Here is a 51,229-nt window from a genome sequence, read left to right as displayed (position 1 = left end):
TACAACTCTTTGCCGCAAATCCAAAGAATGAGTCGGCATTCCTTTCTCTCCTTCCTCTTGAATACCTGTACCCTATTTTAAATTAAAAGGCTGTACTTGCTCTGGAGATCTTTCTGGCGTTTCCTTTGCCATTGGCGAAACTCTTTCTCGTAGCGTTCACCCTCCGTTTGGTAGGCGTTCCAGCCCTTGAGGGCAACGGTCAAGCCCCACCCCATGAGGATAAACAGCGACCAAGATAGCCCTCCACCGGAGAGCCAGTCTAAGCCCAGCAAAAAGCTGTTGACAATTCCATAGCGGCCCAGCAGTTGGTAAAACTGCCGACGGCGGTAGCGCTGGAATTCTCGGTGTTGGCTGTTCAGCTCTTGCCAGGCCTTCCATTCCTGCTCGGCCAAGTCCAGCTCTTGGGGGGAGATCCCCAGTTCGGCAGCCATCTCCTGCAGTTGGGAGCGGGTGAACTCGCCCAGGCGTGGCTGGCGGGCAATGGCCCGCTGGAGGATCTGCTGCACGTCCTCTTGGCTGTACCGGGATCCCGACATTTGGCTGACTTACATATAACTTCGTAAACTTTATATCTCTTAGTTTGGGCTAGCTGGATCTTGCGCCTTATGAAGCTCCCTCCGCCGCGGGATCCCAACCGTTAGACTAAACCTAGACTGCGAGCCTCCTTCTCTGGGGTTAAGTGTCCCTGTACTGCCTGTGATCTGTGCTTGCCAGTAGGGTTATGGCCTCCACCCGCTCTAGATCTTACCTTCGCCAGAGTCGTACCTCCCTATTGAGCGATCTGCTGCAGGCTTTGCCGCACCTGCGCCCACAACTGTATTTCAAATCCTCTTTGGTTGCCCTCAGCCACGCCATTGAGGATCAGGTGCTGCAAGGGCAGGGATCCCCGTGGGTATTCGCTAACTTTCAAAAGGAGCGCTACTACCGCCAGGAGGCACGGCGCTACCAGCGCATCAGCGCAATGGCCCAAGACGTGTTTGTGTTGGCGACCCCAGAAAAGGATTTTGCTCAGACAGACCTGCCCTACCACACCATTCCCTTGGATCCAGAGGATCCCTTGGTGCAGGAGTGGCACTTGATCGTCATCGATGCCCACTATGCCACCTGCCTCGTGTGTCGAGAACGCTTGCAGATGCAGCGGGAGCGTCCTTGGCAAAGCAGCGATATGGATGCAGCTCGCCAATTTGATGGGATCTGGTCATTTGATCGTCAGATTACAGTCCAAGCGGCTTTGGCCCTGTTGCCCAAGATCCTCAGTTACCGACCGGATCTGGAACCTCGCCTTGAGCCCCTTCGCCAGTACCTCAAGGGATCCCCGCAAAACTCCGCCAGCCAACTGAATCCAGGCCCCTTTACCGAGCGGCTGATCACCTATCTCCAGGCAGGGCAATACAAACTGCAGCGGGCCTACCGCACCATTCGGGTGCAAGAGCGCAAAGAGCATCTGATCAACCGCATCAGCAGTGCCATTCGCCAGTCTTTGGATCCCGGCGAGATTTTGGCAATTGCTGTGCAGGAGCTGGGGCAGGTGGCAGAGGTGGGGCGATGTTTGATCTACCGTTACGATGGCCAGGCCCCTGCTGTTCAGATTGAGCAGGAGTACCGCACCCTAACGATGGGCAGCCTTAAGGGATCCCTGTGGCCTCTTCCCAGCAACCCTTTTTTGCGGGAGGCAGTAGCCTCGGCACAAGCGGTGTGCTGCGAGGATACCCAAAAGGATCCCCGCCTGCAGCGAGTGCCGGAGCTGTGGCAGCCGGCCCAAATTCGGGCTTGGGTGGCCATGCCGATTCTCTATCAAGGGCGGTTGCTGGGCCTATTGGAGCTACACCACGAACACCCTCACCGCTGGCAGCCGGCCACTCTGGAGTTGGCAGAAGCCATTGCCAACCAAGTGGGGGTAGCCCTCTTGCAGGCAGAAGCCTATCAGCACCTAGAAGAGCTCAATCGCCAGTTGGCAGCTCTGGATCAGGCCAAATCAGAGCTGATTGCCGTGACCGGACACGAGCTGCGCACCCCGCTGTCCACCATTCAGGTGTGTTTGGAGTCTTTGGCCAGCGACCCCGACATGCCCCTGGAGATGCGCCAGGAAATGTTGAACACAGCCCTGCAAGATGCCGATCGGCTGCGGGAGTTGGTGCAGGACTTTCTCACCCTCTCCAAGCTGGAAAGTGGTCGCGTTCGCTGGCATATCGAGCCGTTGTCTGCTCAAGAATGTGTGGAGCTGGCCCTGAGCAATGTCAAAGCGCGACGGCGGCACGAAGACTTGCCCACCATCGAGCAGGTGCTGCCCAAACGGCTGCCAATGGTTAGGGCGGATGGGGAGTGGCTGGTGGAGGTGTTGCGTAAGCTGCTGGACAATGCCTGCAAATTTACCCCTTCCACCGGACGGATCTGGATTCGGGCAGAAGTGGAGCCACCAGCCGGTGGATCGACGGGGGCGATGGTGAAGTTCACTGTTGCCGACACCGGGCGCGGCATTGAGCCAGACCGGTTGCAAGCCATCTTCGAGCGGTTTTATCAAGCAGAGGGATCCCTGCGGCGCTCGGTGGGTGGGACGGGCTTGGGGCTAGCCATTTGCCGACTGATCATTGAGGCCATGGGGGGGCGCATCTGGGCAGAATCGGGGGGGATCAATCAGGGCAGTGCCTTCCACTTCACCCTGCCGATAGCGCACCCACACACCCAAGGACAGCCCTCGATCGCTGCTTGAGACTCGAAAGGTGAAGGACCACCGGCCCACTTTGCCTCTGGGATCCACCTGGCAAATTCCAGCTCGAATATCAAATCCCACAAATGGCAATAAAGCTGTTCCCCAGCCCCCCTCTTCTTTGGCAGAAGGGCTGAGAGTGGTCGCGTCAGCGGCGCGGAGCGCTTGGGGAACGAGGTACCTATTGGGCGCGCCTCAAACGGGCTTGGAATGATCCGACAAACTCAGGCAGCGCTCCCGAATGGCTTGTAAGTTCAGGGCCAAATCTTGGCAAATGCGGCGCTCCACCAGACCGACAGGCATTCTGCGGGGAGGCTTGACCTGCAGGTGGTAGGTGAGCAAGGTTTGATGGGCCGACCAATCGGCCAGATCCCAAAACCCCTCGAAGATAAGAAAATCCCCTTGTGTTTTTTGGAAGCGAAGCTGCTGAGGAAAGATCTCCTCGATAGCCAGCACCACCGCAGCAGAAAATTGGGCAAATAAAACCTTTTGGGATCCCACTTGACGTACCAGTGTGCGGCCATTCTCACGGCCAATGACGCGACTTTCCACCAAGTTGGGAATAAACTCCGCCAGATGGTCGTAGTCGGTCAAAACCTGCCAGACCTGCTGCCGCTCCACCGGAATCAGGACGCGACCTCGCACTTGGCAGCGGCGCTCCCCCAAATCCTCCACCTCCACCTGGATGTCTGAGGACTCCGTCCCGCTGACGCCAGCAGGAATGGGGATCCCATCTTCTGGGGTGGGGTCTTGGGGATCCCATTCAGGGTCAGAAGGCATGGCGAGAACTTCAGTCGCGTAGGTGCTGTAGAGCAGTGCGGAAACCGGAGAGGGAATCGATTTTTGACTGGACAAACCATTCGCCAGCAGTTCCAATAGGCTGCCCCCCTGTGTTTTCTATTGTATCAGGGAACTGTATAGCAGATAACGAACTCTAGGGGAGAAGGGCCTGGAACCAACCGACGATCACCTGCCAAACCTGTTCTAGAAGGGCAAAGGGATCCCGCAACTCCTGCAGCACCTGCCGCGGGCCAATTCTAAAGACCACGTACAACACGGCCAAGATGATTACAATCCCCACCGTTGTCCAGATGGCCTCTCGAACCACCCGCACCCAAAAAACCAGCATAAAAATGGCGATGGCTACAGCGGCAACCAGCGGCAATGTGTCCAGTACCATCGGATCCCACCTCGTTTGGCTCAGATGTTTCAGATTTAACTCCACTGTAGCCAGCTTGAAGTAAACTACCCGACCCTGACTACTTCGCAGTACAGGGCGGGCTTTCGGTAGCCCTGCAGTTGGCAAGCCAACCACGGACCTCTAGGCTGGTTTACGGCAGCCCCAAGTTTGGCAATCATGTTGGCCCCATTCCAGTCCGCATCCCCTTCCCATCCACAGTGCCCACACTTGAACTGCTTCCCACTGCGATAGGATTGCGCAGGGTCGGGATGAATGTGCAAACACCGGTGGCAGGTCTGCGACGTGTAGGCAGGCGGAACCAGCACCACAGGTACTCCGGCGATGGCAGCCTTGTAGACCACAAACATCCTAAGCTGGTAGAACGCCCAGTTATTGGTTCTGCGCCGCTCAGCTTTGCTGCGTGGCTGTTGATTGACCCTTTCCCGAATCCCTGTCAGGTCTTCCAGGGCAATAGCGCTGTTTGTGGTCTTTGCCCTAGAGACAATAGCTTTGGAGATGCGATGATTGACCCACGCCTGAAAGCGCCTCTCCTTGCCAGACAGCCGTTGCAACAGTTCTCTGCATCTGCGCCGCGAACTGCGGGTGCCCTTACTGGCTTTGCGTTGAAGTACCGCCCTCAGCTTGGAGTAGTGGTCTCGGATTCGGTTCAACTGCTGTCCATTCCAGTTATCTCCTTCCGATGTATGAGCAATATCCGTCCTTCCCAAGTCCACCCCCAGCACCCTATCCGTGCGTTGCGGTGGGGATGGCTCCGCTTCCACACAGATTTGAATGGAGTAGGAACCGTCTTTGCGCTTGACCAGAGTGGCAGATTTGGGATTGGAGCCTGCCAACTGTTCTCTCTGGTAACGGCCAATCGCCAGCTCAAAGCGCTCTCGACCCCCAACGGTGGTCAGCGACACCGTCCAGTCTTTCTCGCGGAACGAAAAGATACGGGCATCGTAGGTCGCGAAGCCTCTCTTGAACGCTTTGACCGGACGGTTTTTCTGTCGGGCAACTTTACGGGCACCGGCCAGCCGTCTGCAGACCTGCTGGTCGCGTAAGCGGGACGTAGTCCTTGCCAAGTTACTGGACAAGCCAAACCGAGCGCGAATCTGGTGATAGCAAAGGGACTGGAGTTTGACTGCGTTGACTACTTTTTCTGGTGTGTTTTGGTTGACCCAGTTCAACGCCTGCACAAAGGCATCCATTGTCGCATCCAACTTTGCGGCTTGCGACTGGGACGCCTTGAGCTTGCAGGAGACGGTCAGGACTTGGGTCATGGTTCTATCATAACTTCCGCATTCCTCCCGACACTGACCCTACGGGTACAGTGCGGGGCTCCTGCGATTTCTAGCTGAAAACAGGTGTTCGTAGATGTCCGTTGACAAGGGATCTCCTCTCGTAAAATGGGATCACCTCGAGATAACCCCTCTTTAGCTGGGCTGGACCTATGGACATCATCACCCTTGGCTGGATTGCCGTCCCCACCTTCTTCGTTCTTTCCATTGCCCTGGTGGTCTGGGGGCGCAACGGCATGTAATTTGTCATGCCTGGATTGAGCCTCACATCCATCTTGCATTCATCTTGTTGTTCCTGCCGCCGATATTGACGGGGTTACCCCCGCTCACACCATGGAAACCGATCTTCCCTTGGTCGCCCGCATCGCCTACGGAAGCATCTTTTTGCTGTTGACAGCCGTAACCCTGGGCGTTGGCTACATTACCTTCATCGACTGGCGGGATCGGCGGCGACGCAACGAAGTTGAGCGCAAAGCCCGTCGCTCCAAGCGCTAGGGCCGGTGTTGAGCCTGCTCAGGTTAGTCTTCAACCCAACTCAGGGTGGGGATGGCCAGGTAAGGCAAGGGATCCTGGGGTTGCAGTTGAGAAAGATGCCGCAGGATGCCCTGGTTAGCCTGCCACAGGGCTTGCACATCCCATCCAGCGTAGGTGGGCAGAAAGTCCGCCAGCTTGCGGTTGGCCTCCCCCAGCAGGATCATGCAGCCGCGGCGGTTGCCGTTTTGCAGGTGATAGTAGGCCACGGCGGTTTGCAAAAGCCCCTGGTAGAAGCGCCGCTCTGGATCCACTGCCTCCATCCACAGGGCCTCTAGGGTGTCGTGGCAGGCGTAAAATTCCCCCCGGTTAAACTGCTCGGCGGCCAAACGCAACGCTTCTGAGTGGGCATTGCTCATGTGGCTAGGCACAGTTGTGGGCTAGGGGTGAGGTCTGCACAGGCAGGGATCCCTGCGGCAGCACCAGGGTAAAGCAGGTTTTGCCTTGAGAGCTCTCCACCGAGACGCTGCCCCCCAGCCGCTGCATCCACTGCTTGACCAAAGCCAGGCCCAGGCCGGTGCCGCCCCGCTTCCAGGGATCCCCGCTGGGAATGCGGTAAAACTTCTCGAAGATGCGCTCCCACTCGCTGTGGGGAATTTCTACTCCCTCGTTGATCACCCGAATTTCCACCTGCTGCGGGCCAGAGCGCTGCGCTGTTACCCAGATGTTGCACCCTGGGGGAGTATACTTGCAGGCGTTGTTGACCAGCTCCTGCACCACCCGCTCCAGGCCACCTTGATCGGTGAGCACCTTGCCCACATTTGGCGCAATCTGCCACTGCAACCGTTGCTGGTTGGCCTGGGCCCGCTGTAGAAACGGCTCCAGCACGCTGGGCAGCCAGGTTGCCAGCGGCACTTCTTCCAGATGGAGCGTTTTGGATCCCTGCTCCAACCGCTGCAGATCCAGCAGGTCGTTCACCAATTCCGCCTCCCGCTCACACTCCTGCTCCAAGATCTTGAGATATTGCTCTCGTTTTTGGGGGGCGCGGGCGGTTTTCAGCAGTTGGATGGCCATCCTCATGTTGGTGATGGGGGTGCGCAGCTCGTGGGAGACGGTGCTCAAAAAATCATCTTTGAGGCGGTTGAGGCGCTCCAGCTCACCAATTTGCTGCACAGAAGCCTGGTAGAGGCGGGCCTGGCGGATGGCAATGGCGCAGTGATCCGCCACCTGCTGCACCACCTGCACCTCCAGTTCATCAAAGCACTTGGCTGCCGGCTTCGCCAGCCAGAGATCCCCCAGCACCCCTTGGTCATCCCGCAGCGGGCACACCAGCAGGGTCAGCCCTTCCCGACGGGGGATCCAGCCCTGCCCAGGCAAGTGGCAGAATTGCACCGCTTGACCCCCTTGCAGGTGCCGGTAAAGATCGGGGTAGTCGGCCAAGGTCAGGGTGATCCCACCGGCAGGTGGTAGAGCAGAGGTGTATTCATAGCGCACCGTCGCCTGGCCAGATGCCCAATCGTAGAGACAGAGATCGCAACCTTGAATGGGCAACCCCAGAGCCAATTCTTGCACCACTGCCCGCAGGATCTGGGCTTCCTCCAAACTGCTGCGCACCTGGTCGGTGACCCGCTGCAAGAGGGCATCCATAGCCAGAGATCGCTGCAGGGCCGCCGTCCGCTCCTGCACCTCCTGCTCCAGACGGGCGTTGAGGGTTTGCAACTGCCGGTAGAGCTGATTTTGCGTAATGGACAGGGCCAAATGTACCCCGACCCGACTCATCAGCTCTTGCTCTGCAGCTGACCAAGCCTTAGGCTCGTCAATTTTCAGCTCCCGCCAGGCAGCAAAAGAGATCAAAGGCAGTTCTTGTCTGGGATCCCCCTGGGTAAACCAACGGTAGCCCGCCCAGTGGGTTTCTTGGTAAACGGCCCCGCGAAACACGCTCAGCCAGCCCACCGGCTGGTCATTCCAGGCGAGCTGGGCCACCAGCAGGCCACGAATGGGTGTCTGCTTCATCTGCTCTTGCAGCTCCGGCCATTTCTCCAAGTGGGAGAGCGACCACATCTTGACCCAGCCCCCCGCTCCTCCGGCCCTTCCGAGCTGCTCCTGTAGCCAGGTGTCGTAGCTGGCCGGGGGTTGCACGCCATGACAACAGAGGGTGTCTGCGCCCATAAAGTGGATCCGCAGCCGTGCCCCGATCCCCTGCAAACCGGCAGCAAGCTGCTCCAGCACCGTGGTCAAGGTCGTCTCCGGGTGTAGGGGCGAATAAACCAGGGCAGCAATTTGGTTGATTAGGCGTTCCTGCTGCGCCTTTTGCCGCGCTTGCTCCAGCAATTCCGCCTGAGCAATGGCAATGGAAACTTGATCCGCCAGCAACTGCACCACCTGCAGCTCTTCTTGGGAGTAGGGACGAGGCTCAGCATGATGGGAGACCAACAGCCCCCATAGCTCCTGGTGATGCATCAGGGGAACCACCAAGGAAGAGGCCACCCCCATGGATTTCAAATAGTGAACATGGCAGGGATCCACGGGCCGCTGCAGCGGCTCGCCCAGAGGAACCCTAGCAGACAACCCCCAAGACTCCGGCTGGCTGATGGAACGGCTCTGCGCCTCTACATCCACAATCACCCGCACCTGAGCTAGGCGAAACAACCGCCGCGCCTCCTCGGGAATGTCCCCTGCCGGAAAAGTCAGCCCCAAGAGCGAGGGCAGCCGCTCCCCGCCTCGTGCTTCCGCCACCACCGTCCCATGCCCTTCCGGGTCGAAGCGGTACACCTTCACCCGATCCGTACCCAAAAAGGCGCGCACCTCCTCCACCGTCGCCCTCAGGATCTGATCCAGCTCCAGGGATTGCCGAATCTGGTGGGTGATGCGGTTGATGAGGGCATCTCGGCTGGGTCGAGCTGCGGCAGCCCACGTTTCAGTATCCATAGTTGCAAGCCCCTAGCCCCTGGAATTAGCGGAAAGTACCTAAAAATACATCCCTTTTTTCCAGCATAGGATGCCCTTGAGAAGAGCAGTCGGAGTTCAAAAGAAAAGTTAAAGAAAAAGTTAAAAACGGTAACTCAGGGTTTCCCGGGTTGGAATCGCCTGAGATCTGGAGCCGGGAATGGCCTACGGCTCACCCGCGCCCTCGGAAAGCAGAGCTAGGGGAGAGGCAACCGAAACAGGCGAGCAGCGTTCTGGCTGGTTTCTTCTGCCAGTTTTTCCGGCGGGATTCCCAACAGCTCCGCCAAGGTTTGGGCCACCCGCTGCACATAGGCCGGCTCATTGCGTTTGCCGCGGAAGGGGGTGGGAGCCAGAAAAGGGCAATCGGTTTCCACCAAAAGCTGGGATAGGGGCACCTCCAAGGCCGACCGGCGGACAGTCTCGGCGTTCTTGAAAGTAACAATGCCGCTGAAGCTGATGTAGCAGCCCAGCTCCACAAACTGCCGGGTTTCCACCGGGGATCCGCTCCAGCAATGCATCACCGCCCGCACTGGCCCCCCCGTGGCCATGGCCTCCTTGAGGATGGCGTAGGTGGCTGCTGCCGCCTCGCGGCAATGGACGATCAACGCCAGATCCTGCGCTTGGGCAATGGCAATCTGGGCCCAGAAGGATTCTTTTTGCCGCTCGATATCCGCCGGGTTGGACTTGTAGAAATCCAGGCCCGTCTCCCCGATAGCCACCACTCGCTCGTCGCTGGCGGCCAGGTGGGCGATCTTTTCGGCCAAATCGGGCTGCCACTGGCCCGCCTCCAAAGGGTGCAGCCCCACCGACAAAAATACTTCCGGATACTGGTCGGCAATGGCCTGCAACTGGGGGAATTCTGCCGGTGTTACACAAGAATGCACCAAACGCCGGATCCCCGTCTGACGCCAGCGCTCGGCCACCTGGGGCAGATCCGCGGCAAAATCGGGGTAATTGAGGTGGACGTGAGTATCCACCAAAGGAGCAGCAGGTAAGACGGCGGTGCTCAAGGCTCAGCTCCCCAACAATCGTGTTGCCAACCTTATCCAATTGTAAAAGCTGTCCCCGGCCTGCTTGGGATCCCTTCTGGCGCTCCCGTTTGCCGGCGAGATCCCCTTGCGACGGCTCCTGGGGGGGCAGGATGATCCACAATGATTGAGGAAACCTTACGCCGGAGGTTTGTTATGGCCCGTACCCCCTCAACCATGCTGCCTTTGGGCACCCCAGCCCCTGACTTCAGCCTGCCGGATGTGGTGAGCGGCCAAACCATCTCCCTCTCCACCTTTGCCGACAAGCCGGCCCTGCTGGTGATGTTCATCTGCCAGCACTGTCCCTATGTGAAGCACGTGCAAGAGGAGCTGGCCCGCCTTGGCAGAGATTACAAGGATCGCGGCGTCGGCATTGTAGCCATCAGCGCCAACGATGTGGAGAAATACCCGGATGACAGCCCAGAGAACTTGAAGAAGATGGCCGAGACCTTGGGCTTTACCTTCCCCTTCTGTTACGACGAAAGCCAAGAGGTGGCCAAAGCCTTCACCGCCGCCTGCACCCCTGACTTTTTCTTGTTCGACGCGGATCGCAAGTTGGTCTATCGTGGTCAACTGGACGACAGCCGTCCCAGCCTGACCGATGTGCCGGTGACGGGCAAAGATTTGCGGGCGGCGCTGGATAACCTTCTGGCCGGCAAGCCCATCGATCCCGACCAAAAGCCCAGCCTGGGCTGCAACATCAAGTGGAAACCTGGCAATGAGCCTGCTTATTTCGCTGGGTAGATCCCGCTTTTTTGAATCGCGGCCAGGGCCTGTCGATGCAAGCTGGGGTTGGCTGCCGCCAACACTTCTCCCGTGGAGGTGCGGGTTAAGGGATCCCCTCGCCAATCGGTAATCACGCCACCGGATCCCTCAATCACCGGCACAAGGGCAGCAAAATCGTAGAGGGCAAGGCCACACTCCATCACCAGATCCACACAGCCGCTGGCCAGCAGGCCGTACTGGTAGCCATCGCCCCCATAGGAGGTAATGTGAACTGCTTGGCTGAGCCCCTGGAAGCACCGTTGTTGGTCGGGTTGGGCGAACAAATCGGGGGTGGTACAGCTCAAGTAGGCGCGGCTGAGGTCGGTATTGGCCTTGGCTCGGACGGCTTGCCGGTGGGAGGGGGTTATCCATTGAGTGGGCTGTCCCCGTACCCCCAGCCAGCGTTCGCGCAACACCGGCTGATCGATGATGCCCAAAATGGGGCGGTCTTCTTCCAAGAGGGCAATCAGAGTAGCAAAGGTGGGCTTGCCGGTGGAAAAGGCGATGGTGCCATCCAAGGGATCCAGAACCCAGGTATAGAGGGATCCCGTCTGGTGAAAACCAAACTCTTCGCCAAGGATGCTGTGTTCTGGCACTTGGGCCATCAGCAAAGCTCGCATGGCCCACTCTGCCTCCCGGTCGGCCACCGTCACAATTGGGGAGCGGGCCTCTTTGTATTCGGCTTGCAGTTCTCCGCGAAACAGGGGGCGAATCACCGCTCCGGCAGCATCGGCCAGGGCCTGGGCCAGTTCAATCCACTCTGCCTTGACCACCTTTTGCCCACCCCATCTGCCCCTTCCCTTTCTTAGCATAGGGAAAAATTTCCTCTCGGTTTATGCGGTCTGGCCTGCTCTTAACTCCTCTGGAATGGCTCTGGACGGCGATTGGGGTAATCCTGACCATTTTGGGCACCCTGACCCATTTGAGTTTTCCGCCGGAGCTGCCTGGGTTGGGGGGATACAGCTTCTCGCTGCAAATCGGGGGCGTGTTGCTGACGGCTTGTTTGGCGGGGCCGGTGGCAGCGGTGTGCGCCCAGATCGTCTATCTGGGGCTGGGGCTGGCAGGGCTACAGGTGTTTGCCCAAGGGGGAGGATGGCAGTACCTGTACCAGCCCGCCTTTGGCTACTTGCTGGGGTTTTTGCCAGGAGCCTGGGCCTGCGGGACAATTGCTTTTCCGCAACGGGATCCCTACCCTTCTCCCCCGGCCCACCAACGCGCTGCCGATGCCAAGCGGTGGGCAGAAGGGATCCCTGACTCCCCGGTGGGCCTCCAAGAGTTGGGATCCGGCAGCTTGGTGGCTTTGGCCTTGGTTCACCTGACCGGGATTCTCTACCTTTTGGCCACACAACCCTGGAATGGGGAGTTGCTGAGGTTGATAGGGCTTTACTCTGGCTATACTCTGCCGGGACAGCTCATCGTGGCCAGCTTTGTTGCAGTGATAGCGTTGCTGTTGCGGCGCTTGCTGCTGCTCTGAAGCAAGGGAATCAACTCTGCGCAAAGGCCCATGCAGATTTAGGTCGTGGCGCATCTTTTCTCAAGCTGCAGAGGCAGAAAGTAACTTAGAGCTGTGCCGCTCAAGCGGTGGTACAGATTCTGGTCAAGTCTTGCCAGGATGGATGGGTTTGCGTGAGGAACTGCGGGATGCAACGGACTGCTCTCACCCTTTTGGCCACTGGCCTTTTGGCCACTGGCCTGGCTGCCTGTGGAGATGGCGGCAGCTCAGGGGGCTCGATCCTGCCCCCACCCCAAGGCCCAACGGTTTCGTTTATCAATGCGCCCACCTCGGTGCGGGTAGGCACCTCCACGCCGGCTTTTACGGTGCAGGTGAGTGTGCCGGGTGGTGCTCGTCCAACGCAGTTCCTCGAGCTGGAAACTTTCAACCCCAGCGGCGTGCGCGTGCAAAGGGAATTCTTCAGCCCGCAGCAGGCCGGCTGCAATCCCGGGGCCACCTTTTGTAGCTTCAGTACCGATTTCCGCGTTGCCCTCGGGGATCCCATCGGCGTTTGGCAGTTCCGGATTACCGCGTTTGACCAACAGAATCGCTCCGGATCCCAGACATTGCTGATTACCGCCTTCCAGTAGGCAAGCAGAGTTGCCGGTTTTGGGGTGAGGCCACTCACTCTAGAGGGGAATGCCCACCAGCGGGCCGAAGTCCGAACAAGGACTGAATCTTGCTCACCGCTGCGGCTTTCTTCCTGCTTCCACAACCCCTAACCAGCAGCAGCTTGCGTCGCCGCACCGCCGGAGGGATCTCCACAGGCGTCAATTTCCCCAGGGCTAGCGTTCCGCGCCGCCGGTGCGACCGGCAGAGTTCCACAAAAATAGGGCCGGAGGCATGCCCCCTCAAGCTATGAGCCGGTTATCACTTGGGTTCGCAAGCTGCCCAAGGCGGGATCCCCTACTCCAGGTCTCGACGGTTGGGGTTGCGGGAGGGGTCGTTGCTCAAAAAACCAAACACAAAAAGCCCCACAAAAAAGATGACAACCGCGTAAACAGAGATTTTCAGTAACAGCATAGTTTCAGCAACCCGTTTCCGACTGAGTGAACTGATGAAGCGATAAGGCAATCGTAAAACAAGGGTGAACCACCCCAGAGAGGGGATCCCGTCAAACCTGAGACCCCGCAAAACTTCTTCACAACATCATACCTCTCAGAGGGCCTTTTTCCCGCAAATGGCCCCAGTCTCCCCCCGAGAGATCCTTTCATCCCATCCTCAGAAAAGGCTGCAAAGCCCGGCATGTCGGGGATCCCCGGCAAGAGCAGAGATTGTTAAGAAATATGCTGGGCTGGAAACAAAGATTGCAACTCCTCAGCGGCAGCAACGCTCGCGGGCGACCGGGACATAGGAAGATATAATTTGCGGCTTTGCCGGTCTTGCCGGACCTGTGTTGGATTTGCCCATGCCTTTTGATCGGTTAGGCCACTTAGAGGTTCTGGATGGGCGGTCGGGAGCTCAGCCGCAACCTTTGTCGGGGATCTATCGGCCCCAGGAGTTGCTGCTTTCCGATGGGATCCCGGCTTTTCTGCACCACTGGCCCCAGGGATCCCCTTGTGGAAGGGTGTTGCTTTTGCACGGCAAAGGGGATCACGGCGGCGGGTTTTGCCCTTTGGCCGGCGAGTTGGCTGCTCAAGGGTGGGAGGTTTTGGCTCCCGACATGCGGGGATTTGGTCGCTCCGGCGGGATCCGCTGCTGGATCGACCGCTTCAGCCAATATCAAGCGGATCTGGAGAGGATCGCCCAGCAGGTCTGGCCGCAGAAAGGGATCCCGCAGATCTGGTGTGGGTATAGCGCGGGGGCCAACTGGGTTACGGAATATGCCCTCGCCCATCCCGACCAAGTGCAGGGCCTGGTTCTCATCTCTCCGGCTTTTCGCATCGACCACTATTTCACCCCTTTTACCCACGCCCTTCTGCAAGTTTTGGACAGGGTTGCTCCCCAGCTGGCCTTAACTGGCCTCTACGAGCCGGCGCGGGTGACTTCCCTACCCGAGCAGCAAGCCGCCTTTGCGGCGGATCCCTACATGTGCGGTGTGACGCGGGCCAGATTTACAGCCGAACTGGTGCGCAGTGGACAGCGCTGCCTTGATCAAGCCCATCGGCTCTGCCTGCCGGTTTTGCTGCTTTACACCTCCGCCGATATCGTCGTCAATCCTGCGGGAGCTGTGGATTTTGCCCGTCGGCTGCCCCAGGGAGAAATCCACGATTTTCCCCGGTCGCGCCACGATCTTTTGCACGACTGCCAAGCCGAAGCGGTAAAAGAGACCCTTCGCCGCTGGCTGGCTCGGCATTTTCCCTCTGCCCCGGATGTCGCCTCTCGCCGGACGACCAGCTCAGCCCCTACCGACCTCATGGCAAAATAGAAACGCCCTCTTTCCCCCTGCTCTCATGAGCCAAGACCTGATCTACCGTCCCCGTCGGCTGCGGCGCACAGAGGCCTTCCGCCAGATGGTGCAGGAAACCCACCTGCGGGTGCAGGATCTGATCTATCCCCTGTTTGTCATGGAGGGGGAGAACCAGCGGCAGGAAGTGGAGTCGATGCCCGGCTGCTACCGCTACACCCTAGACCTGCTGCTAAAGGAGGTGGAAGAAGCCGCTCAACTGGGGATCCCGGCGGTGGCCCTGTTCCCGGTGGTGCCGGAAGAGAAAAAGGATCCCACCGGGCAGGAGTGCTTCAACCCGGAAGGCTTGATCCAGCGGGCGGTGCGGCGGATTAAACAGGAAATTCCCGAGATCTTGGTGGTAACCGATGTGGCCTTGGATCCTTACAACAGCGACGGCCACGACGGCATTGTGCGGGATGGGGTGATCCTCAACGACGAGACGGTGGAAGTTTTGGTCAAGCAAGCCCTCTCCCAAGCAGAGGCGGGAACCGACATTGTGGCCCCCTCGGACATGATGGACGGTCGTGTCGGCGCCATTCGGGAGGCCCTGGACGACCAAGGCTATACCGATGTGGCGATCCTGGCCTACTCTGCCAAATATGCCTCTGCCTTCTACGGTCCCTTCCGCGATGCCCTGGGATCCGCGCCCAAATCGGGAGACAAGAAAAGCTATCAAATGGATCCCGCCAATGCTCGGGAAGCCATCAAAGAGGTGGAGCTGGACGAGGCCGAGGGGGCGGACATGGTGATGGTGAAGCCGGCCCTGGCCTACCTGGACATCATCTACCGAGTTAAGGAATCGACGGATCTGCCCGTGGCTGCCTACAACGTCAGCGGCGAGTACGCCATGATCAAAGCCGCCGAACAAAAAGGCTGGATCGACGGCAAAAAAGTGATGTTGGAATCCCTGCTGGCCATGAAGCGGGCTGGCGCCGATATCATCCTCACCTACTTTGCCAAAGAGGTGGCCTTGCTTCTCAAACAAGCCTAGGCAGAGGCAGCCTACGGCCTGGCAGACGGCTGGGTGGACTGCCCGATCCAGGAAGGGTGGGTGTTCTTCTCGTCGTCCGCCACCCAGGTACTGGGATCCACCAAACGCACCTGAATTTGATTGCGTGGCACCCGATTCAGCCGTTCCTTGATCAGGGCCTCCTGCTGCAAGGGATCCATACCTCGATCCACCCCCTCCTGCAGCCGAGAAATCCGAGTGGACAAGACCTCGATATGCCGCTCCAGAACCTGGAGCCGGTGATGCTGGGCCAACTGCACCGGCAAGAGGCGATACAAACCACTGAGGGCAGCCGCCGTAAACAAGACATTCACCCCGATGTGACAGGCCATCTCCCAGACTTGAGGCTCGTGGCCAGGTTCTTGCCGTCCGCGCCGGCGGGAGCGCTGGACAGGGATCGTCCGCCGACCGGAAATTGGGAGAGAGGAGGGAAACCCTGCCCGAACCAGGGATCCCTGCCCTTGGGAGCGATGCACTCGTGGAGCAACAGAGATGTCCAGCCGCGGCCCAGCAACCTGCTCTGCACGCATAGACACGTGGCGAGCCGGGGTACGGGAAGAAGACTTGGGTGTCACGGGTGAAGGGAAGAAAATAGGGGGACGATGAACCACCTCTGCTGCCAAGAAGCGCAGCTAGGGCCTATTGAAGCCGATTTTTCCAGGTGTGTCAGCTTACTAGCGCAGGAGCCCCGCACTGTACCCGTAGGGTCAGTGTCGGGAGGAATGCGCTTTGATGAAGTACAATGAACCTATGAGCCAAGTCCTGACCATCTCCTGCAAGCTCAAGGTGTCCCAGTCGCAAGCCGCTAAATTGGACGCGACGATGGATGCCTTTATGCAGGCACTGAACTGGGTCAACCAGAACACGCCGGAGAAGATCGTCAATGCGGTCAAACTGCAATCCCTTTGCTACTACGAGATTCGCGCCCGATTCGGCTTGTCTAGCAACTTGGCCCAGCAGGCCTGCAGACGGGTGGCAGGCGCTCGCAAAGTGGCGAGACAGCACAACCGTCCAGTTAAAGAGTTCAAGCGTAGGTTCGTTACCTACGACGCTCGTATCTTCTCGTTCCGCGAGAAAGACCGGACAGTGTCGCTGACCACGGTGGAAGGGCGAGAGCGCTTTGGACTGGCCATTGGTAACTACCAGCGTGGGATGCTGGCTGGCTCTAACCCCAAATCGGCCACCCTAGTCCAGCGGAAGGATGGCTCCTACTACATCCAGATTTGCGTAGAGGAAAAGCCACCCAAGCAACAAGATACCGACAAGGTGATCGGGGTGGACTTTGGAAGGACGGATATCGCTCATACCTCAGAAGGGGACAACTGGAATGGACAGCAGCTGAACAGAGTCCGCGACCACTACTCCCGGTTGAGGGCGGTACTCCAACGCAAAGCCAGTAAGGGCACACGCAGTTCGCGGCGCAGATGCCGTCAACTGCTGCAACGGCTGTCTGGCAAGGAGAGACGCTTTCAAGTGTGGGTCAATCATCGCATCTCCAAAGCTATTGTCTCTAGGGCAAAGGCGACAAACAGCGCTATTGCTCTGGAAGACCTGACAGGGATCCGGGAAAGGGTCAATCAACAGCCACGCAGCAAGACAGAGCGTAGGCGGGCCAACAGTTGGGCGTTCTACCAACTGAGGCAGTTTCTGGAATACAAGGCGAGAGTTGCGGGGGTGACTGTGGTGCTGGTGCCGCCCGCCTACACCAGCCAGACCTGCCACAAGTGCCTGCACATCCATCCCGACCCTGCGCAATCCTACCGCAGTGGTAAGTCGTTCAAGTGTGGACACTGTGGATGGGAAGGGGATGCGGACTTTAATGGTGCGAATGTGATTGCGCTTTTGGGGGCTGTCGTAAACCAGCCTAGAGGTTCGGGCCTGTTTTGTTCTCTGGTAGAGCAAAGCAGGCTCAGGGCTGCTGAAAGCCCGCTCCGTACCGCTTAGCGGTCGGAGTCGGGTAGTTTACGCTTTGCCGCAAAACATTTTTATTCTTGGGCTTTCTTGGGCTCTGCCACTTCGCCAAGCTCAGCAAACGGATGGCGGGATCCCAGGCAATGGCCAACGCGGAGCAGGAAACGCGCTAGGCTAGAGGTTCGAATAGCGGAAAGGCTCTGCACCGTTCAAAGGACAAGGGCGGCACAGGGCTTGTGCAGATGCAAGTCGGATCCACATCATGCGCATTGTCATCACGGGTGGAAGTGGTTTTATCGGGCGTCGCTTGGTGGCCCGTCTGCTGGAGCAAGGGGATCAGGTTTTGGTCTTGACCCGCCGCCCGGAGCAGGCCCGCCGCATTTTGGGGGAATCCCCCAACCTCAAGCTGCTGCCCTACGATCCCTACCAACCGCAAGCCTGGGCAGCCGCCCTGGAAGGGTACGAGGGGATTGTCAACTTGGCCGGAGAGCCTTTGGCTTCTTCTCGCTGGACAGAGACCAAGAAAAAAGAAATCCGTCGTAGCCGTGTGGAAACCACCCAGGCCCTTGTCCAAGCCCTCGCCTCCCTCAACCAAAAGCCCCAGGTGATGATCAGCAGCTCGGCGGTGGGTTACTACGGATCCCATCCGGCAGGAGAACCCTTAACAGAGACGGATCCCCCGGCCCAAGATTTTCTGGCAGAAGTCTGTCAAGCTTGGGAAGCTGCCGCCCGGCCGGTTGAGGAATTGGGGATCCGTTTGGCCATCCTGCGCACGGGGATTGTGTTGGGGCCGGATGGAGGAGCGCTGGGGCAGATGCTGGCCCCCTTTCAGTTCTTTATCGGCGGAACGATCGGCTCCGGCAAACAATGGCTGTCCTGGATCCACCGCGAGGATTGGGTGAGCTTGGTCTGCTTCCTGCTGGAGCAGGGATCCGGAGTGTTCAACGCCACCGCTCCCAACCCGGTGCAGATGGAAGAGTTTTGCCGAACCTTAGGCCAGGTCTTGGGTCGCCCCTCTTGGTTGCCTGTGCCGGAGCTGGCGTTGGAACTGCTGTTGGGCGAGGCAGCTCAAGTGGTTTTGACGGGGCAGAAAGTGATCCCGCAAGCGGCTTTGCAGATGGGCTTTACCTTCCAGTACCCACAACTGAAAGAGGCATTACGACAGATCCTCCTGATACATTTACGCTGAACACTGCTGAACATCACTGTTCAACTATGCAGCGATAGCATTCTGTTTGTTTCCAACCAGAATGGCGGTATCCCGCAAAGCTTTGAGTAGAATACCCAAAGCGCAGTTTCCGTGTCGTCTTACTACCAATTTTCTGCTTTGCTTTGGCTACCATGTTGGCAGACTCGAAAGTAAACAGAAAGATCAACTGGTAGTAATCCGTACTGAACATATTATACATTATTTTCAGTATAGTTGAGCTTATCATTGACTAGAGTCATGCTCCCCCGCTGACTTCTCTCTACGCCAATTATTCTTCCGTGAAATCGGCTTCCACCACCCCTGAAGCAGAGCTGGGATCAGGGCTGGCAGCCGCAGTGGGTGCCGGAGCCGGTCGCGATGCCTGGGGCACTTGCACAATTTGGGGAGTAAAGATGAATAGGTTGTACACCGTGTTGCGGCGGATGTTGTCCATCATCTCCAGGAACAGCTCGTAGCCCTCGTTCTTGTACTCGATCAGGGGATCCTTCTGACCGTAGCCTCGCAGGCCCACAGCTTCCCGCAGCGCCTCCATCTGCTGCAGGTGTTCCCGCCAGAGGGTGTCCACCTGTTGCAACAGGAAAAAGCGCTCTGCCTTGCGCATCAAACCGGGCTCAAAGGTATCCAGAAAAGCCTCTTTGGCCTCATAGGCCAGTTCTGCCTGCTTGATCAGGTAGTCCAAGATCTGCTCGTAGGAGAGATCCTGCAGGTCTTCAACCTTGAGGTTTTGCTTCAGGAGCGGCACAAACTCCTGCATCTTGGCAGTCAGCTTGTCGATTTCCCACTCTTCCGGGGGCAGCTCTGGGTTGACATGCGCTCGCACGATCTCGCCAACGGTTTTGCGCACATAGTCAAGGATCTTGGTCTTGAGGTTTTCCCCCTCCAAGATGCGCCGCCGCTCTGAGTAGATGGCCCGCCGCTGGTTGTTCATCACCTCGTCATACTCGAACACCTGCTTGCGCATGTCGAAGTAGTACACTTCCACTTTTCTCTGCGCATTCTCCAGGCTGCTGCTGAGCAGCGGGTGCTCGATGGGCATATCCTCCTCCACCCGGAACATGTCCATGAGCTTGGCTACCCGCTCGCCACCGAAAATCTTGAGCAGGTTGTCTTCCAAGCTGAGGAAAAACCGCGAGGAGCCGGGATCCCCTTGTCGCCCGGCGCGGCCCCGCAGCTGGTTGTCGATACGGCGGGATTCATGGCGCTCCGTACCGATCACATGCAGGCCCCCCAGCCTCACCACCTCTTCGTGCTCGGCCTCAGTAATTTTTTCGTACTCGGCTTTGATGCTGTTGTAAACCTCCCGCAGTTGCAAAATTAGCGGATCCTGCACCGGCGCTTTCTCGGAAGCTACTGCGATGAGATCCTCCACCACCAGCTCTGGCAGACGGTTCAGCCCATACTTGGTCACGGCTGCTGCCACCACTTCGTCTAAAGCTTGGTTGGTGCGGGCCGACAGCTCACAGGGGTAAAAATTGGGGGAGACCACCGTCCAGGATTTTTTCGGCTTGGGTGCTGTCCCACCAAATCCCTGGCCACCCCCCCGTCCCACCATCTGAACGGATCCCAAGGGGTTGTCGGCGTCCAATTGAGCCAGCTTGGGCATCAGCCGTTCCCGCAGCTTGAGGCGGGCCATGTACTCCGCATTGCCTCCCAAGATGATGTCCGTGCCTCGACCGGCCATGTTGGTAGCAATGGTTACAGCGCCTTTTCGCCCCGCCTGGGCAATGATCTCCGCCTCCCGCTCCACGTTTTCTGGCTTGGCGTTGAGGAGGTTGTGGGGGATCCCCATTTCCTTGAGCATGGCCGAGAGGCGTTCGGATTTTTCCACGCTGGTGGTGCCCACAAGGACGGGGCGCCCCTGGGCGTGCATGTGGGCAATTTCCTCGGCAACCGCTTGCCACTTGCCCCTTTCGGTCTTGTACACCAAGTCGGGGGCATCTTTGCGGCGGATGGGTCGGTTGGTGGGGATCACCGTAACTTCCAGGTTGTAGGTTTTGCCGAACTCGGCCTCCTCAGTGCGAGCCGTGCCCGTCATGCCGGAAAGCTTGGGATAGAGCAGAAAAAGGTTTTGGTAGGTGATGGTGGCCAGGGTTTGGCTCTCGCTTTGAATCGGCACCCCCTCTTTGGCCTCCACCGCCTGGTGCAGCCCATCAGACCAGCGGCGGCCGGGGAGCACCCGCCCGGTGAACTCGTCCACGATCACCACCTCTTGATTGCGGACGATGTAGTGGACATCCTTGATGAAGAGCTCTTTGGCCTTCACCGCGTTAAAGACAAAGTGCGCCCAGGGATCCTTGGGATCAAACAGGTCAGAGACCCCCAGCAACCGCTCGGCGGCTTCAAACCCCTCGTCGGTAAGGATGACGTTGCGGGCTTTTTCATCCACCTCATAGTGTTCATCTCGGATCAGCTCCCGCGCCACCTGGGCTGCCCGCAGGTATTTTTCGGAGGGGCGAGCCACCTGACCGGAGATGATCAGGGGAGTGCGGGCCTCGTCGATAAGGATTGAGTCCACCTCGTCGATGATGCAGTAGTTAAAGGGCCGTTGCATCACCTCTTTGATATCGGTGGCCATGTTGTCCCGCAGGTAGTCGAAGCCCAGCTCGCTGTTGGTGCAGTAGGTGATGTCGCAGTTATAGCTGCGGCGCTTTTCTTCGGGCGACATGCCCTCTTGCACCAGACCAACCGTCAGGCCCAAGAAACGATGCACCTGCCCCATCCACTCCGAGTCGCGCCGCGCCAAGTAGCCGTTGACGGTAACGATGTGAACCCCCTTCCCAGTCAGGCCGTTCAAGTAGGCAGGCAGGGTGGCGACTAGGGTTTTCCCCTCGCCGGTTTTCATTTCGGCAATCTGGCCTTCGTGCAGCACCATGCCGCCGATGAGCTGTACGTCGTAATGGCGCAAGTTCAAAACTCGCTTGGCGGCCTCCCGCACCACGGCAAATGCCTCCGGCAAGAGATCGTCCAGAGATTCTCCTCTGTCCAAGCGCTGGCGAAACTCTGTGGTCTTGGCCTTGAGCTCCGCATCCGAAAGAGAGGCGATCTCGATCTCCAGCGAGTTGATCAACTTGACGACAGGACGGTACTGCCGGATCTTCCGATCGTTAGGATCCCCGAGGAGCTTTTGTAGGGTTTGGAGCATGGGCAAGCCTAGGCCAATGAAGAACATTGATTAATGATGCAATCTTACCATTTTGACTTGGCCGGCCAGGGAGAGGTGGGCCCAGATGAGCTGAGAGGAGAACACCAAAGCCAACCAAAGCCATCAGAATGGATGAGGAGAGCCGGCAGTTACTTGCAGTCCGCGGCAAGAAAATGTCACTCTAGGGAGGCGAAGGGATCCCGACCAAACCGTACTCTGCCGAGGCTAATGAATTTTTTGGGTGTTGGACTGCCGGAAATGTTGGTCATCTTTGCGGTGGCTCTTCTGGTTTTCGGGCCCCGCAAACTGCCGGAGATCGGTCGCACGCTGGCCAAAACCCTGCGCAGCCTGCAGGATGCTTCCAGAGAGTTCGAGGCGCAACTGAACAAAGAGGCCCAAGAGCTGGAGAAAGCCACCCGCGGGACAACGGCTGCTGCCACTCCCAAGGCTTCCCGAACAGCAGCCGCGGCTGAGCCCAAAGCCGAGTCGGTCGCCACAGCCGATACACCCACCTCAGAGATGGCTCCCCCCCCATCCGCAGCCGACGACGCTCAAACAGCAGACGCTGCCTAACCTATGGCCCGCTTCAACCCCCTTTGCTTCGGCCTGGAAATCACGCGCCTGTTCGAGCAAGGGCAGTCCTACTTTGCTCCTGCTAAGGTGGAGACCTGGCTGCGGCAGCATGGCCAAAACCCGTCTGACTATGAGATCTCGTTTCACCAGGAACTGCCCCCTGCCGGCTCTTCTGCGGCGATGTGGATTCGCATCGACTTGAAGCGTTGGGATGGCCAGCCGGTGGATCCCTGGCTACTGGAAGAGATCAACCGGGTAGATTGAGAATGGATTGCTCTTGGGGAGAGCCAGTCCCCACAAAGTTGAGGCTGTTGTCTACCGATGCCCAGTGCCACCCTGTTGGTATCTTGCCCCGATCAAAAAGGGCTGGTAGCCAAGCTCTCCAGCTTCATCTACAGCTACGGCGGCAACATCATTCACGCCGATCACCATACGGATCCCGAGGCAGGACTGTTCTTGAGCCGCATCGAGTGGGACTTGGAGGGCTTCCAACTGGAGCGAGGGGAAATTGTCCCCGCCTTTTCGGGTATTGCCCGTGGGATCCAAGCCAACTGGGAACTGCATTTTTCCGACACTCGCCGTCGCATTGCGTTGTGGGCCAGCAAGCAAAGCCACTGCCTTTTGGATCTGATCTGGCGGCAAAGGGCGGGAGAACTGCCCGCCGAGATCCCCTTGATCATCAGCAATCACCCCGACCTGGAATCGGTGGCCCGCTCCTTCGGTATCGATTACTACCACATCCCCGTTTCTCCAGAGGGCAAAGCCGCAGCCGAAGCCCGTCAGCTCGCTCTCCTGCAGGAATATCGAATTGACCTGGTGGTGTTGGCCAAGTACATGCAGGTCTTGAGTGGGTCGCTGCTCCGCCAAGCCCCGCCGGTCATCAACATTCACCATTCCACCCTGCCCGCCTTTGCCGGAGCCAACCCCTACCACCGCGCCCATCAACGGGGGGTGAAGATCATCGGCGCGACTGCCCACTATGCCACCGAAGATCTGGACGAAGGGCCGATCATCGAGCAAGACGTGGTGCGGGTCAGTCACCGCGATACCGTTGCCGACCTCGTCCGCAAAGGCCGCGACATGGAACGCCTAGTCCTGGCACGGGCAGTGCGGTATCACCTGGAGAATCGGGTGCTGGTGTACCACAACAAAACGGTGGTGTTTGCCTGATCAGCCCGCGGGCGCAGCGTTGCTCAACGGGATCCCTTTCTGGTTTCGTAGGAGAGCCAAGATCTCGTCCTTCACCTCTTGGAAGGAAGAAGTGCGCTTGAGACTGTAGTCGCGCCGACTGGGGAAATCAACCCGGAGCTCCCGTTTCACCCGCCCAGGATGGGACGTGAGTACATAGATGCGCTGGGCCAGAAAGACGGCCTCTTCCACATCGTGGGTGATCATCAGGATTGAAGTGCGCGTGCGTTGCCAGAGATCCAGCAAAAACTCCTGCATCGTCTCCTTGGTTTGCACGTCCAAAGCGCCAAAAGGCTCATCCATGAGCAAAATCTTCGGCTGGGCCGCCAGAGCTCGGGCAATGGCCACCCGCTGCTGCATACCGCCCGAAAGTTGCCTGGGCAGGGCCTTAGCAAAACGCTCTAGACCGACGATATCTGACGATATCTGGGGAGAAGAAGTCATAAGCCCTGAAGTTCAGGTAACTGTGCAGCCAGCTTGAGAACAGCTGTTCGCTGGCCCAGATTCTGGAGTCGGGTTGAGATAAGCAGCAAATAGTTAAGTTGGCTACAGAATCCCCTGACTTGTTGCTTAGGTCTGCTTTGAATCTTGGGTCTTCTTTGAGATTTATAGGATCCCTCAATACTCGAAGGTCATGGGCGGGAAGCGGGAAGGGCGGGATCTGAGCTGGGCGGGTTCAGAGGCAGGAGCGGGATCCCGAAAGGCTTTTGCCTCCTGCTGAAGGTGTTGCATGGCCTGCTCGATTTCCTGAAGTCGCGCGTGGATTTGCCCTTGCCGCTCTCGAATAAACTCTAGCTCTTGGTTGAGCCGCTGCTTTTCGACAGTGAGCTGCTGCATTTCGGCATAGAGGGCGGATTCGGTTTGGCGGCGAGGGATCGAGCGCAGCTTGGGGCGAGGTCGAGTTCGGGGCACACGGGGCAAGCTCATAAGGGGGGATCCCGGAAAACGGCTTGCGCCTATCCTAGCGTGCTCTTGGCGGCCCTTCTATTCCTAGGTAGGATCCATTCGTCCGGTGTGGAAAACAGCGATGGTGGAAACTGGAGCAGACCTGTTGCAACGCTACGGCAGCGGTGAGCGGGACTTCAGCAACAGCCAACTGGCCGGAGCTGACCTGGCCGGGGCCGACTTGGCCGGGATCGACTTGGGGGGATCCATTCTCCAGCAGGCAAAGCTGGCTTCTGCCAACCTGGAGCGGGCCTACCTGAGCGGCGCCGACCTCAGCCAAGCGGATCTGCAGGGATCCAACCTGCGGCTGGCCAACCTAGAGAAAGCCAAGCTGCAGGGATCCCGATTGCAAGGAGCCAACTTGCGTGGGGCCAACCTGGCCGAAGCGGACTTGAGCGAAGCCGATCTCAGCCAAGCGGACCTGGCAGGGGCCAATCTCACCGGGGCCAACTTGAGAGGAGCCCTTCTTGCCCAGTGCAAACTCAAGCTGGCCAACCTGCGAGGGGCTTGCTACGACGCCACCACTCAGATGGAAGCGGGTGTTACACCGGTGGAGCTGGGCATGGTTCAAGCCTAGAGGGGGAAATGGGGCTAGTCCTCCGGCTCCAAGTCCAGGATCTCCTGAATTTCGGCATCGGTATAGCCCACCGCCCGCAACTTCTCCGATACCGTCTGAATCTCCCCTGGAGACAAATCCTGCTGCCGTACCCGATCCCAGAGATTGGCCACAATCTGCAGCAGCAAACCGCTGCTCTCCGCCTCAAACAGCTCAAAAGCCGTGGCTAGCTCGATCGCCTGTAGCACCTCTTCGGCACTGCCAACCGGCTGATCGAGGGATCGTTCCTCCAGCTCCACCAGCAACTGGCGCAGTTGGTTCAGGCCATCCCCAAGAGCAGACATACAGCAGGCTCCACAACGGCACTCGAACCCTCACCCTAGCAGACCCCTATCATTCCGCAAAAGGAATCCCGCCAATTCTGCGGCAGCTACAGCTATTCTGATTAAGAGAGCGATTCAACTGCAATCGAGGCGATTGTCGAGTCAGCATAGACAATCAACAACACCCAAACAACACCGAGAGGAGATGCATGAGTATGGCCCCAGTGAACGTCCTGCCCAATACCCCCCAGCCTTTAGCCGATGAGGGTGGCACCACCTTGGACTATGGCAGCGCGGTTTACCGGCAGGCCTACTCTCGCATCAACGGCATTGTGATCGAAGGGGAACAAGAAGCCCACGACAACTACCTCAAGCTGGCCGAGATGTTGCCGGAAGGGGCAGAGGAGCTGCACAAGCTGGCCAAGATGGAATTGCGGCACATGAAAGGCTTTCAATCCTGCGGCAAAAACCTGCAGGTAGAGCCGGATAGGGAGTTTGCCCGCACTTTCTTCGCCCCTTTGCGCAACAATTTCCAAAAAGCGGCAGCAGCCGGAGACCTAGTTACCTGCTTGGTCATTCAGTCGCTGATCATCGAATGCTTTGCCATTGCCGCCTACAACATTTACATCCCCGTCGCCGATGAGTTTGCCCGCAAGATCACCGAGGGGGTGGTCAAGGATGAATATCTGCACCTCAATTTTGGAGAGCGCTGGCTAGGGGAGCATTTTGGCGAGGTCAAAGGGCAGATCGAAGCGGCCAACGCCCAGAACCTGCCCTTGGTCTGGCAGATGCTGCAGCAGGTGGACCAGGATGTAGAAGCCATCTATATGGATCGCGAGGCCATCGTCGAGGATTTTATGATTGCCTATGGCGAGGCGCTGGCCAACATCGGCTTCAGCACCCGCGAGGTGATGCGCCTCTCAGCCCAGGGTTTGCGGGCAGCATGACCCACCTCAGCTAGAAGTCGCAGGAGCCCCGCACTGTACCCGTAGGTTCAGTGTTGGGAGGAATGCGCTTTGATGAAGTACAATGGACCTTAATGGTGCAAACGTAATTGCGCTCTTGGGGGCTGCTGTAAACCAGCCTAGAGGTCCGGGCTTGTTTTGTTCTCTGGTAGGGCAGAGCAGGCTCAGGGCTACTGAAAGCCCGCCCTGTACCGCTTAGCGGTCGGAGTCGGGTAGTTTACTTATCCAAGCGGGTAAACCTTTATGTTCGGCCTGATCGGGCACTTGACCAGCCTGGCCCATGCGAAGCGGGTGGCAGACAAGCTGGGTTATTCCGAATATGCGGAGAGCGACCTGGAGTTCTGGTGCATGGCTCCCCCTCAGGTGGTGGACGAGATCACGGTAACCAGCATCACCGGCCAAAAGATTTATGGGCAGTACGTCGAATCCTGTTTCTTGCCGGAGATGTTGGCGGGGGGACGGGTGAAGGCAGCTTGTCGGAAAGTGTTGAATGCCATGGCCCTAGCCCAGCGGCGCGGCTTGAACATTACGGCTTTGGGGGGATTTAGCAGCATCATTTTTGAGACTTTTCGCCTCGACAGTCTCCGGCGAGTCCGCAACATCGACTTGGAGATCCAACGCTTTACCACCGGCAATACCCACACGGCCTACATCATCTGTCAGCAACTGCAGTTGGCGGCCCAGCGCTACGCCATGGACTTGGCAGCCGCTACGGTTGCGGTGGTGGGGGCGACCGGAGATATCGGCAGCGCCATTTGTCAATGGTTGGTGGCCCACACTCACTTGGGCAAATTGTTGCTCATCGCCCGAGAGCGACGGCGTCTGGAGGAATTGCAGGCCAAGCTCAAGCAGGGGGAGATCTCTTCGCTGGAAGAGGCCCTGCCCCGCGCTGACTTTATCGTTTGGGTGGCCAGCATGAGCCAGGGCATGGCCCTCGATCCCCAAGTTTTGCCGGATCCCTGTGTCATCATCGACGGTGGCTACCCAAAGAACATCGCCTCCAGCTTGCAGCGAAAGGGACTCTACGTCATTGACGGGGGGATGGTGGAGCACTCTTTGGATATTGAATGGAACATCATGCAGTTTTTGAATGTGGCCAACCCGGCCCGTCAGCTTTTTGCCTGCTTTGCTGAATCCATGCTGCTGGAGTTTGAGGGGCTGTACACCAATTTCAGTTGGGGCCGTAATTTGATCACCCTTGAGAAATTGGATCTGATCGGGCAGCTTTCCCGCAAGCATGGGTTTCGCCCCCTCATGCCCGAAGCCTAATTGAGATTCAAAATGAAGAAAGCCTCAGCCCCAGCAGAGGTGCTGGCCCTGGTCAGGCCAATCACCAATCGAGTAAACTACCCGACACCAACCGCTAGGCGGTACGGAGCGGGCTTTTAGTAGCCCTGCAGTTAGCAAGCCAACCACGAGCCTCTGGGGTGGTTTACTGCACCCCCAATCGACCGTTACCAGTGCCTTAAAAAGACCGTTTCTGGTGCCCGCAGTATTATTATAGCATTCCTCCCAACACTGACTTTATAGGTACAGTGCGGGGCTCCTGCAATTTCTAGCTGAAGACCAAACGCCGAGAGACGGTCGCCATGCCCCAGTCCTTTACAGCCCACCTTTGGCAAGCCATTCAGCCCATCTACAAGCAAATCCTCGATCACCCCTTCAACCGAGAGTTGGCAGCGGGCAGCCTATCGCGGCAGCGGTTCCAGTTTTACTTGCAGCAGGATGCTCTTTATCTCACCGACTTTGCCCGCGCCCTGGCCTTGATTGGAGCTCGTTCCGAAGGGGCTGAGCAGGTGGTGAGTTTCTTGAACTTTGCCCTGGGAGCCATTGTGGCCGAACGCAGCCTGCACGAAAGCTATTTTCGCCTCTACGACATTCAACCCGAAACAGCCTATGCCCCTGCCTGCTTCGCCTATACCCGTTTTTTGTTGGCTGCGGCGGCTGTGGATCCCTATGAGGTGGCCATTGCCGCTGTGCTGCCCTGCTTTTGGATCTACCGAGAGGTGGGATCCACCATCTATCGCACCGCGCAGCCTGACAATCCCTACCAACAGTGGATCGACACCTACGCCGGGGAAGAATTTGCCCAAGTGGTGCAGCAGGCTTTGGACATCACCGACTCCGTCGCTCAGCAGGCTACAGAACCGCTGCGGGAAAAGATGAGGGCAGCTTTTGTCACTGCCTCCCGGTTGGAATGGCTGTTTTGGGACAGTGCCTATCGCCTCGAATCTTGGCAACCCGCCTAATCCTCAGCCGGTCGGGCTGGCTTACCAGACAGCAACTGCTGGGCTTGCGCGAAAACGGCATCCAACATCGGCTCCGTCAGCAGCCGTGTGGCCGTGTTGCGCCGGCTGGGATGGTAAGACGCCAGCAAATAGCGACCCTCTGCCAAAGGAATAACGCAATTGTGGCCAAAGCGGGGGCGGGGCCTGAGAGGCGACAAGAGCATCAGAGCGTGTTGGAAGGCAAAATGCCCCAACGTCAGGATCACCCGCACCTGGGTTAGCAGCTCCAGCTCTTGCTTCAGGTAGCCCAGGCAGGTCTTGGCTTCTATGGCGGTGGGGCGGTTCTCCGGGGGCACACAGCGCACCACTGCCGAGATGTAGCAATCCTGCAATTGCAGGCCATCCTCTCGGTGGGTAGAGGTGGGCTGATTGGCAAACCCGGCTCGGTACAGGGCGCGAAACAGCCAGTCCCCGCTGGGATCCCCGGTAAACACGCGCCCGGTGCGGTTGCCCCCATGGGCTGCCGGCGCCAACCCGATCACCCACAGCCGCGCCTGCGGATCCCCGAACCCTGGCACCGGTCGGCCCCAGTAGAGCTGGTCGCGAAAACGGGCCACCTTCTGAAGGGCGACTGACTCTCGCCAGGCCACCAAGCGGGGGCAGCGGCAGCAACTGACGATTTCAGTTTGCAAAGTGGCCCAATCCTGGAGACCCAGCGCCTCACTCCTCCTCGTCGTCATCCTCCTCTAGCTCGTCGAAGGCAGGGGTGGAATCGTCGATCAATTGATCATCTTCCAAGATCAAACGAGGCGGCAGCTCCGGCAACACCGCAGGCTCTTCCTCCTCTTCGTCAGGCTCCGGCTCGGCGGCAATCTCCTCGTAGGTGGTGAAGCCCGTGCCTGCCGGGATCAAGCGCCCGATGATTACGTTTTCCTTCAAGCCGCGCAGCCAGTCGGATTTGCCCTCAATGGCCGCCTCAGTCAGCACGCGGGTGGTTTCCTGGAAGCTGGCCGCTGAGATGAAGCTGTCGGTATTCAAGCTGGCCTTGGTGATCCCCAGCAGGACGGGCGTGTATTTGGCCGGCGCTCCTCCAGTAATGGCCATGGTGGCATTGATCTGCTGGATTTCCCGCAACTCCACCAGCTCCCCCGGCAACAGGATGGTGTCGCCACCATCATCCACCCGCACCTTGGAGGTCATCTGGCGCACCACGATCTCAATGTGTTTGTCGGAGATCTCCACCCCCTGGGAGCGGTAGACGTTCTGCACTTCGTTGACAAAGAAGCGCTGCACCTCCCGCAGAGCCAACCGTGCGGCTTGGTCATCTCCCAAGGTTTGGCGATGGTACTCGTAGTAGATCTCCAAGAGGTCGTGGGGGTTGGCAGGGCCATCGGTTAGGGGATCCCCCACCCCCACCGGCTGTCCATCTACCACGATCAAGCTCTGCCCCGGCAGCACAGGATAGTCTCTAACGGTGCCATCGGCTTCGATGACCTTCAAATCCGGCTCCTCTCCCCGCCAGCTCAGTTGAACGGTGCCGGGCCGCTTGGCCAGAACACACATTTCCTTGGGCTTGCGGGCCTCCAGCAGCTCCTCAATCCGCGGCAGACCCTGGATGATGTCCCCCGTCTTGGCCCGCTCAAACACCAGGAGGGCCAGGGAATCCCCCCGCTGCACCAGATCGCCATCTCGTACCTGCAGAATGGCACCCGCAGAAACCAAGTAGGGCCGCGCTATCCGCAACACCACTTGGCCGTCCGTTATCTGCATTACCTGTCCCGACTGTGGAGAAGGGATCCCAGGCGCCAGCTCATCTCCGGCCCGCACCAGCGCCCCTACCGTCACGCTGGCTGAACCTGTCAGGGGCACCTGCACCAGATCGTCGTCGGTAATCACCAGCACCCGCCGTACCACCTCCGCTCCCTCGCGGATCCCTTGGACGATCCCGGCCTTTTTGGCTTGGATTTCGGTGCGGGCGATAACATCTCCGCTGGCGATGGAGTCTCCTTCCTTCACCAACAGCCGCGTGTGGGTACTCCCCTGCGTCAGATCCGCTTCCACGTCGCGGCGCAGCAACAGAGTTTCCAGAATCACCAGTTGCAGGCGGCGAATATCTGGATCCTTCTCATCTTGGATCAGCTCGATATCGGCCTTCAGTTGTGGGGCGTCGGTATCGATTTCCAGCACCAGTTGGGTGCGCAGGAGCTCTACAGGGCCTACCGACTTCACCCGCTCCCCATCTTTGAAGGGAACCCGCTGCACCGCCCGCAGACGAATGGAGCGACCGGACTCGCTGGTGGACTCTTGAGTGGGCACCAAGGGCCGGTCGGGGATCTCGTACTCCTGCACCGGACGCAGCAGCAAGCCTGGGCCTTCGGGAGTTTCCACGTGTTCCAGGTAGACCAGTCGGTCGGGAACGATGCTGCTGAGCACCGGTTGCCCTGGCTGGATTAGGGTGCCACTTTTCACTTCCAAGTCGGCGGGGTTGTCCACCAGATGCAGGGATCCCGGCTTGATGACAATCTCCCGCAGAATGTCGTTCTTCTGGATGACTTCGACAACACCGGCATTCTGGCAAAAGATGTCTTTCACCACCTCAGTGCCTGCTTCCACATACTGGCCATCGTCCACGTTCAGCAGGGAGATGTCCTTGTTCACCTCGTGGGTCTCTTCTGGGATCCACAGCAGGGTGCCGCCCTGGATGACTTCGTAACCTTGCTTGGCCTTGCCGCGCCGTGCCACCTCAATGCCGGCGAACTTCACCAAGCCTCCCGTCTGACTGCGGAAGTGGTTGTCGATCAGCTCCGCCACCACCTCATCGTTGCCCACTTTGGTGCCCGGAGTGGCCTTGAGAACAAAGGTCTGCCCACTGGAAGTGTCCAGCAAAAATTGTTCCCGCCCCTGGTGGGATTCCACCCGTACCCGTGCTTCCCGCAACACCACCGAAGCGTTGATGATCTCCACCTCGCGCCCACTTCTGGTGTCGCTGCGCTCCGGTAGCCGCACAATGCCGCCATGCTCCGTCACCAGCGAGGTTTCGGCGATCACATCCCCCGCCTGCACCCGATCCCCGTTTTTCACCACCGGCTCGGCCCCCGGAGGCAGGTTGTACACCTGTCCAGACATCACCCAGATCAATCCCTGCCGCTGGGCAGTGTAGGTGGTGTTACCCTGGCGGTCAGTCTTCTCCTCGATGGGCAGATCGGCAAAGCGAATTTCTCCAGCCAGGTCGGCCACCACCTCTTTCTGGGCTTTCTCGGTGCTCTTACGGCTGGCCTTGGCCAGGGACACCTCTGCAATCAACTGATCCCGCTGCACCTGGGCTCCGTCCCGCACCAGCAGGGTGGATCCCTGAGTCATGTCGAAGGACTCCCGTTGACCGTCTGGGCCTTCCAAGATGATTTGGTTGTTTACCTCCACTTGTAGAGCATCGTCGCCGTGGCGGGTACGGAAGGGGCGGGTGCGCAGATTTTTCGGGAACCGCACCACACCCGCAAAGGGGGCGCGAATTTGGCGGGCCACCTCCCCTGTAAACACGCCTCCCGTGTGGAAGGTGCGCATGGTCAACTGGGTGCCCGGCTCCCCAATCGATTGGGCGGCGATGATCCCGACCGCTTCCCCCAGATCCACCAGGCGGGAGTGGGCCAAGCTCCAGCCATAACACATCCGGCACACGGAGCGGTTGGCTTCACAGGTGAGGGGAGAACGCACCATCACCTGGCGGATGCCGGCCTCCACAATCGTCTTGGCCAGGTCGTGATCCACCTCTTGGTTGCGACGGGCAAGCACCACCTGGGTTTCTGGGTGCACCACGTCGCGCGCCAGCACTCGGCCCACCAAGCGCTCCTCCAAAGACACCACCACCTTGTCCCCATCCATCAGGTATTCCAGGAGAATGCCCTGGTCGGTGCCGCAGTCGGATTCCCGCACGATCACATCCTGAGACACGTCCACCAAACGGCGGGTGAGGTAGCCGGAGTCGGCGGTGCGCAGAGCCGTATCCACTAAACCCTTGCGGGCCCCATAGGAAGAGATGATGTATTCGGTAACGGTCAGGCCCTCGCGGAAATTGGTTTTGATGGGCAAATCGATGATCCTCCCCTGGGGGTTGGCCATCAGGCCGCGCATGCCCACCAACTGCCGTACCTGGGAGACATTCCCCCTCGCCCCCGAGTTGGCCATCATGTAGACGGAGTTAAGGGGATCGTTCTGCCGGAAGTTGTTGAGCATCTCCTCTTTGATCTGGTCGTTGATCTGGTTCCAGGTGTCGATCACCTTTTGGTAGCGCTCCACCTCTGTGATTTCTCCACGGGTATAGCGCTCGGTGGCCGCCTCGATCTCGGCTTCCGCTTGCGCCAACAACTGCCGCTTGCTGGGGGGAACGCGCAGGTCTTCGACGCTGATGGAGACGGCTGCCTGGGTGGCGTATTTGAAGCCCAGGGTCTTCAGAGCATCCGCCATCTGAGCAGTGCGGGCTGTGCCGTAGCGGGCAAAGGACCAGGCAATCAGGTTACGCAGCTCTTTTTTGCCAATTTGATAGTTGCGAAAGGGCACAGGGGGCAAGGGGGTGTCGGCTTTGTTGTCGTCGGCAGCCTGCCGCGACAGGCCAGCGGAAAATCGTCCTTTTTCGCTCATGATGCCTCGCTAGAGAGAAGGGGAGAGAAGAGCCGTCCTACGGCAGAGGGTAACTACGCAGACAAAATATCTTGCACGGTCTTGTTAAAAATGATCCGGCCCGGCGTGGTGCGAATGTACTGGCTGATCACGTTGCCGTTTTGATCTTCGCGGATACGGCGGTAGTTGGTGATCTTGAGGCGGATGCCGCCCGCTTCTTCGATAATTTGCGGCTCGGACTCTTTTTCGCCCTTGCCCAACTCCATCGGGCCGTGGTAGCGCACCCAGACCTTGCTGTGCAGGCCGATGGCGCCGCGGTCGTAGGCGATGAGAGCATCTTCCAAGCTGGCGAAGAAGCGATCGCCAAGATCGGGCTGGTGGGGGTTATCTGCCGTCAGGTAGTAGCATCCCAGCACCATATCTTGGCTGGGGGTGATGATGGGAGCGCCGGTGGCCGGGGAGAGGATGTTGTTGGTGGCCAGCATCAGCAGGCGCGCTTCCGCCTGGGCTTCCAACGACAGGGGCACATGCACCGCCATCTGGTCGCCGTCGAAGTCGGCGTTGAAAGCAGGGCAGACCAAGGGGTGAAGTTGAATCGCCCTTCCCTCCACCAGGATTGGCTCAAAAGCTTGGATCCCCAGGCGGTGCAGGGTGGGGGCACGGTTGAGCAAGACGGGGTGGCCGTCGATCACCTCTTCCAGCACATCCCAAATCTGTGGGTCATTGCTCTGGATCATCTTTTTGGCAGCCTTGATGTTGTTGACAATGCCCCGCTTGATCAATTTGTGGATGACAAAGGGCTGGAACAGCTCGATGGCCATCTCTTTGGGCAGGCCACACTGGTGCATGCGCAGGTTGGGCCCCACCACGATCACCGAACGTCCGGAGTAGTCCACCCGTTTGCCCAACAGGTTTTGCCGGAAGCGCCCCTGTTTGCCTTCGATGATGTCGGAGAGGGACTTGAGGGGACGGTTGTTGGCCCCCGCCACCACGCGCCCCCGCCGACCGTTGTCGATCAGCGCGTCCACCGCCTCCTGGAGCATGCGCTTTTCGTTGCGCACAATGATCTCCGGCGCCATGATCTCCTGCAGCCGGGCCAGGCGGTTGTTGCGGTTGATCACACGACGGTAGAGATCGTTGAGGTCGCTGGTGGCAAAGCGGCCCCCATCCAACTGCACCATGGGGCGCAGATCCGGCGGGATCACCGGCAGCACCCGCAACACCATCCACTCCGGACGGGATCCGGTGGCGATGAAGTTGTCGATTACCCGCAGCCGCTTGATCAGGCGCGCCCGCTTTTGGCCGCGAGCACTGGTGATCTCCTCCCGCAGTTGCTCCGCCTCTTTTTCCAGGTCGATATCCTTGAGCAGGCGCTCGATGGCCTCCGCCCCGATCATCGCCCAGTTCTCCGGCAGTTGCAGTTCGGATCCCTCCTCGTACATCTGATCTTCGATCTCGAGGAATTGATCCTCCGTCAACAGTTGTTTGTAGGAGAGATTCTGGGCATTGCCCGGATCCACCACTACGTAGGCGTTGAAGTACACCACTTGCTCCACATCCCGCAGCGGCATGTCCAACAGGGTGGCGATGTGGCTGGGGATCCCTTTCAAATACCAAACGTGGGTGACCGGAGCGGCCAACTTGATGTAGCCCATGCGGTGGCGGCGCACCCGCGACTCGGTCACCTCCACCCCACAGCGCTCGCAGACGATCCCCCGATGCCGTACTCGCTTGTACTTACCGCAGTGGCATTCCCAGTCTTTGGCCGGCCCAAAGATGCGCTCACAGAAAAGACCATCCATCTCCGGCTTGAGGGTGCGGTAATTGATGGTCTCGGGCTTGGTGACTTCCCCCACCACTTGACCATTCGGCAGGGTGCGCTGGCCCCACTCCATGATCCGTTCTGGAGAAGCCAAGCCGATTTTGACATAGTCAAAGCGTTGCTCTGTTTTGGCCATCGCCGTTTTCCTCCTGGCTTGCTGAACCCAAAGGAGAGGGAAGCCCCACCCTCCTTCGTGGGTTGAATGGGATCCCCGTCACGTTCGCGTCAGGGGTGGGGAGCGCTCTCAACCCTCAAAAGTCCTCTTCCTCCTCCTCGTCCTCATCTTCCTCAAGGCTGCGGCTGGCATTCGCGTCAGCGGTGCGGAGCACTCTGGTAAAGGCTGGTGATGGCGAGAGATCCTCAGACGTAACCGATTCATAAGTGGGTCGAGAGGGAGTATGACGGTTGGAGGTATCGGCCATCAGATCCACTTCCACATCGTGGGTTTGCCCTTCGCTGTCCACCTCCACCTTGTGTACCGACACATCCAGGCAGAGGGACTGCAGCTCCCGCACCAGCACCTTGAAGGACTCCGGCGTGCCGGGTCGAGGGATGGGCTTGCCCTTGACGATGGCGTTGAGAGCCTCGTTGCGCCCCACCATGTCGTCGGACTTGACGGTGAGCAACTCCTGCAGGATGTAGGCTGCCCCAAACGCCTCCAAAGCCCACACCTCCATCTCCCCAAAGCGCTGGCCGCCCTGCTGCGCCTTGCCCCCCAGCGGTTGCTGGGTCACCAAAGAATAGGGGCCGGTGGAGCGGGCATGGATCTTGTCATCCACCAAGTGCACCAGCTTCAACATGTAGGCGCGGCCCACCGTAACAGGCTGGTCAAAGGGTTCTCCGGTGCGACCGTCAAACACCTGGATTTTGCCGCAGTACTTGCCTTCCGGGTTAAAAATCCAGTCCTTGCCGGTCTTCTCTCGGGCTTCCCTCAGCTTGGCCTCCACCGTCAGACGGGAGGCTTCCAAACCGTGCATCTCGTCGAAGGGCATCAGCTTGAAGCGCACCCCCAGATGTTCTGCTGCCCAGCCCAGCAGGCACTCGTACACTTGGCCCACGTTCATGCGAGAGGGCACCCCCAAGGGGTTGAGCACCACATCCACCGGTGTGCCGTCCGCCAGGTAGGGCATGTCCTCAATCGGCAAGATGCGGGAGATGATACCCTTGTTGCCGTGACGGCCCGCGATCTTGTCCCCCACCTGGATTTTGCGCTTGAGGGCAATGTAGACCCGCACCACCATGTTGGCGCCGGGAGGCAGCTCATCCCCCTGTTCGCGGGTAAAGATGCGTACATCCACCACCCGACCGCGCTCGCCGTTGGGCACCCGCAGCGAGTTGTCCCGCACATCCCGAGCCTTTTCCCCGAAAATGGCCCGCAATAGCCGCTCTTCTGGGGGCTGATCCGACTCCCCTTTGGGGGTGACTTTGCCCACCAAAATGTCGCCGGCCTCCACCCAAGCCCCAATGCGCACAATGCCGTTCTCATCCAGGTCCCGCAGGGCATCTTCCCCCACGTTGGGGATCTCGCGGGTGATCTCTTCCGGGCCTAGCTTGGTTTGCCGGGCCTCGATCTCGTGCTTCTCGATGTGTACCGAGGTAAAGACATCGTCGTAGACCAGCCGCTCGCTGATCAAGATGGCATCTTCGTAGTTGTAGCCCTCCCAGGGCATGTAGGCCACCAACACGTTTTGGCCCAAAGCCAACTCGCCCCCTTCGGTCGCCGGGCCATCCGCCAGCACCTGGCCAGCCACCACCCGATCCCCCGTATAGACAAGGGGACGCTGGTTGAGGCAGGTGTCTTGGTTGGAGCGCTGGTATTTCTGCAGGCGATAGACAATTGGATCCCCGCCGTCGTCTGGCCGCACCACGATTTCGTCGGCAGAGACATAGGTCACCACGCCATTGGTGCGCGACACCACCACCATGCCGGAGTCGCGTGCCGCCTGGGCTTCCAGGCCAGTGCCCACATAGGGCCGATCCGGCTTAAGCAGGGGTACCGCCTGCCGCTGCATGTTTGCTCCCATCAAGGCACGGTTGGCGTCATCGTGCTCCAGGAAGGGGATCAAGGAGGTGGCCACCGAGATGACCTGCACCGGCGCCACTTGGACGTAGTGCACTTCTGTGGGGTGGGCGGTGGTGAACTCTTGGCGGTAGCGCACCGGCACCAAGTCGGCAGTGATGCGGCCCTCGGCATCCACCGGCACATCCCCCGGGGCCACGCGGTACTCGTCCTCTTCGTCAGCGGTGAGGTAGACCATGCCCAGATCTTTGCGCACCACGCCGTTCTCGACCCGGTAATAGGGGCTTTCGATAAAGCCGTACTGGTTGACGCGGGCGTGGGTGGCCAGGGATCCAATCAACCCGGCGTTGGGGCCTTCTGGAGTTTCGATGGGGCAGATGCGGCCGTAGTGGCTGGGGTGGATATCCCGCACCGCAAAGCCGGCCCGTTCCCGACTTAGGCCGCCGGGGCCCAGGGCAGATAACCGGCGCTTGTGGGTCAGCTCCGCCAGGGGATTGGTCTGATCCATGAACTGGGAGAGCTGGCTGGAGCCGAAGAACTCCTTAATGGCCGCCACCAAGGGTTTGGGGTTGACCAAAGAGGCCGGGGTGAGGTTTTCCGACTCGGAGACTGTCATCCGTTCTCGGATGATCCGCTCCAGGCGATTCAGGCCCACCCGCACCTGGTTTTGCAGCAGCTCGCCCACGGAGCGCACGCGGCGGTTGCCCAGGTGGTCGATGTCGTCCACATGGCCGATGTCGTACTCCAAATTGATCAGGTAGTCGATGACGGCCAAAATGTCGGTGACGGTAAGCACCCGCACACTTTCGGCTACGTTCAAATTTAACTTTTTGTTCAGCTTGTAGCGCCCTACCCGGCCCAAATCGTAGCGTTTGGGGTCGAAGAAGCGGGATTCCAGCAACTGCTGGCCACCCGATACGGTGGGGGGTTCCCCGGGCCGCAACTTGCGGTACAGCTCCATTAGGGCTTCTTCTTCGGTGTAGGGCCCCTCTTTCTCCATGGTTTTCTGGAAGAATTCGGGGTGGCGCAGGTTGTCGTAAATCTCGGAGTCGCTCAGGCCCAAGGCTTTCAGCAGAACTGCCGCCGAGAGCTTGCGGGTTTTGTCGATGCGCACCCACACCAGGCCGTTTTTGTCGGTCTCGAACTTCAGCCAGGCACCGCGGTTGGGGATGAGGCTGGCGCTGTAGGTGCGACGCCCGTTTTTGTCCAGCTCCGATTTGTAATAGACGCCGGGGCTGCGCACAATTTGGTTGACGATCACCCGCTCGGCGCCGTTGATGATGAAGGTGCCCCGATCCGTCATCAAGGGCAGTTCGCCGATGAAGACGTCCATGTCTTTGATCTCGCCGGTCTCTTTGTTGATCAGGCGAGTGGGCACCCGGATCTGCGCTTGATAGGTGGCATCCCGCCGCTTGGCCTCCTCGGGGTCGTAGCGGGGGCGGTTGATCTTGTACCCTTTGGAGGGATCCCCAGGGCGATATTCAGGCAGGAAGTGCAGCTCCAGCTTACCAGTGTAATCGACGATGGGGGAAAAGCTGAGAAGCTCCTCTTCAAACCCTTCTCGCAAAAACCACAAGAAACTCTCCCGCTGAATCTCCACCAGGTCAGGAAAGGTAGGAGCGACAGGGGATGGCACTGCTAATTGTGTCATGCGTTGCTCGGGAGGGGTCGCGCTGCAGTCAGGCTTCTCATTATAGAAACCCCGCCAACGATCGTCAACGAACGTTACAAAGGCCGAGGGACTGTCCGGATCCCGTGGGGGCGCACCTGGAAAATCTCGGCAAAACCGCTGGGGATCCCCTTTTGGCTGCCGGAGCAGGGACGATTCCCACCGTGCCTTAAGGATTGTTCACATCCATTCACACTCAGGCAGATTATTCTAATCTTTGACCGTTTTTACGGATCATCCGCTGCTCCAGCTCGGATTTCCGGTCGACCGTGGGGATCGGAGGGGTGGTTCTGACAGGCTCAGCCGGTCGCCAGGGTGGACGCGGCGCCGGTCTTTGTCGCTTTTGAGATGCACGCTGTTGATGCAGGCTAGGGGGCAAGACGCGGAGCCATCAATCATGAGAAAGGATCGGGAATGGGTTTACAAAGCTTCTCAGGCTGGGGGAACCTCGGGATGGCTTGCGGGTGATCTGCGGGTGATCTAATGAAGCACAGTTTGTTGGCGAGGAGGGTTTTGTGAGTCAAAGTCAGAACAATCAGAATAAAAAAAGTGATCTGTATAACCGGGACCACAGCTTGTCGGCCCAGTTGCGAGAGGGCACCAAGCAGTCCCACACCATGGCCGAGAACATGGCCTTTATCAAGTGTTTCCTGAAGGGAGTGGTGGATAAGCGGGCCTACAGCCGCTACGTGGGCAATTTCTACTTTGTCTACAGTGCTCTGGAAGAGGGCTTTGCCCAACTGCGAGAGCACCCGCTGGTGGGCCGGTTCTACTACCCGGAGCTGTGGCGCAAGACCAGCCTGGAGAAGGACTTGAATTATTTTATCGGCCCCAATTGGCGCGCTGTGGTCAAGCCCTCCCCTGCCTGCCAGGTCTATGTCAACCGCATTCGGGAAGTGGTGGAAAAAGATCCGCTTCTGCTGATCGCTCACGCCTACACCCGCTACATCGGCGACCTGTCGGGCGGTCAAATCCTCAAAAACATTGCCCGCCGGGCCATGGGCTTGCCGCAGGGGGAAGGAACGGCCTTCTACGATTTCGAGCAGATCCCTCATGAGGGCAAATTCAAGCAGCGCTACCGCGCCCAGCTGGATGCGTTGGAGCTGGATCAAACCACCATCGACCGCATTGTGGCAGAGGCCAACTATGCCTTCAAGCTGAACATGGATCTGTTTAGGGAGTTGGAGGGCAATTGGCTGTTGTCGATGGCCCGCTTGGCCTGGAATTCGCTGCTCAGCCAGTTTCAACGCAAGCCCACCCGTTCTGAGGCAGCCGCTCCCAGCTCCTGAGCCCTAGATTCCAGATCTCCCCTCTCCCAGAGGAGAGGGGGTGAGGGCTAGTTACATTCGAGGGTGTCGCGGGTGGCCCGACCAGTTACAGGGTTAACGCCGGTGGCCCGTTCACAGAGGATGGAGAGGGCGTCTTGGCGTATTAAGGCATTGGTGAAATCGGCCCCATCAATTTGGATCCCTTCGACTCGGGCCAGCCACATCATGCTGTCCTGCAGTTGCGCTTCTCGCAGATCCGCACCCTGTAGGTTGGCCATGTCCAAAGTGGCCCCGCGCAAGTCGGCTCCGCGCAAGTTGGCTTTGCTGAGATTGGCCCCGAACAGGTTCGCCCCTGCCGCCTTCACATGGCTGAGATCGCTTTGGCGCAGGTTGGCCTTGAGAAACTTCCAGCCGCTCAGGTCTTGCCCTGCAAAGCTCACCCCCTGTAGATCTCGTTTGGTGTAGTCTTCGGCGTGGGCCGGGGATCCCAGCGGAGTAACCCCCAGGCAGAGTATCAGCCCGCAAAGCACCATCCCCCGCAGGAAACGGCTCAGCCAAGACCGCCTCGCCAGAACCGAAGCCAGCCAAGCAACAGACATCGTGGATCCCTCCCTCAAGGAAACCTCCATGGCTTGGGAATTGCTTCTGGTTTTATCTTACCGGATAGGGATCCCGCCGGCAGGTTGGGCTATCTTAAAGTCTTCTACTAAAGTCTTCTACAGACCAGATCCGCGATTGGCGAGGGGGCGACAGGGATCCATGTCCGAGATCGAGGTCTTCGATGCGGAGCAGTTGGCCGGGCTGATCGAGGGTCTGGCAGAGGCGATCGGCAGGGATCATCCCCACCTCCAAAAGTTGACGTTGATCGGCATTCGCACCCGGGGAGTTCCCCTGGCCTACCGCCTGCGGGATCGGATTGCCACTCTGCTGGGGATCCCGCCCCAAGTGGGGGAGCTGGACATCACTTTTTTCCGCGACGATTTGAGCGCCGGCGGGTTGCGCACCCCCGATCGCAGCGAAATGCCGCGTGACCTGACCGGCCAAGAAGTGGTGCTGGTAGATGATGTGATCTTTCGCGGTCGCACCGTGCGAGCAGCTTTGGAGGCTCTAAACCACTTTGGGCGACCGGAACGGGTGCGATTGGCGGTGTTGATCGACCGGGGTCACCGGCAGTTCCCCATCCAGCCCGATTACTGCGGTTGTCAGCTTTCCACAGAACCGGAGCAAACGGTGAGAGTCCATCTGCGGGAAACCGATGCAGAAGAGCGGGTGCTGTTGATAGACAAAACGGCAAAGATCAAGTCCTGAGCCGGCGCTGGGGTGCGGTATTTTGGGGATGACCTGCTAAAACTTGCCGCCATGCCTCGGTTGCCGGAAACCCGCCGCTACGCTGTTTTGGGCACGGGCGCTTTGGGAGGATTTTATGGGGCGAAATTGCAACAGGCGGGCTTTTCGGTGCATTTTCTGCTGCACAGCGACTATGACCATGTTCGCCAAAGCGGCCTCTGGGTGCAGTCCTGCTGGGGGGATTTTCATTTGCCCCAGGTGAATGCCTACGCAGCCGTGGAGGACATGCCCGCTTGCGAAGGGGTGATCGTGGCTTTGAAAGCCACCCAAAATGCGCTTCTGCCGCACTTGATCCCGCCTGTGTTGGCCGAGAATGGCGTGGTGATCTTGTTGCAAAACGGGCTGGGGGTGGAACCCGAGATTGCCGATTGCGTTGGCCCAGAGCGGGTCATGGGGGGCCTCTGCTTCATCAGCTCCAATAAGGTTGGCCCCGGCCACATTCACCATCTGGATTACGGTTCGGTGCTGCTGGCAGAGTACGGCCCTGGCTATGCCCCCCAAGGGATCACGCCCCGCCTTCAACAAGTTCAAGCCGATTTTCAACGGGCAGGGATCCCGACTTCGCTCTCACCAGATTTGATGTTGGCCCGCTGGCAGAAACTGGTCTGGAATATTCCCTTCAACGGCCTCTCGGTGGTGTTCAATGCCGATACTCAGCAAATGATTCGAGACCCTGAGGCCCGTGCTTTGGCGGAAACGCTGATGCAGGAGGTGATACAGGGAGCTGCAGCTTGTGATCGCCTGCTTCCCGACTCCCTGATCCAAGAAATGCTCATCAATACCGAGAAAATGGCCCCCTACCGCACCAGCATGAAAATCGACTATGAGCGCAAACGTCCTCTGGAACTGCAGGTGATCTTCGGCAACCCACTGCAGTACGCTCGACAAGCTGGGATCCATCTACCACGGGTTGAAATGCTCTATCGGCAGTTGCAGGTGTTGGATCGCCTGAATCGAGGGATCCCTGGGGAGCAGCAGGCTTAGGTTTTTCAAGATCCGGCGGAGCGATCCCAGGGCTGGACCAGGCTTTCTTCTTGGCTTGTGGGTAAACTGAGCCGCAGTCCTGTACCGTTGCTCCGGCTTTATGCCCCTGGGATCCACCCACGATCGCATCACCCTCTGGACAGCCCCCGGCATCACCTTAGCCGCCGGTTTGCTGGGGAACAGCACCACGGTTGCTCTGGCCGTGGGATCGGCCTATCTATTCAGCGGCCTGATGTTTTCTGGAGATCTGGACACCTGTTCCCGACAGTATCAACGCTGGCTGTTCTTGCGCTGGATTTGGCTGCCCTACCGCAAGTGGATGCGGCATCGCTCCTTTTGGTCTCATGGGCCGATTGTGGGCACCGCCGTGCGGGTACTGTACTTGAGCCTATGGGCAGGAGGAGCTGGCCTGCTGGGGGCTTGGCTGGGATCCCGGTTGGGCTGGTGGATGTGGCAACCCTGGGTGTGGGGCAGCGATCTCTGGCAATTGCTGCAAGTTCACGCCGAGATGCTCTTTTGGATTGGGATGGGGTTGGAACTGGGATCGGTGAACCACAGCCTGAGCGACTGGACGATCTCCCACTGGAAACGCTGGCGCAAACGCCGTCAGGCTCGATCTCCCGCCAGGCGACTCAGCTATCGTGGCTAGGGATCCATTGGGCCAAAAGCTGATTCTTGCCTGCCCCGGCATTTGAATGGCGGTGAGATTGCCTACCCCCCACTCCCGCTTGAACCTGTTGCTGTGCTGTGCCCACAACTCCGCGACCTGTCCTCTTAAGGAGGCTGAAACTGCAAGTCTTTACCAATTGCCCTCTGGCCTAGGTGCTCTGCCCGGCTTTCACAGCTTGATGCAAGTTGTTTTTATCAAGAATCTTCCCTATTCTGGTGGCTAGGTATTGCGATTCAATCTCAATAAAGCTATACTGTTACTCAGTTGAGTGGTGGAGTCATATCCATCAGTCTTCCTCTCTTGTCTTGGATGCGGCAGGGATCCTGTGCTGGCAGAGCTGGCCATCTGCGTCAGCAGGGATCCCTTTTTCTCCTCTCCAAGGCTAAGCAAGGTTCTGTGCTAATGAGAGTCAGAATCAGTTGATAGAGAGATTTTTTGCTTGCTCATGTCAATCTGTGGAGGTGGCAGTGTAAAGGAGCAACAGCGGCTGAGGGTTATGGCTTTGGAAGGGGGCAATCTGGCTTCGGGAACCGGAAGACAAGACCGAATACAAAGATTGCTGCTCTAGTTTCCTTTGCAAACTTGTCAGAAGCTAAGGAAAAAGACCAACCTTTTGGGACAAACTGTCTGTCCTATGTCTTGCTTTGTCGTTCAAAAATTTATGTTGGGCTCAAGAGAAACTCTAGAAAAAAGTTGAATCAGGTGGAAGAATCAGTTAGAATCTAGCTGGCGTTAACGCTAACCGCGACGAAGAGACTGGAGGGAGGAAAGCCTAACAGCCTCTCTCCTTTTTTCTGTAGAGATTACCCTCACCTTCAACCCCTGTCTTGTGAGAGAGGGGGAAGCCTGAATGTCCTATGACCCAAAGCGGCTAGAATTTCCATCAACTCTTGTTTTATTCTCTATCCCAAACCTGATACTAAAGAGTTGCCCCTCGATCTTGTAACCATTGAGCAGCCAGCCTGTGTTGGCGTTTTTGTGCATAGGCTAAGGGGGTATGCCCATCTTCATTGCGAGGGTTTAGTTCGGCTCCATTTTCCAGCAAAAGCTCCAGGATTTCGATGTGTCCTTCCCAAGCAGCCCAGTGCATCGGTGTCGCCCCGAATCGGTTGCGCGCATTGGCATTGGCCCCGTACAAGAGCAGAAAGCGAGCGATGCCCAAATCCCCTCGGGTGGCGGCTTCATGCAGAGGGGTTCGGCCTGTTTCGTCAGTGGCATCCACCGGCGCTCCCTTGGATAGTAGGCGGGCCAGAATGCTTTTTCGACCGGTGGCTGTGGCCCAGTGGAGAACACGACCGGTGTTGGCTCCCTTTTGGATGAGCAGACCGATTACTTCTACCTGATCGGTTAAAGCAGCCCGATGGAGAGGGGTATAGCCATGGTTATCTGGGAGATTGATATCACTGCCTGCCCTCAAGAGACGCTCCACCAGCTTGACCTGACCCCTGGCGGCAGCCAAATGGAGAGGGGTAGCACCTGTGGGATCTAAGGCATTGGGGGAGGCGCCATATACTAAGAGCAAGTCCAGCAGTCCCAGATGGCCAAGGAGTGTCGCTTTGTGAAGCAAGGTCATTCCCTGAGCATCGACAGCATTTACATCTTCCCCCCGCTGCAAATGGGCCAATAATTGTTTTAGATCTCGATTGGCAAGAGCTTGATGAAGCGCTTCACTCATAACAGATAGAAATAAAAAAGCCAAGTTGCAATGAAGTTGGGCAACAGGAAGGGATCCTCGATAGGCCGGAATGGAGGCTCCAAACAACTTGGGCAAAGTCTAACACTGGATCCCTGCTGCTGAGGGAAGCGGGAGAACCAAGCGCTTGGTGGGATCCCTTAGTCAAGCCGGGGCTACAGGGGTAGACTAGAGCTGGTTTTCGGTCAAGTCTTTTCCCGCTCCCTTGACTTCGCCACTGTTTATGGATTACTACGCGATCCTGAACCTATCTCCTGCAGCCGACATTGAAGAGATTAAACAGGCGTTTCGACGGTTGGCGCGGCAGTTTCACCCTGATGTGGCAGGGGAGGGATCCCGAGAGCGTTTCCAACAAATCCACCAAGCCTACCAAGTGCTGAGCGACCCTGAGCAGCGGCAGCGCTACGATGCACAACGTCAATCTGCACAACGTCAATCTCCACCCAGCTCTCCTGCTGCCGGCGAAAGGCGGGTGGTCATTCGCAGCATAGGCCCCTCATCGGCAGAGCAGCCCAATCCGGAAGGGCTCAAGGAGGGGATTGCCCGCGTCAAGGCAGCCTGGCGGGAGCGGAAGTTGCCCACGGCGGTGGCCCAGGCGGAGGCGCTGCTGAAACGGTTTCCCAACTCCAGCGAGGCCATCCACATCTTGGCGTTGGCCTACCAGCGCTTCGGCAACTATTTGATCTACGAGGGGCGCTATCAGCAGGCGGAAGCCTACTTGAGAAAAGCTTTGGCCACGGAGCCGCACAACCGAGAATTGGCCTTTGAAATCAAGCGAGATTTAGCCCGTCTGGGCATTCGGGAGGGATCCCGCTAACTTGCCTGCGTTGGGATCCCCAACGTCTGAGCTGCCCACTGCCGGAGTTGTTGGCGGTTGACTTTGCCCTGAGGGTTGCGCGGGATCCCGGTACACCACAGCCAGTGCTTCGGATGCTTGAAGGGACTCAGTTGGCGGCTTAGGTGTTGCTTCAGGTGCATCTCCAGCTCTTTGGGGATCCCTGTTTTGGGGACGACCACCGCCACCACCTGCTGCCCCCATTCGGCATCCGGTAGGCCCAACACGCACACATCTTCCACCCAGCCGCTGGCTCGGATCTCCCCTTCCACTTCTGCAGCCATCACCTTTTCCCCGCCGGTTAGGATTAGGTCATCGGCTCGACCTAACCAATAGAGGGATCCCTGTCGGTCTAGATAGCCCAAATCGCCGGGGGTAAAGCCTTGCTGTTGCCCTTCGCGTAAGCGGTGCGTAGCACTTAGGTGCGGGTAGTAGCCCAGTGCCAGCGACTCTGCCTGAATGTGAATGTAGCCCACAGCATGGCTGGGCAGGGGATCCCCTTTTTCGCTGCGGATCTGGAGCGTGGCGTGGGGCAGAGGCCGACCCAGACTGTCGCTCCCTTGCCAAAAGGCTTCTGGCAGTAACGTACACACCTGGGAGGCGGTCTCGGTCATACCGTAGGTGAGGGCAAGGGGAAGGTGAAGTTGCCGGGCCTGTTGCCGCAAGCTGGGCCAGGTGGGGCCACCGCCGACCAAAATGGCCCGAAATTGGCGCAGGCTCTCCAAAACTCCCGGATGGGCGCTGAGCAACAGCCGTTGCAACTGAGTGGGCACCAGCGATAGAAAGCTCCCCGGCAAAGGGGGATCCCAAGCCTTGGCCTGCTGTTGCCGTTTCCAATCCCAGACAACCCACTGCCCACCGCTCAGCCAGGAGCGGACTGCCTGCATCAAGCCGCTGACGTGGTACAGGGGCAGAAGGCAATAGCTGTGTACAGGCCCAACGGCAAAGTGCTGTTGGTGGGCTTTGGCCGAGGCACTGAGGGTCAGCCAAGAGTGCAGGGCCCATTTCACTTGGCCGCCAGAGCCACCCGTGGGGATGCCGATCAGCGGCCAATGGGAGCTGGGCACAGCTTCCCGCAAATCCCGCAGGCGCAGATTCAAGGGGGCGGGATCCCCTTCCAGTCGGCCCTGGCGCCAGCACCAGCCGGATCCCATATCCGCCAAAGCCTGTCCCCATTCCCGTTCTCCCCAGTGGGGATTACCCAGGAACAGCGGGATCCCCAAGCGCTGGCAAGTCAAAACTGCCGCCCACACCTGCACTGGATGCGAGTCCGCCACCAGCAGGGGAACGGCCTTGTCTGCCAAAGGGCGCAGTTGCTCTTCCAGTTTGGACAGGCACTCCTTCAAGTCTCCGCCATCCCCGGACAAGACAATTGACCTCATGGGCTATGGGTATGCCATCTCAACGGCTTCGCGGATCCCCTGCATTTTATTAGGGGATCCCCCCTCGATTTCCTTGGCAAGGAACGGTGAGGATAGGTTTGGGCTTGGCTTATCATGATCTAGGTTTGAACTGGGAGGTCTGTGTTGTGATCGAGCCGATTTTGTTGGGGATCGTCTTGGGCATGGTGGTGGTCACCTTGGCGGGCTTATTCGTGGCAGCCTACAGGCAATATCAACGCAGCAACAAGATCGGCCTGTAGGAGCAGCCTTTGGGGGGGTTGGAGAAAACCCATAGGGGAGAGAGAGATTGAGGTGGCATGGCAATGCACTGGCTGCGCACAGTCGCTGCTTTGCGGGAGCAGGTAGCCAATTGGCGGGGATCCACAGTTGGCTTGGTGCCCACGATGGGATCCCTGCATGAGGGCCATCTCAGCCTAATCCGCCGCTGCCGGCAAGAGTGTGACCACACGGTGGTCAGCATTTTCGTCAATCCGCTGCAATTTGGCCCCAACGAAGACTGGGATCGCTATCCCCGCGACGAAGAGGGGGACCGAGCTTTGTGCGAGGCAGCAGGTGTGGATGTGGTCTTTGCCCCTGACCCGCAAGAGATGGGAGCCGACCCCGCAACCGGAAGCGACCGCACCTGGGTCATGCCCCCCGAATCCCTTCTGCAGACCCTCTGCGCCCCCCACCGACCTGGCCACTTTCGCGGTGTAGCCACCATTGTGCTGCAACTGCTGAACTTGGTACAGCCGCAGCGGGCCTACTTCGGCCAGAAAGATGCCCAGCAACTGGCGATCATTCAGCGTTTGGTTCGGGATCTGCAAATACCCACCACGATCGTCCCTTGCCCCACGGTGCGAGAAGCCGATGGCCTTGCCTGTAGCTCCCGCAACCGCTACCTTTCTGCTGCTGAACGACAGGTGGCTGCCGGGCTGTACCGGGCCTTGCGTCGGGGATATGACCATTGGCAGGCCGGGGATCCCTCAGCAGAAGGGATCCTTGCCGCCGCCCGTGCTGAGCTGGAGCATACCCCAGAGCTGCAACTGCAATACCTGGAATTGGTGGATCCCCAAACGCTACAGCCGCTGCCGCGGGTGGAAGACAAGGGCCTGCTGGCCATTGCTGCCTATGTGGGGCAAACTCGCCTGATCGACAACCTGCTCCTTTCCCCAGAGCAAGGGGATCCCTCGCTGGAGAGAGTCCAGCATGCGGCACCGCCCTCTTCCGGCACGACCTCTCCCCCGCGTCGCCCGCTGATTGCCATCGACGGCCCGGCTGGAGCCGGAAAATCCACCGTGGCGCGGGCAGTAGCCGCCCAGCTGCAGCTTTTGTACTTGGACACGGGGGCCATGTATCGAGCCATCACCTGGCTGGCACTGCAACGGGGGATCCCTTTGGACGATGCCGAGCAACTCACCCAACTGGCCGCCCAAACCCAGCTCACCCTGCAAAGTGGCACCTCTTCGACAGAGCCGACCCGCATCTGGGCCGATGGCGAAGAAATTACCCAGGCCATTCGCTCTCCGGAAGTGACCCGCTGGGTCTCTCACGTGGCGGCAGTGCCGGGAGTACGCCAGGAGCTGGTGAAGCGGCAACGCAGCATTGGCCGGGATGGCGGTGCTGTCTTGGAGGGGCGGGATATCGGCACCCACGTCTTTCCTGATGCAGAGCTGAAGGTTTTCTTGACCGCTTCTGTTGGGGAGCGGGCGCAGCGTCGGCAACACCAACTCCAAGCCCAAGGGCAAATGGTGCCTCTCGAAGAATTGAAAGCGCAAATCGAGCAGCGGGATCGCCGCGACAGCGAACGGCTCATCTCTCCCTTGCGGCCTGCCCCCGATGCCATCTTGATCGACACAGATCACCTGAGCCAATCCGAGGTGCAAGACAAGATTGTCATGTTGTACCGGCAACTTTTGGAGCGATCTGGACCGGCCCGTTTAGATCAGTAGCTTTGACTCAATCAAGACTAAATCAACGGGACAAGTCAGATTTCCGCATGATTTTCAGGGAGCTGGCCGGTTTGAACAGCTTGATCCCTCTCTCATTTCTCATTGAAGATTTTCGTTGAAGATGCAGTTGATGAGGGGGCACGGATGCCGAGCTATGGGTTGAGTGATGAACTTTGGCAAAACCACCGAGGTGTTGAGGTGCCGGAGGGGATCCCGTTGATGATGGAAATAGGCCGACCCGCTTTTCTCTCGATGAGCCAATGCTACCTGTATCCCGTTCCGCCGTCGCGAACGGAGCGCTATGGTTAATGTCTTCCTCTTGGCCTTTTTGCTGCTCCTCTCAGGAGCTTGCTCTGGGGCCGAAACCGCCATCACGGCCATGGACAACCTGCGCCTGGAATCTCTGATCGAAGAACAAGGGGATCCACAGGGCTTGTATCGACTGGCCCAACAACAGCGCTCGCGGCTGATCACCACCCTGTTGCTGGTGAACAACTTTGTCAACATCGGCATTGCCGCTTTGGCCACAACCCTCTCCATTGAACTGTTGGGAACCCAGATTGGAGCTTTGGCCGCCACCGTGCCCACCACAATTGTGGTGCTCCTCTTTGGAGAAGTAGCCCCAAAGTCTTTAGCGGTGAGCCATCCGCTAGGGGTGTTCCGCTGGGTGGTGCGGCCTGTTCATGTCCTATCGGTGCTGCTGCGCCCTTTTAGCGACGCTTTTGAGTGGGTTGTCAGCAGGCTCTTCAATCTATTGGAATTCTCCCCCCTGACGGCCACCGCTTCTCTCAAGGATTTGGAGCTGCTGATCGATGTGTTGGGGCAGCGGGGGCTGCTGGATTGGCAAAAACGGCGGCTGTTCCGCGGTGCCTTGGCTTTGGACTTACTCCAAGCGCGGGACGTGGCCAAGCCCAGAGTTAAAATGGAGACCATCTCCCACGACAAAACACTGCAGGATGTGGTGAAGCTCTGTTTGGAAACGGGCTACTCCCGCATCCCCGTACAGGGAGAATCCAAGGATGAGATCGTCGGCATCATCCACCTCAAGCAAGCCCTGCGCCATCTGGATCGAAAAGGCAATGCCGAAGTGACCCAGGCGATGGCACCGCCTTTTTTTGTGCCGGACACCAAGCGGGTCAGCCTGTTGCTCAAGGAAATGCTGCGCTCTCGCCAACACCTGGGGATCGTGGTGGATGAGTTTGGCGGCACCACCGGCCTGATCACGCTGGAAGACATTTTGGAGGAGCTGGTGGGGGATATTTACGACGAGAGCGACCTCTCCCCCCTGCTGCTGCAGCGACAACGACGACAAGGTGGCTCTTCTGCCCCCTCCGGTTGAGCACCATGAGCAATCGGGTTGTCCACCCTCTGAGTCTTAGCTGGCCCCTGAGGGATCCGTCTCGGCGGCTGTTGGATTCTCGTGCGCATCGCCGTTGGGAGTGAACTCTATCAAGCCAGCATCGACAGGGTAGCGGGCCACAAAAAAGATCCAGAAGCTGTGGATCCCTAGCCCCAAAGCCCACCAGCCCAACAGGGGCACCAGCCACGGCCAATCCGCGCGGTACAGTTGCTGAAAAAACACCAGCCCAGACCCGCTACAGAGGAAAACAGACAGGTGGGCGGCATAGGTATAGCGATCATCCAGCTTGCGAAATTCGGGATCCCGACGGGAGGGCTTCCGGGGCCAGCGAGGCGGCATGGCAAAACCATCCAGTTAAAACCTTCTCCAGTGTAGAACAGCCGTCGGCGGGGATCCCTGAGACTTGGGAGCGGCATTTCTGCTGCGGAACCCCAGTTTCACCGCGCCTTTGCCCAGCCAGTACACCAGCAAACCCATCAGCAGCACTGCCAGCCAAGGGGCCAGCACCGCCACCACCGCCAGCAGCAGAGAAGTGACGTTTTCGCCGGTGGCCAACAGCGGGTTGCCCAGCCCCCCTGTGTGGTGGTAGAGGTCACCAGTGTGGCACAAAAATGCGAAACTGAGGCCCAACCCCCAAAAAATGGCCGGTATGCCCTTCATATCCTCAGCGTTGATGGGAGTGCTCCCGCCAAGCGCAACTGGGGGGATCCGTCTCGGCTGGCTGAACCTCGAACTCCAGCGGTCCCTCTTCAGTGTACAGGTGCAGGTCGAACCAGAAGGTGGATCCCTGTTCTAGCTTGCTCTCCAGGCAGATGCGGGTTCGATGTTTCTCCAGGATGTTGCGCACGATGGCCAACCCCAGGCCGGTGCCCTCTAGGGTGTGGACCCGGTTCTCGACACGGAAAAAGCGGTCGAAAATCCGCTCTTGATCTTCTGGGGCAATGCCAATGCCCGTATCGGCCACCGCCACCCGCACTGCCTGCGGGGATCCATCCGCCTGAACCACCAGGTGGGCATGTACCGTCACCAGGCCCCCTGAGGGGGTGAACTTGAGGGCATTGCCCAGGAGATTGGTCATCACCTGCAGCAGCAGATCGTAGTTGCCCCAGACCAGCGGCAGATCCGGATCGACGAACTTGCGCAGCTGGATCCCTTTGTCGCGGGCCTGCAGTTGGTGGGTGCGCAAAGTCTGCTCGATCACTGCCGCGATGTCGACACCTTCAAAGTGGTACTGCTTGCCCGATTCCAGACGAGACAAATCCAAAACATCGTTGACCAGGCGGG

General features: G+C 58.8%; 49 protein-coding genes and 3 pseudogenes (1 of these 52 cut by a window edge). 27 read left to right on the top strand and 25 right to left on the bottom strand.

Features of this window, described 5'->3' with window-relative positions:
* Positions 1 to 77 precede the first annotated feature (77 nt).
* Complete coding sequence (locus tag ACVWZJ_RS03410; RefSeq protein ID WP_457394609.1) at positions 78 to 536, bottom strand: 2TM domain-containing protein; 459 nt, start codon at positions 534 to 536, stop codon at positions 78 to 80.
* Positions 537 to 721: 185 nt separating this feature from the next.
* Here ACVWZJ_RS03410 and ACVWZJ_RS03405 point away from each other — a divergent pair, with 185 nt between their 5' ends.
* The gene (locus tag ACVWZJ_RS03405) at positions 722 to 2,710 is read left to right on the top strand and encodes a DICT sensory domain-containing protein (RefSeq protein ID WP_457394606.1); all 1,989 of its coding nucleotides are present in this window, start codon (positions 722 to 724) and stop codon (positions 2,708 to 2,710) included.
* A 192-nt stretch (positions 2,711 to 2,902) separates the two neighbouring features.
* Here the strand turns inward: ACVWZJ_RS03405 and ACVWZJ_RS03400 are convergent, their stop codons facing one another.
* From ACVWZJ_RS03400 to ACVWZJ_RS03390, 3 genes are all read right to left on the bottom strand, one after another.
* Positions 2,903 to 3,487, bottom strand: coding sequence for an SRPBCC family protein (locus ACVWZJ_RS03400; protein WP_414329799.1), 585 nt, complete (start codon positions 3,485 to 3,487; stop codon positions 2,903 to 2,905).
* Positions 3,488 to 3,641: 154 nt separating this feature from the next.
* The gene (locus tag ACVWZJ_RS03395) at positions 3,642 to 3,887 is read right to left on the bottom strand and encodes a hypothetical protein (RefSeq protein WP_049749597.1); all 246 of its coding nucleotides are present in this window, start codon (positions 3,885 to 3,887) and stop codon (positions 3,642 to 3,644) included.
* 65 nt (positions 3,888 to 3,952) lie between these two features.
* Positions 3,953 to 5,170: an RNA-guided endonuclease InsQ/TnpB family protein gene (locus tag ACVWZJ_RS03390; RefSeq protein WP_457394602.1), complete on the bottom strand. Its 1,218-nt coding sequence runs from the start codon at positions 5,168 to 5,170 to the stop codon at positions 3,953 to 3,955.
* Positions 5,171 to 5,340: 170 nt separating this feature from the next.
* Between ACVWZJ_RS03390 and ACVWZJ_RS03385 the strand changes: the two genes are divergently transcribed.
* Positions 5,341 to 5,430: a cytochrome b6-f complex subunit PetN gene (locus tag ACVWZJ_RS03385; protein ID WP_244349857.1), complete on the top strand. Its 90-nt coding sequence runs from the start codon at positions 5,341 to 5,343 to the stop codon at positions 5,428 to 5,430.
* Between the two features lie 91 nt (positions 5,431 to 5,521).
* A complete protein-coding gene (locus ACVWZJ_RS03380) occupies positions 5,522 to 5,683 on the top strand; it encodes a hypothetical protein (protein WP_011434030.1) in 162 nt (53 codons plus the stop codon).
* A gap of 23 nt (positions 5,684 to 5,706) precedes the next feature.
* On the opposite strand, the gene ACVWZJ_RS03375 is transcribed toward ACVWZJ_RS03380, so the two are convergent.
* The 3 genes from ACVWZJ_RS03375 to ACVWZJ_RS03365 all read right to left on the bottom strand — a co-directional run bounded on the left by ACVWZJ_RS03375 (position 5,707) and on the right by ACVWZJ_RS03365 (position 9,582).
* The gene (locus ACVWZJ_RS03375; RefSeq protein ID WP_011434029.1) at positions 5,707 to 6,078 is read right to left on the bottom strand and encodes a DUF309 domain-containing protein; all 372 of its coding nucleotides are present in this window, start codon (positions 6,076 to 6,078) and stop codon (positions 5,707 to 5,709) included.
* Positions 6,079 to 6,082: 4 nt separating this feature from the next.
* Positions 6,083 to 8,587: a sensor histidine kinase gene (locus ACVWZJ_RS03370; protein WP_457394599.1), complete on the bottom strand. Its 2,505-nt coding sequence runs from the start codon at positions 8,585 to 8,587 to the stop codon at positions 6,083 to 6,085.
* A 215-nt stretch (positions 8,588 to 8,802) separates the two neighbouring features.
* Positions 8,803 to 9,582, bottom strand: coding sequence for a TatD family hydrolase (locus tag ACVWZJ_RS03365; RefSeq protein ID WP_011434027.1), 780 nt, complete (start codon positions 9,580 to 9,582; stop codon positions 8,803 to 8,805).
* A gap of 207 nt (positions 9,583 to 9,789) precedes the next feature.
* On the opposite strand from ACVWZJ_RS03365, the gene ACVWZJ_RS03360 reads away from it, so the two are divergent.
* Entirely contained in the window at positions 9,790 to 10,377 is a 588-nt protein-coding gene (locus ACVWZJ_RS03360) for a thioredoxin family protein (RefSeq protein WP_414407619.1), read from the top strand.
* On the opposite strand, the gene ACVWZJ_RS03355 is transcribed toward ACVWZJ_RS03360, so the two are convergent.
* Entirely contained in the window at positions 10,362 to 11,210 is an 849-nt protein-coding gene (locus tag ACVWZJ_RS03355; RefSeq protein ID WP_457394595.1) for an inositol monophosphatase family protein, read from the bottom strand. The two genes, ACVWZJ_RS03360 and ACVWZJ_RS03355, sit on opposite strands and share 16 nt — an antisense overlap.
* A gap of 23 nt (positions 11,211 to 11,233) precedes the next feature.
* Between ACVWZJ_RS03355 and ACVWZJ_RS03350 the strand changes: the two genes are divergently transcribed.
* Both ACVWZJ_RS03350 and ACVWZJ_RS03345 read left to right on the top strand, forming a co-directional pair.
* Positions 11,234 to 11,872 carry a biotin transporter BioY gene (locus tag ACVWZJ_RS03350; protein ID WP_457394592.1) on the top strand — a complete coding sequence of 213 codons (639 nt, stop codon included), beginning with the start codon at positions 11,234 to 11,236 and terminating at the stop codon, positions 11,870 to 11,872.
* Positions 11,873 to 12,039: 167 nt separating this feature from the next.
* Positions 12,040 to 12,480 (top strand): hypothetical protein, encoded by a 441-nt coding sequence (locus tag ACVWZJ_RS03345; RefSeq protein WP_414413529.1) that lies wholly within the window; start codon positions 12,040 to 12,042, stop codon positions 12,478 to 12,480.
* Between the two features lie 316 nt (positions 12,481 to 12,796).
* Here ACVWZJ_RS03345 and ACVWZJ_RS03340 read toward each other — a convergent pair whose 3' ends face one another.
* Entirely contained in the window at positions 12,797 to 12,913 is a 117-nt protein-coding gene (locus ACVWZJ_RS03340; protein WP_011434021.1) for a photosystem II reaction center protein I, read from the bottom strand.
* Between the two features lie 385 nt (positions 12,914 to 13,298).
* On the opposite strand from ACVWZJ_RS03340, the gene ACVWZJ_RS03335 reads away from it, so the two are divergent.
* Together ACVWZJ_RS03335 and hemB are read left to right on the top strand one after the other, a co-directional pair.
* The gene (locus tag ACVWZJ_RS03335; protein WP_457394588.1) at positions 13,299 to 14,258 is read left to right on the top strand and encodes an alpha/beta hydrolase; all 960 of its coding nucleotides are present in this window, start codon (positions 13,299 to 13,301) and stop codon (positions 14,256 to 14,258) included.
* Positions 14,259 to 14,283: 25 nt separating this feature from the next.
* On the top strand, positions 14,284 to 15,270 hold the full coding sequence (gene hemB / locus ACVWZJ_RS03330) for a porphobilinogen synthase (RefSeq protein WP_011434019.1): 987 nt from the start codon (positions 14,284 to 14,286) through the stop codon (positions 15,268 to 15,270).
* 11 nt (positions 15,271 to 15,281) lie between these two features.
* Here the strand turns inward: hemB and ACVWZJ_RS03325 are convergent, their stop codons facing one another.
* Entirely contained in the window at positions 15,282 to 15,818 is a 537-nt protein-coding gene (locus tag ACVWZJ_RS03325) for a slr1601 family putative cell division protein (protein ID WP_238376986.1), read from the bottom strand.
* Positions 15,819 to 16,038: 220 nt separating this feature from the next.
* On the opposite strand from ACVWZJ_RS03325, the gene ACVWZJ_RS03320 reads away from it, so the two are divergent.
* Together ACVWZJ_RS03320 and thyD are read left to right on the top strand one after the other, a co-directional pair.
* Complete coding sequence (locus ACVWZJ_RS03320; protein WP_457394585.1) at positions 16,039 to 17,232, top strand: RNA-guided endonuclease InsQ/TnpB family protein; 1,194 nt, start codon at positions 16,039 to 16,041, stop codon at positions 17,230 to 17,232.
* 229 nt (positions 17,233 to 17,461) lie between these two features.
* Entirely contained in the window at positions 17,462 to 18,388 is a 927-nt protein-coding gene (thyD, locus tag ACVWZJ_RS03315; protein WP_457394582.1) for a thylakoid membrane protein ThyD, read from the top strand.
* Positions 18,389 to 18,412: 24 nt separating this feature from the next.
* Here thyD and ACVWZJ_RS03310 read toward each other — a convergent pair.
* Together ACVWZJ_RS03310 and secA are read right to left on the bottom strand one after the other, a co-directional pair.
* Positions 18,413 to 18,596 (bottom strand): annotated as a pseudogene (locus ACVWZJ_RS03310) (hypothetical protein); the annotation flags it as partial.
* An 81-nt stretch (positions 18,597 to 18,677) separates the two neighbouring features.
* Positions 18,678 to 21,551, bottom strand: a complete 2,874-nt coding sequence (gene secA, locus ACVWZJ_RS03305) for a preprotein translocase subunit SecA (protein WP_011434014.1) — start codon at positions 21,549 to 21,551, stop codon at positions 18,678 to 18,680.
* 258 nt (positions 21,552 to 21,809) lie between these two features.
* Between secA and ACVWZJ_RS03300 the strand changes: the two genes are divergently transcribed.
* Genes ACVWZJ_RS03300 through purU form a run of 3 tightly spaced genes read left to right on the top strand, consistent with a single transcriptional unit; the run spans position 21,810 to position 23,294 of the window.
* Positions 21,810 to 22,124 (top strand): TatA/E family twin arginine-targeting protein translocase, encoded by a 315-nt coding sequence (locus ACVWZJ_RS03300; RefSeq protein WP_457394579.1) that lies wholly within the window; start codon positions 21,810 to 21,812, stop codon positions 22,122 to 22,124.
* Between the two features lie 3 nt (positions 22,125 to 22,127).
* Positions 22,128 to 22,388, top strand: a complete 261-nt coding sequence (locus ACVWZJ_RS03295) for a hypothetical protein (RefSeq protein WP_414409269.1) — start codon at positions 22,128 to 22,130, stop codon at positions 22,386 to 22,388.
* Positions 22,389 to 22,445: 57 nt separating this feature from the next.
* Positions 22,446 to 23,294 carry a formyltetrahydrofolate deformylase gene (purU, locus tag ACVWZJ_RS03290; RefSeq protein WP_414343735.1) on the top strand — a complete coding sequence of 283 codons (849 nt, stop codon included), beginning with the start codon at positions 22,446 to 22,448 and terminating at the stop codon, positions 23,292 to 23,294.
* Here the strand turns inward: purU and ACVWZJ_RS03285 are convergent.
* Positions 23,295 to 23,729, bottom strand: a pseudogene (locus ACVWZJ_RS03285) (ABC transporter ATP-binding protein); the annotation flags it as partial.
* A gap of 201 nt (positions 23,730 to 23,930) precedes the next feature.
* Positions 23,931 to 24,239, bottom strand: coding sequence for a gas vesicle protein GvpV (locus ACVWZJ_RS03280; RefSeq protein WP_238376787.1), 309 nt, complete (start codon positions 24,237 to 24,239; stop codon positions 23,931 to 23,933).
* A gap of 100 nt (positions 24,240 to 24,339) precedes the next feature.
* Between ACVWZJ_RS03280 and ACVWZJ_RS03275 the strand changes: the two genes are divergently transcribed.
* Complete coding sequence (locus ACVWZJ_RS03275; RefSeq protein ID WP_414373605.1) at positions 24,340 to 24,834, top strand: pentapeptide repeat-containing protein; 495 nt, start codon at positions 24,340 to 24,342, stop codon at positions 24,832 to 24,834.
* Between the two features lie 14 nt (positions 24,835 to 24,848).
* Here ACVWZJ_RS03275 and ACVWZJ_RS03270 read toward each other — a convergent pair whose 3' ends face one another.
* On the bottom strand, positions 24,849 to 25,157 hold the full coding sequence (locus ACVWZJ_RS03270; RefSeq protein WP_011434006.1) for a hypothetical protein: 309 nt from the start codon (positions 25,155 to 25,157) through the stop codon (positions 24,849 to 24,851).
* A 194-nt stretch (positions 25,158 to 25,351) separates the two neighbouring features.
* Between ACVWZJ_RS03270 and ACVWZJ_RS03265 the strand changes: the two genes are divergently transcribed.
* From ACVWZJ_RS03265 to tenA, 4 genes and pseudogenes are all read left to right on the top strand, one after another.
* On the top strand, positions 25,352 to 26,083 hold the full coding sequence (locus ACVWZJ_RS03265; protein ID WP_041436745.1) for an aldehyde oxygenase (deformylating): 732 nt from the start codon (positions 25,352 to 25,354) through the stop codon (positions 26,081 to 26,083).
* Between the two features lie 85 nt (positions 26,084 to 26,168).
* Positions 26,169 to 26,300, top strand: a pseudogene (locus ACVWZJ_RS03260) (RNA-guided endonuclease TnpB family protein); the annotation flags it as partial.
* A 44-nt stretch (positions 26,301 to 26,344) separates the two neighbouring features.
* Entirely contained in the window at positions 26,345 to 27,370 is a 1,026-nt protein-coding gene (locus ACVWZJ_RS03255) for a long-chain acyl-[acyl-carrier-protein] reductase (protein ID WP_011434004.1), read from the top strand.
* Between the two features lie 320 nt (positions 27,371 to 27,690).
* Positions 27,691 to 28,350 carry a thiaminase II gene (tenA, locus tag ACVWZJ_RS03250; RefSeq protein ID WP_414416477.1) on the top strand — a complete coding sequence of 220 codons (660 nt, stop codon included), beginning with the start codon at positions 27,691 to 27,693 and terminating at the stop codon, positions 28,348 to 28,350.
* Here the strand turns inward: tenA and ACVWZJ_RS03245 are convergent.
* The 4 genes from ACVWZJ_RS03245 to rpoB form a co-directional block, all read right to left on the bottom strand.
* Positions 28,347 to 29,069 (bottom strand): uracil-DNA glycosylase, encoded by a 723-nt coding sequence (locus tag ACVWZJ_RS03245; protein ID WP_457394574.1) that lies wholly within the window; start codon positions 29,067 to 29,069, stop codon positions 28,347 to 28,349. The genes tenA and ACVWZJ_RS03245 overlap by 4 nt on opposite strands.
* Positions 29,050 to 32,964: a DNA-directed RNA polymerase subunit beta' gene (locus ACVWZJ_RS03240; RefSeq protein ID WP_457394571.1), complete on the bottom strand. Its 3,915-nt coding sequence runs from the start codon at positions 32,962 to 32,964 to the stop codon at positions 29,050 to 29,052. Before ACVWZJ_RS03240 ends, ACVWZJ_RS03245 begins: the two co-directional genes overlap by 20 nt.
* A gap of 53 nt (positions 32,965 to 33,017) precedes the next feature.
* Positions 33,018 to 34,901 carry a DNA-directed RNA polymerase subunit gamma gene (locus tag ACVWZJ_RS03235; RefSeq protein WP_457394568.1) on the bottom strand — a complete coding sequence of 628 codons (1,884 nt, stop codon included), beginning with the start codon at positions 34,899 to 34,901 and terminating at the stop codon, positions 33,018 to 33,020.
* 115 nt (positions 34,902 to 35,016) lie between these two features.
* Positions 35,017 to 38,436 (bottom strand): DNA-directed RNA polymerase subunit beta, encoded by a 3,420-nt coding sequence (gene rpoB, locus ACVWZJ_RS03230; RefSeq protein ID WP_457394565.1) that lies wholly within the window; start codon positions 38,434 to 38,436, stop codon positions 35,017 to 35,019.
* A gap of 593 nt (positions 38,437 to 39,029) precedes the next feature.
* Between rpoB and ACVWZJ_RS03225 the strand changes: the two genes are divergently transcribed.
* Positions 39,030 to 39,743, top strand: coding sequence for a biliverdin-producing heme oxygenase (locus ACVWZJ_RS03225; protein ID WP_457394562.1), 714 nt, complete (start codon positions 39,030 to 39,032; stop codon positions 39,741 to 39,743).
* A gap of 47 nt (positions 39,744 to 39,790) precedes the next feature.
* On the opposite strand, the gene ACVWZJ_RS03220 is transcribed toward ACVWZJ_RS03225, so the two are convergent.
* Positions 39,791 to 40,321, bottom strand: a complete 531-nt coding sequence (locus tag ACVWZJ_RS03220; protein ID WP_457394559.1) for a pentapeptide repeat-containing protein — start codon at positions 40,319 to 40,321, stop codon at positions 39,791 to 39,793.
* 160 nt (positions 40,322 to 40,481) lie between these two features.
* Here ACVWZJ_RS03220 and pyrR point away from each other — a divergent pair, with 160 nt between their 5' ends.
* The 3 genes from pyrR (at position 40,482) to ACVWZJ_RS03205 (ending at position 42,702) form a co-directional block, all read left to right on the top strand.
* Entirely contained in the window at positions 40,482 to 41,030 is a 549-nt protein-coding gene (gene pyrR, locus ACVWZJ_RS03215) for a bifunctional pyr operon transcriptional regulator/uracil phosphoribosyltransferase PyrR (RefSeq protein ID WP_011433996.1), read from the top strand.
* Positions 41,031 to 41,081: 51 nt separating this feature from the next.
* Positions 41,082 to 42,053, top strand: coding sequence for a putative 2-dehydropantoate 2-reductase (locus tag ACVWZJ_RS03210; protein WP_011433995.1), 972 nt, complete (start codon positions 41,082 to 41,084; stop codon positions 42,051 to 42,053).
* A gap of 100 nt (positions 42,054 to 42,153) precedes the next feature.
* Entirely contained in the window at positions 42,154 to 42,702 is a 549-nt protein-coding gene (locus ACVWZJ_RS03205) for a metal-binding protein (protein WP_457394556.1), read from the top strand.
* 940 nt (positions 42,703 to 43,642) lie between these two features.
* Here ACVWZJ_RS03205 and ACVWZJ_RS03200 read toward each other — a convergent pair.
* The gene (locus ACVWZJ_RS03200) at positions 43,643 to 44,398 is read right to left on the bottom strand and encodes an ankyrin repeat domain-containing protein (RefSeq protein WP_457394554.1); all 756 of its coding nucleotides are present in this window, start codon (positions 44,396 to 44,398) and stop codon (positions 43,643 to 43,645) included.
* Positions 44,399 to 44,639: 241 nt separating this feature from the next.
* On the opposite strand from ACVWZJ_RS03200, the gene ACVWZJ_RS03195 reads away from it, so the two are divergent.
* Positions 44,640 to 45,233, top strand: a complete 594-nt coding sequence (locus tag ACVWZJ_RS03195; protein ID WP_457394551.1) for a DnaJ domain-containing protein — start codon at positions 44,640 to 44,642, stop codon at positions 45,231 to 45,233.
* Here the strand turns inward: ACVWZJ_RS03195 and ACVWZJ_RS03190 are convergent.
* On the bottom strand, positions 45,230 to 46,633 hold the full coding sequence (locus tag ACVWZJ_RS03190) for a 2-succinylbenzoate--CoA ligase (RefSeq protein ID WP_414424683.1): 1,404 nt from the start codon (positions 46,631 to 46,633) through the stop codon (positions 45,230 to 45,232). The two genes, ACVWZJ_RS03195 and ACVWZJ_RS03190, sit on opposite strands and share 4 nt — an antisense overlap.
* A 146-nt stretch (positions 46,634 to 46,779) precedes the next feature.
* On the opposite strand from ACVWZJ_RS03190, the gene petG reads away from it, so the two are divergent.
* From petG to ACVWZJ_RS03170, 4 genes are all read left to right on the top strand, one after another.
* The gene (gene petG, locus ACVWZJ_RS03185; RefSeq protein ID WP_011433989.1) at positions 46,780 to 46,893 is read left to right on the top strand and encodes a cytochrome b6-f complex subunit V; all 114 of its coding nucleotides are present in this window, start codon (positions 46,780 to 46,782) and stop codon (positions 46,891 to 46,893) included.
* Positions 46,894 to 46,956: 63 nt separating this feature from the next.
* The gene (locus tag ACVWZJ_RS03180) at positions 46,957 to 48,585 is read left to right on the top strand and encodes a bifunctional pantoate--beta-alanine ligase/(d)CMP kinase (protein ID WP_457394613.1); all 1,629 of its coding nucleotides are present in this window, start codon (positions 46,957 to 46,959) and stop codon (positions 48,583 to 48,585) included.
* Positions 48,586 to 48,729: 144 nt separating this feature from the next.
* Positions 48,730 to 48,894 (top strand): hypothetical protein, encoded by a 165-nt coding sequence (locus ACVWZJ_RS03175; RefSeq protein WP_187147237.1) that lies wholly within the window; start codon positions 48,730 to 48,732, stop codon positions 48,892 to 48,894.
* Positions 48,887 to 49,924: a hemolysin family protein gene (locus ACVWZJ_RS03170; protein WP_457394548.1), complete on the top strand. Its 1,038-nt coding sequence runs from the start codon at positions 48,887 to 48,889 to the stop codon at positions 49,922 to 49,924. Before ACVWZJ_RS03175 ends, ACVWZJ_RS03170 begins: the two co-directional genes overlap by 8 nt.
* A gap of 36 nt (positions 49,925 to 49,960) precedes the next feature.
* Here the strand turns inward: ACVWZJ_RS03170 and ACVWZJ_RS03165 are convergent, their stop codons facing one another.
* The 3 genes in view from ACVWZJ_RS03165 to ACVWZJ_RS03155 are tightly spaced (at most 15 nt apart) and all read right to left on the bottom strand, a layout consistent with a single transcriptional unit that may run on beyond the window.
* Entirely contained in the window at positions 49,961 to 50,284 is a 324-nt protein-coding gene (locus tag ACVWZJ_RS03165; protein WP_457392883.1) for a hypothetical protein, read from the bottom strand.
* A gap of 15 nt (positions 50,285 to 50,299) precedes the next feature.
* On the bottom strand, positions 50,300 to 50,605 hold the full coding sequence (locus ACVWZJ_RS03160; protein ID WP_457394544.1) for a DUF4126 family protein: 306 nt from the start codon (positions 50,603 to 50,605) through the stop codon (positions 50,300 to 50,302).
* A 4-nt stretch (positions 50,606 to 50,609) separates the two neighbouring features.
* A protein-coding gene (locus tag ACVWZJ_RS03155; RefSeq protein ID WP_457394541.1) for a HAMP domain-containing sensor histidine kinase crosses the window boundary here: on the bottom strand, positions 50,610 to 51,229 show its end. Its footprint extends 1,465 nt past the window's final position; the window shows 620 of its 2,085 coding nt (coding positions 1,466-2,085); its start codon lies beyond the right edge, outside the window; it ends in the stop codon at positions 50,610 to 50,612.

The organism is Thermostichus sp. OS-CIW-29 (assembly GCF_054058195.1).
The sequence above is the reverse complement of the archived record's forward strand: the minus strand, read 5'-3'. Positions and strand labels throughout refer to the sequence as shown.

What these genes read in the sequence shown, in the direction of transcription:
- ACVWZJ_RS03410 (WP_457394609.1), bottom strand. Translation starts at nt 536, where the DNA reads ATGTCGGGATCCCGGTACAGCCAAGAGGACGTGCAGCAGATCCTCCAG.
- ACVWZJ_RS03405 (WP_457394606.1), top strand. Translation starts at nt 722, where the DNA reads ATGGCCTCCACCCGCTCTAGATCTTACCTTCGCCAGAGTCGTACCTCC.
- ACVWZJ_RS03400 (WP_414329799.1), bottom strand. Translation starts at nt 3,487, where the DNA reads ATGCCTTCTGACCCTGAATGGGATCCCCAAGACCCCACCCCAGAAGAT.
- ACVWZJ_RS03395 (WP_049749597.1), bottom strand. Translation starts at nt 3,887, where the DNA reads ATGGTACTGGACACATTGCCGCTGGTTGCCGCTGTAGCCATCGCCATT.
- ACVWZJ_RS03390 (WP_457394602.1), bottom strand. Translation starts at nt 5,170, where the DNA reads ATGACCCAAGTCCTGACCGTCTCCTGCAAGCTCAAGGCGTCCCAGTCG.
- ACVWZJ_RS03385 (WP_244349857.1), top strand. Translation starts at nt 5,341, where the DNA reads ATGGACATCATCACCCTTGGCTGGATTGCCGTCCCCACCTTCTTCGTT.
- ACVWZJ_RS03380 (WP_011434030.1), top strand. Translation starts at nt 5,522, where the DNA reads ATGGAAACCGATCTTCCCTTGGTCGCCCGCATCGCCTACGGAAGCATC.
- ACVWZJ_RS03375 (WP_011434029.1), bottom strand. Translation starts at nt 6,078, where the DNA reads ATGAGCAATGCCCACTCAGAAGCGTTGCGTTTGGCCGCCGAGCAGTTT.
- ACVWZJ_RS03370 (WP_457394599.1), bottom strand. Translation starts at nt 8,587, where the DNA reads ATGGATACTGAAACGTGGGCTGCCGCAGCTCGACCCAGCCGAGATGCC.
- ACVWZJ_RS03360 (WP_414407619.1), top strand. Translation starts at nt 9,790, where the DNA reads ATGGCCCGTACCCCCTCAACCATGCTGCCTTTGGGCACCCCAGCCCCT.
- ACVWZJ_RS03355 (WP_457394595.1), bottom strand. Translation starts at nt 11,210, where the DNA reads ATGCTAAGAAAGGGAAGGGGCAGATGGGGTGGGCAAAAGGTGGTCAAG.
- ACVWZJ_RS03350 (WP_457394592.1), top strand. Translation starts at nt 11,234, where the DNA reads ATGCGGTCTGGCCTGCTCTTAACTCCTCTGGAATGGCTCTGGACGGCG.
- ACVWZJ_RS03345 (WP_414413529.1), top strand. Translation starts at nt 12,040, where the DNA reads ATGCAACGGACTGCTCTCACCCTTTTGGCCACTGGCCTTTTGGCCACT.
- ACVWZJ_RS03340 (WP_011434021.1), bottom strand. Translation starts at nt 12,913, where the DNA reads ATGCTGTTACTGAAAATCTCTGTTTACGCGGTTGTCATCTTTTTTGTG.
- ACVWZJ_RS03335 (WP_457394588.1), top strand. Translation starts at nt 13,299, where the DNA reads ATGCCTTTTGATCGGTTAGGCCACTTAGAGGTTCTGGATGGGCGGTCG.
- hemB (WP_011434019.1), top strand. Translation starts at nt 14,284, where the DNA reads ATGAGCCAAGACCTGATCTACCGTCCCCGTCGGCTGCGGCGCACAGAG.
- ACVWZJ_RS03325 (WP_238376986.1), bottom strand. Translation starts at nt 15,818, where the DNA reads ATGCGTGCAGAGCAGGTTGCTGGGCCGCGGCTGGACATCTCTGTTGCT.
- ACVWZJ_RS03320 (WP_457394585.1), top strand. Translation starts at nt 16,039, where the DNA reads ATGAGCCAAGTCCTGACCATCTCCTGCAAGCTCAAGGTGTCCCAGTCG.
- thyD (WP_457394582.1), top strand. Translation starts at nt 17,462, where the DNA reads ATGCGCATTGTCATCACGGGTGGAAGTGGTTTTATCGGGCGTCGCTTG.
- secA (WP_011434014.1), bottom strand. Translation starts at nt 21,551, where the DNA reads ATGCTCCAAACCCTACAAAAGCTCCTCGGGGATCCTAACGATCGGAAG.
- ACVWZJ_RS03300 (WP_457394579.1), top strand. Translation starts at nt 21,810, where the DNA reads ATGTTGGTCATCTTTGCGGTGGCTCTTCTGGTTTTCGGGCCCCGCAAA.
- ACVWZJ_RS03295 (WP_414409269.1), top strand. Translation starts at nt 22,128, where the DNA reads ATGGCCCGCTTCAACCCCCTTTGCTTCGGCCTGGAAATCACGCGCCTG.
- purU (WP_414343735.1), top strand. Translation starts at nt 22,446, where the DNA reads ATGCCCAGTGCCACCCTGTTGGTATCTTGCCCCGATCAAAAAGGGCTG.
- ACVWZJ_RS03280 (WP_238376787.1), bottom strand. Translation starts at nt 24,239, where the DNA reads ATGAGCTTGCCCCGTGTGCCCCGAACTCGACCTCGCCCCAAGCTGCGC.
- ACVWZJ_RS03275 (WP_414373605.1), top strand. Translation starts at nt 24,340, where the DNA reads ATGGTGGAAACTGGAGCAGACCTGTTGCAACGCTACGGCAGCGGTGAG.
- ACVWZJ_RS03270 (WP_011434006.1), bottom strand. Translation starts at nt 25,157, where the DNA reads ATGTCTGCTCTTGGGGATGGCCTGAACCAACTGCGCCAGTTGCTGGTG.
- ACVWZJ_RS03265 (WP_041436745.1), top strand. Translation starts at nt 25,352, where the DNA reads ATGGCCCCAGTGAACGTCCTGCCCAATACCCCCCAGCCTTTAGCCGAT.
- ACVWZJ_RS03255 (WP_011434004.1), top strand. Translation starts at nt 26,345, where the DNA reads ATGTTCGGCCTGATCGGGCACTTGACCAGCCTGGCCCATGCGAAGCGG.
- tenA (WP_414416477.1), top strand. Translation starts at nt 27,691, where the DNA reads ATGCCCCAGTCCTTTACAGCCCACCTTTGGCAAGCCATTCAGCCCATC.
- ACVWZJ_RS03245 (WP_457394574.1), bottom strand. Translation starts at nt 29,069, where the DNA reads ATGACGACGAGGAGGAGTGAGGCGCTGGGTCTCCAGGATTGGGCCACT.
- ACVWZJ_RS03240 (WP_457394571.1), bottom strand. Translation starts at nt 32,964, where the DNA reads ATGAGCGAAAAAGGACGATTTTCCGCTGGCCTGTCGCGGCAGGCTGCC.
- ACVWZJ_RS03235 (WP_457394568.1), bottom strand. Translation starts at nt 34,901, where the DNA reads ATGGCCAAAACAGAGCAACGCTTTGACTATGTCAAAATCGGCTTGGCT.
- rpoB (WP_457394565.1), bottom strand. Translation starts at nt 38,436, where the DNA reads ATGACACAATTAGCAGTGCCATCCCCTGTCGCTCCTACCTTTCCTGAC.
- ACVWZJ_RS03220 (WP_457394559.1), bottom strand. Translation starts at nt 40,321, where the DNA reads ATGTCTGTTGCTTGGCTGGCTTCGGTTCTGGCGAGGCGGTCTTGGCTG.
- pyrR (WP_011433996.1), top strand. Translation starts at nt 40,482, where the DNA reads ATGTCCGAGATCGAGGTCTTCGATGCGGAGCAGTTGGCCGGGCTGATC.
- ACVWZJ_RS03210 (WP_011433995.1), top strand. Translation starts at nt 41,082, where the DNA reads ATGCCTCGGTTGCCGGAAACCCGCCGCTACGCTGTTTTGGGCACGGGC.
- ACVWZJ_RS03205 (WP_457394556.1), top strand. Translation starts at nt 42,154, where the DNA reads ATGCCCCTGGGATCCACCCACGATCGCATCACCCTCTGGACAGCCCCC.
- ACVWZJ_RS03200 (WP_457394554.1), bottom strand. Translation starts at nt 44,398, where the DNA reads ATGAGTGAAGCGCTTCATCAAGCTCTTGCCAATCGAGATCTAAAACAA.
- ACVWZJ_RS03195 (WP_457394551.1), top strand. Translation starts at nt 44,640, where the DNA reads ATGGATTACTACGCGATCCTGAACCTATCTCCTGCAGCCGACATTGAA.
- ACVWZJ_RS03190 (WP_414424683.1), bottom strand. Translation starts at nt 46,633, where the DNA reads ATGAGGTCAATTGTCTTGTCCGGGGATGGCGGAGACTTGAAGGAGTGC.
- ACVWZJ_RS03180 (WP_457394613.1), top strand. Translation starts at nt 46,957, where the DNA reads ATGCACTGGCTGCGCACAGTCGCTGCTTTGCGGGAGCAGGTAGCCAAT.
- ACVWZJ_RS03175 (WP_187147237.1), top strand. Translation starts at nt 48,730, where the DNA reads ATGCCGAGCTATGGGTTGAGTGATGAACTTTGGCAAAACCACCGAGGT.
- ACVWZJ_RS03170 (WP_457394548.1), top strand. Translation starts at nt 48,887, where the DNA reads ATGGTTAATGTCTTCCTCTTGGCCTTTTTGCTGCTCCTCTCAGGAGCT.
- ACVWZJ_RS03165 (WP_457392883.1), bottom strand. Translation starts at nt 50,284, where the DNA reads ATGCCGCCTCGCTGGCCCCGGAAGCCCTCCCGTCGGGATCCCGAATTT.
- ACVWZJ_RS03160 (WP_457394544.1), bottom strand. Translation starts at nt 50,605, where the DNA reads ATGAAGGGCATACCGGCCATTTTTTGGGGGTTGGGCCTCAGTTTCGCA.